The organism is Bacteroidota bacterium (assembly GCA_035506275.1).
GTDB lineage: Bacteria > Bacteroidota > Ignavibacteria > UBA10030 > UBA8401 > JAGVPT01.
In genome coordinates this window covers 57,672-115,342 of the sequence record DATJPT010000006.1, presented here as the reverse complement: position 1 = coordinate 115,342, position 57,671 = coordinate 57,672, and the positions used below count along the sequence as shown (strand labels likewise).

Genomic DNA, 57,671 nt, shown 5'->3' with positions numbered 1-57,671 from the left:
CCGCGAATTCAAGGTCCAATTTTTCGTAATCGAGGTGGATTCGAGCCGCCAGGGCTCCCTGGTCTTCAAAGACAAGCGATTCAAGCACGACATCGGACCGGTTGACGATCGATTCGATCGCCTCGAGATAAATATTCTCCCCGCTTGGTCCCACGATCACGTTTTTAAGGCGCCCCTTGATGAAGAGGTATCCTTCGGAGTCGATCAAGCCGAGGTCGCCGGTCTTAAGCCACCCGTTCGTGAACGCTTCGTCCGTCCGTTCCTGGTCGCGATAGTATCCCTGCATGATGTTGTCGCCGCGGACAAGGATCTCGCCGGCGCCGGTCCGCGCATCGGCGTTGTCGATCTTGATTTCTACTCCAGGAATCGCACGACCGGTCGAGCGGAATTTTGTCAGGCGGGCGTTGGTTCCGGCGATCAGGGATGCCGTTTCCGTCAGTCCGTAACCGACGGCGTACGGAAAGCCGGCCTCGCGCAAAAATTCCTCCACCTCGGGCGCCAGCGCCGCACCGCCGATGCAGAATAATTTTAAGGCGCCTCCGAACACCGAGAGCAGTTTTTTCCCCGCCATTCTGTTGACGCGCTTTCGCACGAGAGGAAATTTGTAGAAGAATCTGACCATTTTTTTCTTTGCTATCTCCGGTGCGATCCGCGATTTATACATTTTTTCGATGATGAGCGGAACCGAGAGGATGATCGTTGGTCTCACGCCTGCAAGTGCAGGAACCATCACCGTCGCCGTCGGCGGTTTGCGCAGGTAAAACACGGAAGCTCCCATCATTAACGGCAGGATCAACCCAAGCGTGCATTCGTAGACGTGGGCGAGAGGAAGGATTGAGAGGAGCCGATCTTCTTCGGTCACGGTAACGATGTCCGTCGTGGCGAGAGCGTCGGAAACGAGATTCTTGTGCGACAGCATGACTCCTTTGGAGTGCCCCGTCGTTCCCGATGTATACACGATCGAAGCGAGCGCATCCTCGTGAATATGCGCCGGAAGGATCCCGGCGATTCGCAGAACCATGGTCTTGATCTTCTTGAGCTCTTTGCTTCCTTCCGCGAGGAGTTTTTTCAGCCGGGCTTTCGAAGTTTCAGCGCCGATGACCGAGAAGTCATCCATCAGCACCACCACAGAGAAATCGTCAAGGTTCAGGTCTTCGATCTTTTGGAAATAACGCTCGGAGATGAATACCGCCTTGCATTCGGAATGCCGGAGGATGTGATGGATTTCGGAGGTGTGAAAATCCGGAAGAATTGGAACGGCAACGGCCCCCGTCGTCGTTACGGCAAAAAATGTGATTCCCCAGTTCGGGCTGTTTTCGCCGATGATGCCGACCCTGTCCTTTTCCGCAATCCCTTGATCCTGTAAAAACGCTGAAAGCCAGTCGACGTGATTCTTGAACTCTGCGTACGTCAGCGGTTTTCCGTCGGCGTACGAGAGCGCGGGCCTCTGCGGATAGCATTCGACGCTCCGTTCGAGGACCGCTTGTATTGTTCGATGATTAAGCCGCCGCATGTTCGTGTTGGATGGTCAATGGAGAATGTTATATGCCCCTCCGTTTTCGGAAGACCTCGTACATCGCCAGCGCTCCCGCGACCGAAGCGTTGAGGGAATCGAACGTCCCGGCCATCGGAACGTTCACGAGAAAATCGCATTTTTCTCTTACCAGCCGCCTGATTCCTTTCCCCTCGTTTCCGATGACGAGCGCAACCGGCATTGAATAGTCGATATCGGCAAAACTCTTTTGCGCCGCCGCGTCGGTGCCGACGATCCAGACTCCTTTTGTTTTAAGCTCATCGATCGTCGCGGCAATGTTCGTCACTTTCGCTACCGGGAAATGGGCGCTTGCTCCCGCCGATGTTTTGGCGACGGTTTCATTCACCGGCGCAGCATTGTGCTTCGGGATGATCCCTCCATGCACGCCGAGACATACCGCTGTCCGGATAAGAGCGCCGAGGTTGTGGGGGTCTTCGATTTCGTCAAAAAGGAGGATAAAAGCTTTTTCGCTCTTCGCGGCAGCGATGGAGAGGATTTCATCAACGTCGGTGTACTCCTTGGTTCCGGCGATCGCGACGATCCCCTGCGAATTGGCGTTCCGCGAAAGCTTTTCGATGAGATGCTTATCGGCTTCTGTGCAGAGAATATTTTTTTGCCGGGCCATCTGACGGATCTCGTCGACCGGCTCTCCCCGGGTTCCGCGGAGAATGTAAATTCTCTCGATCGGCGTGCCCGCGGTGAGTGCTTCGAAGACCGGTTTCCTGCCACCGATGATGTTCATGAGGCGTTTCCGGACTGTGCGTTCTTTTTCAGCGCCTTCTCAATCGCCCATCCGGCAAAAAAGAGGGCCAGGCCGATGATCAGCAGATAAAGCTCAAGCCACATGCTTCCGTTGATGCCGTCAATAAGGCCGATCATCACGCATGCGATTCCGAGAGCTTCGAGCGTCTTGGCGAGAATTTTCATTGCGTCGGTGGGCCCTTCTCGTTAGTCAGCCAAACGGTCCAGCAGCTGCTTCTCCGAAACTTTATACTGGAAAGCGAATTCTTCATCGATGAGTATCACCGGAATCCGTTCATGATATCCTTCGAATTCCTGGGAGCCGGGGAGGATCTTGATTTCTTTGAAGTCGAAGGAAATTTTCTTTCGCGTCTTCAGAAGAACGTCCTTCGCCACGTCGCACAAATGGCAATGCTCCTTTGAGATGAGCGTGACCGTTTTCATGTCTTCGTCTTTTCATCCGGCGGAATGACCTTGAGCCCATACGCTCCGAAGAGTATCAGGACAGCCGCGATCAGCTGCGCCTCCGAAAGCCCGAGAAAAATTCTCGGGTTGATGCGGAGAAATTCGACCGAGAAACGTTCTGCGCCGGCGGCGATAAGATACCACATGAACATTCTGCCGTTGCCGGTGATCTTTGCCCGGTTCCTCCAGAGCAATGCGAACAGAATCGTACAGATGATAAATTCGTAGATCGGCGTCGGCTGGCACAATGTATTGTCCGGGACGATGCCGCCGGGAAAATGAGAAGTGATTTCCGGAAATCCTTTGAACGCAAGCGAGGGGGGATAGGTACCGTTCGAATAATCGGTTCCCCACGGCAGCGTAGTGGGAAATCCGTAATCTCCGTCCCCCGAAAGATGGCAGCCGATGCGCGCTATGCCGTACGCCCACAGCAGTCCGGGAGAGGTGGCGTCCGCGATCGTGAGAAATTTTATTTTCTTCCTCTTCGCAAGAAGATAGATGAGAAATGCGGCAAGCAGGAATCCGCCGTACCATGTAAGCCCGCCGGGGGAGAAGGTCATGCCGATGGGGTCGGCGATAAAGAACGTCCAGTTCTCGAAGAGGTACAAAATTTTAGAACCTGCAACCCCCCCGAAAAGAGCGAGCAGGGTGATGGTGCTTCCGAGCTCCGGGTCCAATTTTTTTCTCTTCAGTTCGCTTGTCAGGAGGAGGCTGGCGATGATGAACGACGTCCCCAGCATCAGGCCGAAGCTGTATACGGTGAAGCCGAAGATCTCAAAAAGTTTCGGATGCATTACGGTTTTTTCCTTAACGGCAGGCGCTCCGGCAGCCGCTTGATATCCGGCTTCCGCTTGGGCATTTCCATTTCCTTCGGGCGCTGCTCTTCGAATAACTTCTGGGATGTGTAGACGGTGACGAACGGTTTGCCGGAAACGCTCTGCACGGCAGCAGAAGAAGGAGAAAGTTTCACTTTGAATTCATTCGCCTCGCCGTCGATCTTTTTCAGGATGAACGTCACCGTCCCCTTGAGGTCGAAATAGACTTTCTTGAACTGAGCGCCTCCGAACGAAGGCATGAGGAGCTCGGGGGCGCGGAGTCCGTGCAATGCCCATGTGAGCCGTTTCTCTTCCCGTGTCTCTTCCACCACCACCTCATAGCTGAAACTGCTGAACTGCTTGACGGTCTCAATCAAAAAGAGTGTCCCCTCTTTCTTCAGCGTCTCGTCAAACGTCGGCTGAATGAGCATGCGGTATTCTCCCCCTTTATGCGTTTTCTTCGCCATTAAGTGCCGGATGTGGGGAAGTGAGCCGCGATATCGTTGAGGACAACTTCCTGCTGTTGACCGGTTCGCATGTTTTTCATGCTTGCCTTGCCGGTTTCAAGCTCGTGCTGGCCGACGACGATGACGTAGGCTGCTTGTTGCCGGTCCGCCTCCCGCATTTGAGCTTTCAGGCTCCGCCTGAGTGAATCCGATTCTGCGGCAATTCCTTTTGCGCGGAGGTTCGTAATTGCCGTGATGGTCCAGTCCCTTGAGGCTTCATCGGCAGCAGCAATGAAAAGCGTTGGTTTGATATCGACCTCGCGTGTCATTCCTTTTTTATCGAGGACCATCATCAGCCGTTCGACGCCGGCCGCAAACCCGACGCCGGGCGTTTCCTTCCCGCCGAGCTCGCGGGTGAGCAGGTCGTATCTGCCGCCTCCGGCCAGCGCATCCTGCGATCCGAGCGCCGTGCTTGTCAGTTCGAAAGCGGTCTTTGTGTAATAGTCCAGCCCGCGCACCAACCGTCCATCCACCAAAAAAGGGATGCCGAGGTTTTTCAGATATTTTTTTACGTCGTCAAAATGCTGCGAGCATTCCGGGCAAAGATGCTCGGTGATCAACGGCATGGATGCCGTCGCCTTCTGGTCGTTCTCGTCTTTGGAATCGAGAACGCGCATCGGATTTTCCTCGATGCGCCGCTGACTGTCGGGAGAAAGCTGCGAAGCGATCTTTCGGAGCTCGGATCGCAGGACTTCTTTGTAGTGAGGACGGCACTTTTCGCATCCGACCGAATTGATCTTGAGAGAAAATTCTGTGAGCGAGAGCTCCCTATAGATTTGAATGGTCATCGCGATGATTTCAGCATCGACTTCCGGCTGAGGCGAGCCGATCGCTTCTGCGCCGAACTGATGGAATTGCCGTAGCCTTCCCGCCTGCGGGCGTTCCTGGCGGAACATCGGTCCGATGTAATAAACCTTCACCAGCGGCTGAGCCTCCCCGAGATTATTCTGGATGTACGCGCGAATGACGGACGCGGTTCCCTCCGGCCTGAGGGTGAGACTGTCATCGCTTCTGTCGGTGAAAGTGTACATTTCCTTCCCGACGATGTCGGTCAGCTCGCCAATGCTTCGCGCGAAAAGCGAGGTCTGCTCAAAAATGGGAGTGCGGATTTCTTTGTAGTTGAAACGATGGAAGACCGTCCGGATCGTCGATTCGACAAATTGCCATCGCGCCGTTTCTGCCGGAAGGATGTCTTTTGTACCCCGGATCGATCTAAAAGTCACGGCGTTATTCCGCGATTCGTGAACATGAGCGTGCTGTAAGGGTGAAGAGCGGCCGGCGGATGTGTGGCTGGACTGACAATACTCTGCTCAAGGGAATCAATTATCGAAGTACGTCGCTTCCTCCGTTCGAAAAACTTCCAGAACGTCCTTCGGGGAAGCAGCGGCCAACAATTTTTTCCGAAACTCTTCTTTGTTCATCAGCCTGGAGATGCGGCTGAGCAGTTTGATATGCGGCCCGACCATGCTGTCTTTTCCGACGAGGAGAAACACCAGGCGAACCGGCTGCTCGTCGAGCGATTGGTAATCGATCGGCGCGGCGGTCACCGCGAACGCCGCGACGATATCGGAGACAGCATCCGTTTTGCCGTGGGGAATTGCAAACCCGTTCCCGACGCCGGTCGACATGATCTTTTCCCGCTCGAAAATGGCCTCCCGCACTTTATCTTTGTCGAGGACCTTCTTCGAGAGAGCGACGATGTCGATCATTCCCTGAATGATTTCTTCCTTTGAGTTTCCCGAGAGCCGCGTCCTGATCGAGGCTTCATCGAGGATGTCGCTGATTTTCATGTCCGAGAGGTTCTCCTGCTGATAAAACTTGAATGCCAATATACGCTTTTGGCGCCGAAATGTAAAGTGACGACGGGAGATTTGACGAAAGGTCCGCGGGCAGTATCGGCTCTGTTCCTTTCGGGGAACGACTCCGGCATCACGCCTCGCTCATGTCGCGCCAGCTCAGAATCTTTTCTTCGTACGTGTTCAGGAGCGAGACGGCGGTCTGCTCGACGGTCGACTCCGCGCTGACATGGAAGAGCGGTTCCGCTTTGTCCGGCCGCATCAGGACCGAGGTCGATGCTGCGTCGTTTTCAAAGAGGATCTTTATTCCGTCGACGAGGACGCGCTGCATTCCTTCGGTCTCGTGCATCATATGGCGCATGACTTTCCCTTTCCGGTCCCACGGGCAATACACGCTCCGTTTCATGAGATGAAGCGCAGGGACCTCTTTTTCCAGCGCGCCGAAACGCTTGCCGGCCAGCGCCATCATTTCGAGGATCTTTGCTACGCTGTACATGCCGTCGCTGGCGAAAAGGAAGCTCGGGAAGATGAAGCCTCCTTTGGTCCCCCCGACGAACTGAACGTCTTTCGACGTCGATGCCTCCATGAGCGAAAGATGACTGTCACGGGTCTTGACGACTTCGACCCCTTTCCCTTTGACGATCAGGTCGATCTCCGCAGACGCCGTGATCGGGACGGCGATCTTTTTGGTCTCCGGATGGACGCTGAGGTATAGCGAAGTGATCAGCGAGAGAAGCCGGTCGTTCTTGATGCAGTTTCCGTTCTCGTCCACGACAAAGATCTTTTCAGCCCCGGCATCGATGAGAAAACCGACATCGTAACCGAGCGAGGTCACGATGTGAGAAAGTTGTGCAACGGCCCCGTCGAACTCTGCCTTTTCACGCGTCAGTTTTTTAGGGTCGAGATAGGCGTTCAACGCAAGCGTCTGGCATTGAAGCGAGCCGAGGATGTTCGGGAAGATCGTCGAGGCGACGCCGTTGGAATAGTCGATCACGAGCCTGAACTTTGCCTGCGAGATCGCCGCGGTGTTCACGGTGGAGAGAAATTTTTCGATGTAGCTTTCCTGGGCCCGTTCGGGGAAGCTGATTCCCCCCACGCTCGTGAAGTTTGCGCGCGGAAAATCCTCTCCGAAGAAGAGCCGCTCAACGGCTTTCGTCTTGTTCGACGGGAGGTCTTTTCCGTTGTGGTCGAAGAAGATGATGTCCGTCAGATTTTTGTCGAACGGGGATTTTCGCACATGGATTCCGCCGGCGTATTTTTCCCCCCGCAGCTCATGGCGGAGGATGGGGATCGACGTTGCCCGCAAGTCGTTGGTGTCGACCCCGGCGGACATCAGTCCGCACATGATCGAACGGTTGATCATTCGGGAAACGTTATCCGAATCGCGGCTCGTCAACACAGCTTTTCCTTTTCCGACAAATGCCCCGAAGGCCGTTCCGAGCTTCGCGCCGAACTCGGGGTTCATTTCGATGTTCGAAAGTCCCGTGATGCGCGAATCGCTGAAAAGTTCGCGCAGCCATTTGTCCTCCCACACGAGGCTTCTCGTGAGGATCGCGCCGTCTTCCACTTCCTTTTCGGGCCAGAGCTTGATGTTCGAAGCCAGGCGGCTTTCCTTTCCGATCACGCACCTGTCGCCGATGAAAACGTTGTCGTCGATCCGGGCAAACTCGCCGATCTCGGATTGCTTTCCGAGGACGCACGATGACAGCTCTGCCCGCCCGCCGATCCTGCTTTTCTCCCATATGATCGAATCGCGGATGACCGCACCATCCTCAATAACGCAGTCATCGCCGATCACCGACCTGATGATCTTCACGTGGGCGCCGACTCTGCAATTTTTTCCGATGAGGACCGTCCCCTGGATGTTTTCCGGCGACGTCAGCACCGTGGAAAGGTCGCCGACGTAGCAATTCGCTTTTTTCGTCCCCTCAAAATCGAGCTGGACTTTGCCGTCCAGCGCGTCGAGGTGGGCTTCCTGGTATTCGTTCAAGTTGCCGACGTCTCTCCAGTAGCCTTCCGAGATGTAGCCATAGAGACCGGCATCCTCTTCAAGCAGCATGGGAAAGAGATTCTTGCTGAAATCAAAATCCTCCTGGAATGGAACCCGCTGAAGCACGTCCGCTTCAATAATGTAGATTCCGGTGTTGATCGTGTCGCTGAAAACTTCTCCCCACGACGGCTTTTCGAGGAAGCGTGTGATTTTTCCCTCGGCGTTCGTGAGGACGACGCCGAATTGAAGCGGATTTTTCGTGCGCGTGAGGACCAGGGTTGCTTTTGCCTTCTTTTTTTCATGAAACGCTACGGCCTTGGTGAGGTCAAAGTCCGTCAGCACATCGCCGCTGATGACGATGAACCGCTCGTCAAGAAAGTCCGCAGCGTTGCGGACGCTGCCTGCCGTTCCGTAGTCGGCGTCTGCCTTCCGGTATTGCATCGAAATGCCGAACTGTGATCCATCGCCGAAAAAGGAGGTGATGCTCTCCGGTTGGTAAAAAAGAGTGGACATGATTTCGGTAATGCCGTGTTTCTTCAGCAAACTGACGATGTGCTCCATCATCGGTTTGTTCATCATCGGCACCATCGGTTTCGGAATATTGCAGGTAAGAGGGCGGAGCCTGGTACCAAATCCGCCGGACATGATGACTGCTTTCATAGGAGAGAGAGGTTAAGTGAAAAGAGGGATGAAACGCCTTTTGCAAATTGTACAAAAAAAAACCTTCGGCTTCAACCGTGCCGGAGCTCATCCAGATCTCGACAAGGACCTGATGCGGCATCCAGTTTCCATAAGATCGCCGATCAGAGGCGGATAATCTTCCGGCGAAAATCCCGGGCTGAACGAGGATCTATTCGCCTCCGTATTCCCGTCTGACAAAAAAAACAGCCGTGATCCGGAGATGTTTGCCGGTGTTTGTGATCTCAACCTCAACAAGCAATCGACGGCCCGGGCGCCTATTTATCTTGACTTTTGCGCCGGAATTGCATAAATTTACACACTTTACGCGATTTCTGTAAACCCTAGGACTCAGAATGCCGGAAAAAATGCGGGGAATCGCCCTACGGAGCGGGTTGTTTGAGATTTCACTTCAGGAGGGCGTAGTTGCTGGCATTGGGGTCCTATTATTTTTTTTGGGATTGTGGGCTGGGGGAATCCTTACAAAGATTTTCTGTTTCATGATCGCAGGTCTCGCGGTTTATTATGTCATCGATTCCGTGCGCGGCAGGCGGTCTGGTCAGAGCGCCGGTGACGCCGATCCCGTTCACGGCGCGAAAGAAGAAACCGAAGATTCGGTCGGCGAGATGAGGCTGAACGAAGAAGAAGCAAATGATGCCGCCGACGATGAATCCATGAGTTCGGAGCCATCTCCGTTCGTCGCCGCCGGGCCGAAAGCTGAATTTGACGAAAAAGAAGTTCGTTTTGAAGCCCCCGCGGAGGAGCCTCGTGAAACGATAGTGTACTCGCCTGCTGATTTCGTAGACGAAGAAGGAGATGCGGCAGACGGGAGCAGGCAGGAGCCGAAGGCAGAATTTGGTCTCTTTTTGCAAAAGATGTTGGCCGTTGTGAAGGAGGTTGCGTTTGGCAATACCGTCTCCTTTTTTTGGGTGAACCGCGAATCGCGTCAGCTTGTGCTTGAAAGCAAGTTGACGGAAAGTCGGTCATTTTCCTCAACGAGGAAACTGTCCATCGGGAGTGATGTTGTCAGCCGGATCGCCCTTTCGGGAACTCCGGAGATTCTGAACGGCATTGCCGCCAACGCGGAACGAGACATTGTTCCGTATTACACGAGCCTCGAGGAAATACGATCGTTTGTCGGCGTACCGGTTTTTTATCCTCGAAGAGACGGAGATCAGACGCCGATCGCGGTGCTTGCCGTTGACAGCAAGGCGGACGATGCATTCGGCCCCGAAACGATTGCGCTTCTCGCGAAATTTACCAAGATGCTTTCGGCGGTGCTGAAGAGCTCTACCGAAAAGTATGATCTGATGAGCGAGAGCGGAGTATTGAAGGCAGAGATGCGCTTTCGCACAAAAGCATTCGGCGAGTCGGAGGTTCCTGTCATTGCGAACGCGCTCGCGGAGGAAGTTTCTGCGCTCGTTCCGTGGGACGCGCTGGCGCTGGTGCTGTTCGACAGCGCCCAAAAGCAGTGGGTGATCGCCAACGTGCGGACCAGACACAATCACCGTTACGTCGTGGCGAAACAGCTTCTCGATTTTCATTCGAGCATTGCCGGTAAGGCGATCAGAAGCAACGCCGTGCAGAACATCGACGATTTGTCGAAAACGTCGGAGCCGAGGTTTCTGATCAACGAGGCGTCGCTCGGGATGGCGAGGGTCGGTTCGTTCGCCGCGGTTCCCATCGCCTCGACGAACAAGTGCTACGGTGTGTTGACCTTGGAATGCCGGGAGAAGAACGTCTACGGGGAAAAGGAAATCTCTTCGGCCTCGTTGCTGACCTCTGTTGCTGGGACGGCCCTCGAATTGCATGAAGCGAACGAGATCATCAGAGAGTTTGTCGTCGTCGATGAGGGCACGGGGACCGCGTCCAAAAAATATTTTCTCCAGCGGTTGTCCGAGGAATTACGGCGGGCAGACGACGACGGTTCCGATGTTTCTTTTCTCTTGTTTGCCGTGACTTCGCCCGGCGACATTGCTTCTCGGTACGGGAAGGCGGGAAGCGACGCTGCGGTTGCCCGTGTGGCGTCCGTTCTTCGGTCGAGTATCCGTGGGTATGATCTTATCGGAAGGTTCGACCAGCTGATGTTCGGGGTGCTGCTGGTCAAGACGACGTCGAAAGAAGCGTACCTGTGGGCGGAAAAGCTCCGTTCGGCGATTGCGAGTTCGGTAGTATCGTTTGAGCAAAAAACGTTTTCAGTCGCCGTAACGGTCGGAGTCTGCGGCGCGGCAGAAGGCATGGACGCCGGCGAATGCGTTGCGAACGCATCGCAGGTTCTGGAAAAGGCCAAAGAGGCTGGCGGGAATATCGTCCGGGTGTTCTAGAGAATTTTTCATCAAAGCATAATTAACTATACAGCACTGAGGATACAATGGCAAAACAGCAAGATTTCGCGGAGAAGGCAAAGAAAGCAGGAGCAGAACGAGGGATAAAATGCCCGAAATGCGGTGCGTTGAAAGTGCCGACGGCGGTCATTCAATCGGTAAAGACCGATGTCGGATCTTACCGGTTCAACCGTGCGCTCGTGCAGGTCTGCAAATGCAATGAAAAGGAAGTTTACGCATAATTGAATGCGCCCGGCAAAATCGTTTTCATCGTTCTCGACAGTCTCGGCATCGGTGAAGCGCCTGACGCCGCAGCGTACGGAGATGCGGGCTCGAACACGATAGGACACACCGCCGACGCGGTCGGCGGACTCGCCCTTCCCAATATGCAGAGACTCGGCCTCGGTAATATCGCTCCGATTTTGGGGGTGCCGCCGGTTCCGGAGCCGGAAGGATGTTTCGGCAAAATGCAGGAGGTCTCGAAAGGGAAGGACAGCACCACCGGGCATTGGGAGATTTCAGGAATTATCGTTACGCAAGATTTTCCATACTATCCTCATGGCTTCCCCGCCGAGGTGATCGAAAAATTCCTCTCGGCAGCGAACCTGCGCGGCGTTCTGGGAAACAGGCCCGCCTCCGGAACGCAGATCATTGAAGAGCTTGGCGATGAACACGTACGCACCGGGTTTCCGATCGTGTACACGTCCGGAGATTCTGTCTTTCAAATAGCAGCACACGAGGATGTGATTCCGCTGAAGGATCTGTACCGGATCTGCCAGGCAGCACGGGACAACGTGCTCGTCGGCAACCATGCCGTGGGACGCGTGATCGCCCGCCCCTTCATCGGAACGAGCGGCAATTACGTAAGGACGGCAAACAGGAGAGATTTTTCGCTCCAAGCGCCCGGCACGACGGTCCTCGACCTGCTTTCCAGGAACGGCATCCCGACGGTTTCCATCGGCAAGATTGACGACCTCTTTTCGGGACGCGGGCTGCGAGAGAAAATTCATACGCATTCGAATGCCGAAGGGATCGAGGAAATTGTCAGGCGATCATCGGGAATGGATCATGGCTTCATCATGACGAACCTTGTCGATTTCGACATGCTCTACGGGCATCGTCAGGACGCCGAAGGAATGGCAAAAGCGATCGAATATTTCGATGGTCACCTGCCGAGAATCTTTGAGACGGTGAAGGGCAACGACATTCTGATGATCACCGCCGACCACGGCAACGACCCGACGGACAACAGCACGGACCATTCCCGCGAATACGTTCCTCTGCTCACCTTTTCTAAGACGGGAAAGAAAGGCGTGAACCTCGGCGTCAGGAAGACTTTTGCCGATGCGGGAAAAACGATTGCGGAATATTTCAGCGTTAACGGCGGGAAGATCGCTGGAACAAGCTTCCTCAGCGCGATTCAGTGAAGGGACCATGGAGAAGGCGAAACACAGTGTTGAATTCGAAGCGGAAATTGGAAGCGATGGGAACGTCCATTTTTCCCGCGCGGTCGGCGGCGAGCTTTCTCTCAGGCCCGGCGATAGAGTGACAGTTCGAATCGTCGGAGGCGTCCTGTCAAAAGGGTTGGCTGCGAGGAACGTCTCTGACGAGGAAATTGAACGCATCGGGACGATCCAGTTTGAAGACAGAGAACACGTCGTCCGTTTCCTGTCGAGCGAGGGAGTGCTTTCAAGGAACCAGGGTTTCAGAAGGCGGGCGAAAGGCTATGTCCGGTGAGCGTTCAGAAGGTCGTTCTCGACACAGACGTTCTGCTTGAGCACCTTCTTCATCGTGAAGGGACGTCGTATTTGCGGAAAGCGATGAACGTGTTTTTTTGCTATACAACAGTCTTTAACGCGATCGAAGCTTTTTCGGTTGCACGGTCGAAAAAGGAAATTCAGGCAGTCGACGATGCAATGAGCGCGTTGAAGGTGCTCGGACTCAATTCCAAAAGCGCCAAGGCAGCAGGAAGATTTTTTTCCGTTGTGGGGTCGGGAAAACTCAATGAGATGCCGGCATTGATCGCCGGTCTCTGCATCGAGAGCAAACTGCCGATCGTGACGTTGAACCCCCGGCGGTTTGCAGGCGTCAAACAACTGCGGGTCGTTCCGGCGCTCATGCTCGACCGGAACAGTGGGAAGCTCGATGTCAACGTCAAATAATTCTCGGGACTCTTCGTCATGATACTTGGAAAAGTGATCGGTACGGTCTGGGCAACTCGGAAGGACGAGGCCCTGGTTGGAGTTTCTCTGCAGATCGTCCGCCATGTCGACCTCGACTACAAATTGAAGGAGACGATCGTTGTGGCGGTCGATACCGTTCAGGCAGGAGTAGGAGATATTGTGCTCGTCGCCACCGGAAGCTCGGCGCGCCAAACGGCGGTCACCAAAAACAAGCCGGTCGACGCCGTTATAATGGCGGTCGTCGATAAGCTCGACGTGACCGAGAAGTAGCGAACTTTTAGTCGGATCAACTCGTATGTTCCTAGCAAAGGTCATCGGGACAATCTGGGCGACGCGGAAGGATGAACACTTGAAAAGCTTCAAGCTTCAGTTCATCCAGCCGATCTCCGCTGAGCGGAAGAACGTCGGCTCGCCGATCGTCGCGGTCGATACGGTGGGAGCGGGAGCAGGAGAAACGGTGTTCTATATAACGGCCGCCGAAGCGGTCATTCCGCTTCCGGTTGATATGGCCCCCGTCGATGCCAGCATTGTCGGCATCGTCGACAGGATCGACCTTCAGAAATAGCTTTTTGAAAATGAGGTGAATGCAGGATGGTTAAGATTACAAAACAATATACGAACCGGGAGAGCCAATCCCTCGACAAATATTTGCAGGAGATCGGCAAAGTAGATTTGCTGACTCCCGAGCAGGAGATCGACCTCGCCCAACGGATCAAAAAGGGGGACCAAAAATCCCTTGAGAAACTGACGAAGGCGAACCTCCGATTCGTGGTGAGCGTGGCGAAGCAATACCAGAATCAGGGCTTGTCGCTCGGCGATCTGATCAACGAAGGGAATCTGGGACTCATCAAGGCTGCAAAGCGTTTCGACGAAACGCGCGGGTTTAAGTTTATTTCGTACGCGGTCTGGTGGATACGCCAGTCGATTCTCCAAGCGCTTGCAGAACAATCCCGCATCGTGCGCCTTCCGTTGAACCGCGTCGGGGCCTTGAACAAGATCGGCAAGGCCTTCAGCAGCCTCGAGCAGGAATTCGAGCGAGAGCCGAGCGCTAGCGAGCTTGCGGAGGAGCTCGACATGTCGCTCTTCGAAGTCGCCGACACGCTGAAGATCTCCGGCCGTCATCTCTCGATGGACGCGCCGTTCGCGCAGGGCGAAGACAACCGCCTCCTCGATGTTATTCAGGACGAACGCCAGCCGGCTCCCGACAGCATCCTGATGGATGAATCCTTAAAAGAAGAGGTGCAACGGGCGCTTGCGACACTGAGCGACCGCGAGGCTGAAGTGATCCGTCTCTATTTCGGTCTCCAGCGGGAACATTCGTTGACGCTTGAAGAGATCGGCGAAAAGTTCAACCTCACGCGTGAGCGCGTGCGCCAGATCAAGGAGAAGGCGATCCGCCGGCTGCGGCACGCCTCGCGGAGTAAAAACCTGCGTGCCTATCTTGGCTAATGACCGGCCGCAGCGTTGGACAATAGTGAAAAAGCTCCTTTATTGAGGAGCTTTTTTATTGCGGAACTAAAACTCGGTTGCAAATAAATCTGAATCACGTACATTTGTAAGCGAATGAAAGTTCTCGTTTTTTCTCTCGTCTGCCTCTTTGCCGCCGGCTGCGGCTCGTCGTCGCCGCGATTCGTCAGCCATGATTCTACGGAGAAAAGCGAGAAGCCCGAAAAAAAGAACAGCGGACCGCGGTTTAGTTCGAGGCACATTGAGGAAGAAAAGAAAGAGGACGACCGCAAGGTGGACGTGAAGCAGGTGACGGCCCGTTTCTCGAGCGCGAAGCCGTCACCGTCAGTTTCGCAGCAATCGAATGATTCTCGCGCGGGGACGTCGCGGACGACTCCAAAAGCCCCGGCGGGAAAGATCGACGACCAGAAAATGATGGATGTCATTCTTGGATACCTTGGCACCCCGTACGTTTACGGCGGCGACTCGAAATCCGGAATTGACTGCTCGGCATTTACCGGCGCGGTCTACAACCAGTCGGTGAGTGTGCAATTGCCCCGATCTGCGGCAGAGCAGGTGAAGGTTGGGACACCGGTGGCGTTCGAAGACCTGAGGTTCGGCGACCTGATGTTCTTTAATACGACCGGCGCGAACCCCTCGCATGTCGGCATTTACATCGGCGACGATCTGTTCGCACACGCGAGCGAGGCGTTCGGAGTGACGATCTCTTCCATAGAAAGTTCGTACTATAAAAAGAGATATACGGAGGCGAGAAGGGTGGTTGAATGAAGGAAGACGGCAGGAGACAGAATTCACAACACAGAATACATGGATCAGCGGGTAATATAGGTGAGATAAAAACGCATGGCAGCACTCCCCATTTATGTGTACGGCACTGAGGTTTTGAAGAAAAAGGCCAGACCGGTCAAGGAAATTTCCAACAAGACCATCCAGTTGATCCAGGATATGTTCGAGACGATGCATTCCTCGAACGGCGTCGGGCTTGCAGCAAATCAGGTCGGCGTCCTGGAACAGGTCCTCGTGGTCGACCTTTCAGACACCGAGGAATACAAAGAAACGAAACCGATGGCATTCATCAATCCCGAAATCGTCGATGAAGAAGGCGAATGGGAAATGGAGGAGGGCTGCCTGAGCATTCCCGAGATCCGCGACGTCATCAATCGCGCCGAGACGGTCACCGTGAAGTTTCAGGATGCTAACCTTCGGGATCAAAAAATTGTCGCGACGGGTATGCTGGGGCGCGTCCTTCAGCATGAAATCGACCACCTGAACGGCGTACTGATCACCGACCACCTGAGCGCCACGAAACGGACACTGCTGCGGAGCAAGCTGAAGAAAATCTCCAAAGGGGAATTTGAGCATAAATATGAAGTTGTTCTGCCGAAGGACGAAAAGCCGAAATCGAAAAGATGAATATTGTGTTCATGGGGACTCCGGACTTCGCCGTTCCAAGCCTTGAGATCTTGCTGAAGAACGGTTATTCCCCCGTCGCCGTTGTGACCGCCCCCGATAAACCGCGCGGCAGAGGACAGCAGGTTTCATTCACGCCGGTCAAAGATTGTGCGGTAAAAAATTCTCTGACAGTGCTTCAACCGGCATCGTTACACGACCCGGCATTCATTTCCTCTCTGGCGTCATTCCATCCTGATCTCTTCATCGTCGTCGCTTTCAGAATCTTGCCGGCGAAAGTGTTCTCAATGCCCGCAAAGGGAGCGTTTAACCTGCACGCCTCCCTTCTCCCGAAGTACCGCGGGGCGGCACCGATCAACTGGGCGATCATCAACGGCGAAAAGGAATCGGGGGTCACGACGTTTTTCCTGCAAGAGAAGGTTGATACGGGGAACATCATTCTGCAAGCCCGCGTTGCAATTCCCGAATCGATGAATGCCGGAGAGCTTCATGATACGCTTGCGGAGGTGGGAGCCGAAATTGTCCTGCAAACCGTTCGCTTGATCGAAATGGGAAAAACACACCCGCGCAACCAGGATGATGCGACTTCCTCTCCCGCGCCAAAAATTTTCAAAGATGATTGCCGGATCAATTGGGGCAAATCCGCGGAAGATATTCATAATTTTATCCGGGGACTTTCGCCGTATCCCGCGGCATGGACGATGCACGGCGGTACGTTGCTGAAGGTTTATCGAAGCGAGAAGACAGGAGACATGGGACAGGAGGCAGCGCCGGGGCTCATCAAGGTCGACGGGGAGAGGCTGCTCGTTGCTGCGAAGGATGGAATGCTGTCAATTCTCGAAATTCAGCAGGAAGGAAAGAAGAGGATGGCGGCCGCGGAATTTTTGAGGGGATATAAATTTGACAGCCGCGACACACTGCGCTGACCGAACTACTTTCCCGCCGAGTATTTTCGCACTTTGACTTTTTCACCCGTGCCTTCAGTTTTGATGAGGACCGGGCAGTCCCCCGAAAGGTCCTCAGTCGCCGACTCTCGAATCCTGCATTGCGCTCCGAATCCTTCCGCGCTGCTGAACACCGACGCTCCCGGTGAACCCTCCGAAGCCGATGTATTAGTATTTTCCCATTCTGCTCCAGGAATTTTGCTGAATATGATCAGAATTCGGCGGCTGCCGCTCAATTTCATTGCATCAGTTTTCAAAAAGATTTATATTGAGTTACCCTTGGCACTTAAAGATGTGCTGAAAGGGGGGATGTATTTACGCAGCCGTTCATTTTATGGAATTTATGATGTGGGCCGTCCGCAGCATGCACGTTTTTTCTGCGGTCGTCTGGCTTGGCGGGCTCTTGTATATGGGGGGAATTTTCTATCCGGTGATCCGTTACGAAGAAATGACAGCGTCCTCAGCCTATATCCGGATAGAACGACGATTCACCGGTTTCGTTTGGATGTGCGTATGGACCACGGCAATTACCGGCGCATTCTTGGTGCTTTTCACCCCCCGGTTCGTTTTTGGTCGTTATCATAATGAGTGGGATTTCCTTCTTCTTGCTAAGGAAATTATCTACGTTTTGATGATTGGAACCGCAATGGCGGGCACGAGCATCGTAAAGGAAATGGAATCGATCGCCGCTTTTCCTTCGACGGAAGAGACGAAGCGCGACCTCTCGATCCAGCATCAGAAAATGCTGAAAGGACGGCGGGCGAACCTTGCCTTCGGCATTATTGCGCTGCTGGTCGCCGTCAGGATGGTCATGGTTTAATGGGAAAGATCATTGCAATAGCGAATCAAAAAGGAGGCGTCGGGAAAACGACCACGGCGGTGAACCTCGCCGCGTCGATCGCTGCGGCGGAGCATGAAACATTGCTTGTCGACACCGATCCCCAGGCGAACGCGACGAGCGGCGTCGGCGTTGAGAGCAAATCGCTGGAGAAGACGATGTATGAGGTGTTGATCGGCGGCATTGATGCCACCGAGGCCATTATGAAGACCTCGATGCCGTTTCTCTCGCTTCTCCCGTCGCACATCAATCTTGTCGGGTCAGAGATCGAAATGGTGAACGAGCCACACCGTGAAAAGAAGATGAGAGGTGCGCTTGAATCTGTGCGTTCGATGTATGAATACATCATTATCGATTGCCCTCCGTCGCTGGGCCTTATTACCCTGAATGCGCTGACCGCGGCCGATGCCATCCTGATACCGGTGCAGTGCGAGTACTACGCGCTTGAAGGGCTCGGTCAATTGCTGAACACCATCACTATGGTGAAGAAAAATCTCAACCCGCCGCTCGACATCGAAGGGGTGTTGATGACGATGTTCGATTCACGCCTCCGCCTCTCGAATCAGATCGTCGACGAGGTGAAAAAATATTTTGGCGAGAAGGTCTTTACAACGATCATCTCAAGGAACGTGAGATTGAGCGAGGCGCCGAGCTTCGGCAAGCCGATCCTTCTTTACGACGCGTTGTCGTCCGGCACGCGGAACTACATCGATCTTGCGCAAGAGGTGTTGAAGCGCAATCAGCGTTCCGCCGCCTCGTCTCCCGCTCGCCCGGCCTTTGCGGCCTCACCGGCTCCTCCAGTGATGCAAACGATCTCTCCGTCAGAAATCTCAAACGGCACTTCTTCACAATCGTAATCTCTCCCTTGCGCCATGGCCGATAGTCACAAAACGAAATCTGTGTTGGGCAAAGGCCTCAGCGCGCTCATTCCGCGTGCCCCGCTTCGCGAAGAGCCGATTTCTCCATCCGCTCTCCCGCGGGACGATGGCCTCGATAACGTCATCGTTGCCGTCGAACTCCCGAAGATCCGCCCCAACCCGTACCAACCGCGGCAAAATTTCGACTCGCAATCGCTGGATGAGCTGAAACGCTCGATCATGGAGAAGGGAGTGATCCAGCCTGTCACGGTGCGCCGCGCAGCCGACGGGTTCTACGAACTGATCTCCGGCGAACGCCGGGTGCGCGCATCGCAGGAGGCCGGATTGAAATTGATTCCGGCATACGTCATCAAAGTCTCGTCGGATGAAGAGATGCTGGAGCTTGCGCTGGTGGAAAATCTGCAGCGCGAGCATTTGAATCCCCTCGAGGTCGCGGTCTCTTACCAGCGGCTTATCGACGAATGCCGGCTGACGCAGGAAGAAGTTGCCCAGAAGATCGGAAAAGACCGAACGACGGTCACGAACTTTCTTCGGCTTTTGAAACTGCCGGAGAAGATCAAAGCTTCGCTCCGGAACGACGAGATTTCGATGGGACATGCGCGGGCCCTCATCGCGATCCCGGAAGAGAAAATTCAGCTGCGGATGCACGACAGAATTCTCAAACAAGGCTTGTCTGTTCGCAATGTTGAATCGCTGGTGAGGGATCTGGGAAAGAAACCTGTGAAGAAGCCCCACGCACCGGCGGGACGAACGGATGCCGGATTCCAGAGCGTGGAGACGCGCCTGCGCCAGAGATTCGGGACCAAAGTGACGATTCGCAAGCAGCCGGCCGGCGGCGGAGAGATCGTCATCGAATACTACAATGCCGGCGATCTGGACCGGCTGTTGGAACTGTTGGAGCAATAACGCGGCAGGGTCAGCATCATCACAGACGGGTGAGGACAATGAAAACGATCATCAAAACTGAAAATGCACCGGCGCCGATCGGACCGTACAATCAGGCAGTCGCGGTGCAGGGACAGTTGCTGTTCACAGCAGGGCAAATCGCCATCGACCCGAAAACCGGGAGCATTGTCGGCACGACAGTTGCCGAGCAGACAAAACAGGTCTGCGAAAATATCAGAGCGATTCTTACCGCCAGCCACTCCGATTTTGCTCATGTCGTAAAGACGACGGTCTTCCTGAAGAACATGAACGACTTTGCTGCAATGAACGAGGTCTATGGAAAATATTTTGGCGATGCTTCTCCGGCCCGAAGTACCGTTGAGGTCGCCCGCCTGCCGAAAGACGTCGCGGTGGAAATTGAAGTGATCGCGGCGATCTATTGACCATCGATCAAAGGACAGAAAAGGTCCTGCCTTTTCCCACTCATTTCTATGGATCGGGATTCTTTTTGAGACCGCTCGTTTTTTTTGCTCTCCTCTCGCTTTCTTCCGTCCCCGCCGGAATGGCACAGGTCTCTCCTCGTTATGAACAACCGATCGCAACCCCTCTGCGGATTGCCTTCCTCTCGGATACGGTCGTCCACGTCTTTAACGAGGATTCTGCCGTCGCCAAGCTCGGATTCAGCACCGACACAGTGCGGCGCCCGGGGAAATCCACGACGGTGGCCCTCCTTGCTTCGATGGTCGCGCCGGGGGCGGGACAGATCTACAACGGCTCATACTGGAAGGCGCCGATCATTTGGGGGGTTGGATATTATTTTATTTCAGTGTACAATCAACAGAACAAGTTATACAAACAGTATCGCACCGCATATCTGGCCACGGTCGATTCAACCAGCCCTGCGGGCGATCCGAACGTCATGCAGCTGCGCGATTTTTACCACAAGCAGCGCGACACATTCGGTTGGTACCTCGCGATCGAATATATCATCAACTTGCTCGACGCATATGTCGATGCGAGCCTCTATAATTTTGAAGTCAGCCCGAATCTCCAGCCGACGGCCGAAATGCGCGCGAGTCTGCGCATTCCGTTATAGGTCCCAGCGACTCAAGGTTCACTTACCCGGAAACTCTGTTCTATGTTGTTAAGGAGGTATTACCATGATACGAAAACAAGACGCTCTAGATTTTCATTCTCAAGGACGAAGGGGAAAGATCGAAGTTGTTTCGACGAAGCCGTGCGCAACGCAGCGGGATCTGTCGCTCGCGTATACTCCCGGCGTTGCCGAACCGTGCCGCGACATCGCGGCCAATCCCGATGATGCGTATCTTTACACGGCAAAAGGAAATCTCGTTGCCGTCGTTTCCAACGGCACCGCCGTACTCGGCCTCGGCGATATCGGCCCCCTCGCCGGTAAACCGGTGATGGAGGGGAAGGGAGTGCTCTTCAAACGGTTCGCCGATATCGATGTCTTCGACATCGAATTGAATTCCCACAATCCGGACGATATTATTAAAGCGGTTCAAATGCTCGAACCGACCTTCGGCGGAATCAACCTCGAGGACATCAAGGCTCCTGAATGCTTCTACATCGAAGAGGAGCTGAAAAAAGTGATGAACATTCCCGTCTTTCACGACGACCAGCACGGGACGGCGATCATCAGCGGGGCAGCACTCGTCAACGCGCTGGAGGTCGTCGGGAAAAAGATCAGCGAAGTAAAGGTTGTCTTCAGCGGTGCCGGGGCGGCGGGGATGGCCTGTGCCCGGTTGTACGAAAGCCTTGGCGTGCGGCACGAAAATATTCTGTTCGTCGACACGAAAGGCGTGCTCTTTAAGGGGCGGACGGAAGGGATGAACAAGTATAAGGAATATTTTGCGGCCGAAACGAAGGCGCGCACCTTCGCCGAAGCGATGAAAGGGGCCGACGTGTTCTGCGGCGTATCGGCAAAAGGAATCGTCACGAAGGAAATGGTGAAGTCGATGGCCGACAACCCGATCGTCTTCGCGATGGCGAACCCGGACCCGGAAATTGCGTACGAAGACGCCGTAAGCGCGCGCGACGACATTATCATGGCTACGGGACGCTCCGACTATCCGAACCAGGTGAACAATGTGCTCGGATTTCCGTTCATCTTCCGCGGGGCTCTCGACGTCCGTGCGACTGCCATCAACGATGAAATGAAGATCGCCGCGTCCCACGCGCTGGCAAAGCTGGCAAAAGAGGACGTCCCCGATTCGGTGATCAGGGCGTACGGCGGGAAGCGGATCGAGTTCGGACGAGAGTACATTATTCCGAAGCCGTTCGACCCGCGCGTTCTCTTGTGGGAAACTGTCGCCGTCGCGGAAGCTGCGATGAAGACCGGAGTTGCGCGGACCCCCATCGCCGACATCGAAGCGTACAAGGACAGCCTGGAAGCGCGGCTGGGGAAGACGCGTGAGATCATGCGGTTCTTCATTCATCGGGCGCAGAAAGACCCGAAACGGATCGTCTTCCCGGAAGGACAGGAGGAGAAGATCCTTCGGGCGGCGAATATCATTATAGAGGAAAAGATCGCCAGGCCGATACTTCTCGGCAGCCGGACGGTGATCGGCGAAAAGATCTCGGAGCTGGGATTGGACCTCGGGGACGTCGAAGTGGTCAACCCGAAGAAAACGACGAAGTTCGACGAGTACGTCTCTCAATATTTTGAGCTCCGGAAACGGAAAGGAACGACGAGAGACGTTGCCGAACGGCACATGAGGACCAACAACGTTTTCGGCATGATGATGGTAAAGAACGGCGACGCGGACGGGTTGATCTCCGGCCTCACGCAGCATTATCCGGATACGGTTCGCCCGGCGCTCCAAATAATCGGGACGAAGGACGGCGTGCGGCGGATTGCTGGTTTGTATATGATGGTCTTCAAGAATCAGACCATCTTCATCGCCGACGCGACAGTGAACATCGAGCCGACGGCGGAAGACCTGGCAGAGATCGCCCTGTTGACAGCGGAGAGAGTGAAACGGCTGGACATTGTGCCGCGGGTCGCGATGCTGTCGTTCAGCAACTTTGGAAGCACGCAGCATCCGTTGACAGAGAAAGTGCGCAAGGCAACGGAGATCTTAAAGCAGCGCGCCCCGAATCTCATCGTCGACGGCGAGATGATGGCGGATACGGCGATGAGTTCCGAGATGCTGAACGAGCTGTATCCGTTCAGCGCGCTCAAAGAGCCGGCAAATATCCTCATCTGCCCCGACCTGACCTCCGCGAACATCGCCTACAAGCTGCTGTCGCGCCTCGGCGGTGCGTCGGCGATCGGTCCTATCTTGATCGGCATCCGCAAACCGGTCTATCTCCTCACGCCGGGAGTCGAAGTGAACGACATCGTCAACATTACGGCGATGGCCGTGTTTGCATCCCAGCATGAGAAATAATGCCGGCGCCTTTTTGAAAATTGCGGTACAAGTTGTATTTTGTACCGCAGTTTCTTTTTGGGGCGAAGGAAGGAAGCGGAACGGCGTGTTAAACCTCGTAACCGGTTGTGTGTCCAACATATCCAGACTTGAGGACAATAAAATACCTTAGTGGAGTACAATGAAAAACAGAGTCATTCTTGTCGCTATTCTCTCGGTCGCCGTCATCGGCGCGGGAGGATTTTTCTACTTTTCCAACGGATCGGCTCCCGACGTACTGTATAGAACGGAAAAAATCACGCGCGGCGACATTCAAGTGGTCGTGACCGCGACCGGAACGGTGAGCGCTGACACGACTGTTGCGGTCGGAACCCAGGTCTCCGGCGTCATCTCGAAACTGTATGTCGACTTCAACAGCAGAGTCAAAAGAGGTCAGGTGATCGCACAGATCGATCCGACCTTCCTACAATCGGCCGTCGAAGACGCTCAGGCAAGTTTGGAAAGGGCAAAAGCCCAGACCGATGATTCAAAACGGATCTATCTTCGTGAGAAAGAACTTCTGGCGAAAGGACTTGCGGCGCAGGCAGATTATGATGCAGCCATCACGACATACGAGTCGAATGTTGCCGCACAGAAATCAGCCCAGTCGGCGCTTGACCGCGCCATCATCAATCTAAAGTATGCGACGATCACGTCGCCGATCGACGGTGTCGTGCTATCCCGAGCCGTGGATGTCGGACAAACCGTCGCGGCGAGTTTCTCCACGCCGACGCTTTTCAGCATCGCGAACGACCTTACTAAAATGCAGGTGCAGGCCTCGGTCGATGAAGCCGATATCGGCAGAGTCCAAAACGGACAGGAGGTTTTATTCACCGTCGATGCCTATCCCGAACAAACGTTTCACGGAACGGTCACGCAGATCCGCCTCGCGCCGGTGACGGTTCAGAACGTCATCACGTATACCGTCGTCATCGATGTTCCGAATCCCGATCTGAAGCTTATGCCCGGGATGACGGCGACCGCAACTATTCTTGTGACAAAGAAGGAAAACGTGCTGAAGATCCCTACGATCGCTTTTCGTTTTCAACCCCAGGCCGACCAGATCGAGACGCGGAAGGATACAGCGAGCGCCGCAGATGATTCAGCGCGTGCTGAACGGAGAAAGCAATTTGCCCAGATGCAGGGAGGCGGAGCTCCGGGACAGGGACAAGGCGGGCGCCCGTCAAAACTCTGGGTGATGGGCAAGAACAAAAAACTCATCCCTATTTTTGTCCGTCCTGGAATCGCGGACGGAACCTTTACCGAGATCATGTTCGGCAAAGTGGAAGAGGGGCAGGAGGTCATTGTGGGTTCGATGTCACAGCGTCCGAGTGCGTCGGCAACACCCTTCAGCGGTGGCGGCGGAATGCGGAGATTTTAACATGCCAGAGAATAATTCTCTCATTCACGTTAGTCACATTATCAAGACCTACGAGATGGGCGACGTCGAGGTTCATGCGCTCCGCGGGGTCACGCTCGATGTCGATCGCGGCGAGTTCGTGGCGATCATGGGGGCCTCGGGGTCCGGCAAATCGACGTTCATGAATATTATGGGATGTCTCGACGTTCCCACCAAAGGTGAATACCTTCTCGACAATGTCAATGTCAGCAAACTGAACAGGGACAGCCTCGCCCGTATCCGCAATGAGAAAATAGGGTTTGTCTTTCAGGGATTCAACCTGCTGTCCCGTACCTCGGCGCTGGAAAATGTCGAGCTCCCCATGTTCTACCGCTCGCTGTCGAATAAGGCCCGGCGTGAGAAAGCGATGGAGTCGCTCCGCATTGTCGGGCTCGAGGACCGTTGGCACCACATGCCGAACCAGCTCTCCGGCGGGCAGCAGCAGCGCGTTGCGATCGCCCGCGCGCTCGTCAACGACCCGTCGATCATCCTTGCCGACGAACCGACGGGCAACCTCGACAGCAGGACAAGCGTCGAGGTGATGGAAATTTTCCAGCACCTCAACGACAAGGGAATTACTATCATGCTCGTCACGCATGAAATGGACATCGCGGAATTTGCGAAGCGGAATGTCGTGTTCAAGGACGGTAAAGTGAAAAAGGATTTTTCGGTCGGAAGCCGGAGGGTCGCCGAAGAACAGCTGAAATTGATGCCGGTCGGCATCGATGAGGAAGGGGAGCAAGCCGCATGAATTTTCTGAATATTATGAAAGTGTCGACACGATCGCTCGGACGGAATAAGATGCGCTCGTTTCTTACGATGCTCGGCATCATCATCGGTGTCGGCGCGGTCATTGCTACGATGGCCGTCGGCACGGGAGCTCAGGTGAGCATCCAGCAGCAGATCGCTTCCCTCGGCACGAACGTCCTTCTTATTTTCCCGGGCTCGTTGAACCAGGGGGGAGTGAGAAGCGGCACCGGCTCGGTCACGACGCTGAATGCAGACGACCTTGCGGCAATTCAAACTCAATGTCCTTCGGTCGGGATGGCCTCGCCGGTCATCATGACATCGGGACAGTTGGTTTACGGCGAGCAGAATTGGGGAACGCGCATCACCGGCTCGAACCCGGATTATTTCGAGATCCGGAGCTGGCCCTTATCGAGCGGTGTCCCGTTCACGGACGCCGATGTCCGGAGCGCGACCAAAGTGTGCGTGCTCGGCCAGACGGTCGTGGATAATTTGTTCAAGGGCTCGAATGCCATCGGCGCCATTATTCGGATAAAAAACATGCCGTTCAAGGTCGTCGGAGTCTTATCGCCGAAAGGACAATCGGCACAGGGGCAGGATCAGGATGATATCGTGGTCGCACCGTATTCGACGGTCCAAAAGAAAATGATGGGAGTGACCTATCTTGGCATTATCATGGTATCGGCGGTCAGCGAGACAGCAATGGAGGATGCGCAAAATCAGGTGACTGACCTATTGAGGGTGCGTCATAAGATCCAGCCATGGGAGGACAACGATTTCACGATCAGAAACCAGACCGAGATCGCCAATGCCGCGTCGGCGACGACAAAGGTCCTTACCGTGCTCCTTGCCTCTATCGCGTCGATCTCGCTCCTCGTCGGCGGCATCGGCATCATGAATATCATGCTCGTATCCGTTACCGAGCGGACGCGCGAGATCGGCATTCGAATGTCGATCGGCGCCCGCGGCCGGGATATCCTGCTTCAATTTCTCGTCGAAGCGGTCGTCCTGAGCATGTCGGGAGGACTTATCGGCGTTATCCTGGGCGTCGCGTTGTCGAATTTGATTTCCAAGCTCGCCGGCTGGTCGACGCTTGTCGCCGCGTCCTCGGTGGGCCTTGCATTTCTGTTTGCTGCCGGGGTTGGCATCTTCTTTGGATTCTATCCAGCCCGAAAGGCGGCGATGTTGAACCCCATCGATGCATTGCGGTACGAATGACAAAAAGCTGCAATGTGCTCAGTGTCTCTTGACTCCGAAGAGAAAAAGTATACATTGTGCGTGAATTTAGAGAGAACCCGAAATCCATGCCACCTCCGAACGCACATACCCCCAACCAGAGCGAATTGCTCCGTGCGTATATTTTAGAGCGCGATCATCAGCGGTGCCAGTGGCCCGGCTGCGGCGCAGTGAACGCCCCCGAGATTTTGTTCATCATGGAGAACGGCAGGAACGAGGAGAACGGCGAACGCTATCAAAACGGCGTCACCCTGTGCCGCAAGCATTTGGACACCGTGATGATGCACGAGAAGACTTTTGCTCCCCTCATTTACGATCTGATTCAATTGGTGGAATTCGAGAATGAGTTGATCCTCACCGAGAAAACGGTAAAGGGAATCCTGGGGGAATGAAAGGACAGAAGGGGGCGGCGTGGCGGCGGTCGAAAGTCTTCCTTGAAAAATAGCAACTTATTGAGTATAATAATCCTGTCCCCGCGGCAGGATTTTTTTATTCTCCATCGGAGTCTGTGAATGCACATCTCGAAGGTGCTGGAAGAAAACCACCCATCGCTGAGCTTCGAATTCTTTCCCCCAAAGAACGAAGAGGCATCGAAGAGCCTCTTTTCCTCAATCAAAGATCTCACCCCGCTGAAGCCTTCGTATGTCAGCGTTACGTACGGCGCCGGCGGGTCGACGCGCCAGCTGACTCACGAACTCGTCGTAAAACTTCAGCAGGAAACAAACCTCACGATCGTTTCCCATCTTACATGCGTCGGTTCGACGAAGGATGAGACCCTGAAGATCCTAACAAAGTACCAGGCCAGCGGAATCGAGAACGTCATGGCGCTCAGGGGCGATCCGCCGAAGGGGGAAGGGAAGTTCGTTCCTGTCGAAAATGGATTTGCGCACGCCGGAGAATTGGTGGCGTTCATCAAGAAGCATTTTCCCGCTCTCGGGATCGGCGTCGCCGCCTTTACCGAGGGGCATCCGGACACGCCCAACAGGCTGCTGGAGATGGAGTATCTCAAGATGAAGGTCGACCAGGGGGCCGACTACATCTGCACGCAGCTTTTTTTCGACAACAACGACTTTTATGATTTCTGCGAACGGGCTCATCTTGCCGGCGTCCGCGTTCCGATCATTGCCGGGATCATGCCGGTGACGTCGCGGAAAGGGCTCGCCCGGATGGCCGACCTTGCTCTCGGCGTTCATTTCCCGGCGAAGCTCTTGAGAGCGCTCTCCCGCGCCGAAGACGACGACTATGTCGAGAAGGTCGGCGTTCACTGGGCGACTGAACAGGTCCGTGACCTTATCGACCACAATGTTCGCGGCGTCCATTTTTATACGCTCAATAAATCCAAGGCGACCCTGAAAATTTACGAAACGCTCGGCGTGAGGACTTCGGACAGCTTCAAAACGCAGATAACAAATTTGAGCGCATTCAAATAATTCAGGCGTCATAGTGGAAGAAGGATTTTCACAGCGGTAACATGCTCAATGCCGGACGGATCATCGAAGAACTTGTTGCGGTGTGTCATCGCGTTGACGCGAAGGGGTTTGTTGCCGCGGCCGACGGTAACATCAGCGCACGCCTGCCGAACGGAAATATCCTGATCACCCCGTCATCCCTGAACAAAGGATTCGTCATGCCGGACGATCTTGTCGAGATCTCTCTGCACGGCGAGCGCGTTGCGGGCAAAGCAACGCCGTCGTCCGAAAAGGCGATGCATCTATTCATCTATAAACACCGCCCGGACGTGAATGCCGTCGTTCATTGTCATCCTGTATACGCGACGGCGTTTGCCGCGGCACGCATTCCGTTGTCGGAACGGTTGTTTCCGGAGGTCATCATCGGCCTCGGCGCCGTTCCGCTCGCCCGTTATGCGACGCCGTCGACCGAGGAGGTCGGAGAGTCGATAGCCCCGTACGTGAACTCTGCGGACGCCGTTCTGCTGACAAACCACGGTGTGGTGACCTACGGAAACGACCTCTGGGACGCATATTTCAAGATGGAGAAAGTCGAGCAGATGGCCCAGATCGAATTTGCGGCAAGAGCGCTGGGGGGAGCGAAGGAGCTATCATCCGACGAAGTGTCGAGACTTCTTAGGATCGCTGAATCGTCCTACCGGAGAAATGCTTCGGCCGTTGCAGCCGTCACGCCATCCCGGGAGATTGAGATTACGGAAGAAGAATTTCACGCGATCGTTGAAGAGGTAAAGAAGCGATTGCATCAATCAGCATAAGAAAAACGCAAGCGGAACATGGCAGATAAAATTAGGGTCGGCGTTCTCTTCGGCGGGCGATCGGGGGAGCACGAGGTTTCTCTCGTCTCTGCTGCTTCGGTCATTGAGGCGCTCGACAGGAAAAAATATGACGTTATTCCGATCGGCATCACTCCCGAAGGACGATGGCTCAGCGCAGCGAACGCCGTGAAATTATTGAAAGAAAAATCCTCCGTCGAAAACCTTCCCGAACACCTGATCCTTCCCGACCCGCGCAAACAGGGGCTCGTTGAAATCAATACTGCCGGCGTCGGGGCGATCCAGAATATCGACGTGGTGTTCCCGGTGCTCCATGGCACCTTCGGCGAGGACGGCACGGTGCAGGGTTTGCTCGAACTTGCCGGAGTGCCGTATGTCGGCGCGGGTGTTCTTGGATCGGCGGTCGGGATGGATAAGATGATCCAGAAACAGGTCCTGGAAGCCGCGAAAATCCGTGTTGCCCAGGGGCTCTCTTTTTTGATTTCGGAGTTTGAGGAAGAGCAGAAGAAGATCATTCAACGGGTTGAGGAAGAACTTGAGTATCCCTGTTTCGTGAAACCGTCGAACACCGGTTCGAGCATCGGGATCAGCAAGGCGCACGGCCGGAAGGAACTGATCGCCGCCGTCGCTCTCGCGGGGCAGTACGACAGGAAGATCATTGTTGAACGGTCCATCGAAAAAGCGCGGGAGATCGAATGCGCGGTGATCGGCAATGACAAGCCGGCGGCATCGGTGCTTGGTGAGGTCATCCCGTCGAACGAATTCTATGATTACGATGCCAAATATGTTGATGGAAAATCAACATCGGTTATTCCCGCCGACATTCCGAAGTGGGCGGTAAGGAAGATTCAATACATCGCTTGCAAGGCATTCAAAGCGCTCGATTGTTCCGGGTTAGCCCGTGTCGATTTTCTTGTGCAGGGGAACGGTTCGAAAATCTATTTGAATGAGATCAACACGATCCCCGGTTTTACATCGATCAGCATGTTTCCGAAACTATGGGAGGCTTCCGGACTTGCGTACCCCGACCTTCTTGACAAGGTCATCCGGTTAGCGCTTGAACGTCACCGGGCGAGGTCGGTCTTGAAAACGACCTATACCCCGAAGAAAGATTGGTACAAAGAGTGAGAATTCGGCTCACATTGCTGGTGCAGTTCGTCGTCATATTCGGTGCCGGATATGTTTGCGTTCGTGCAGAGTCGGATCCTATCGCGAATCAGCTGGCGCAGGTGGAACGTGAGTTTTCACATGCAGCGGGCGAACGAGGGATCAAGGCAGCCTTCCTTTCATTTTTTGACGATGATTGCGTCGCCTTTTATCCGCAGCCGGCGAACGCCAAAAAATCGCTTATCGATGAGCCGGAGTCAGGGGCCGCACTCAGCTGGTTTCCCGTTGTTGTCGAGGTCTCCGCGTCCGGCGATTTTGGGTTTACTACCGGACCGTCCGAGTACCGGCCCGGGGGGAAAACGGACACGACCGTTTACTACGGGCATTTTGTTTCTGTCTGGAAGAAAAATCCTGAAGGTCAGTGGAAGGTCGTTCTCGACGTCGGAAGCGGATATCCTAAAGAAGACAAGAGAGATGAAGAGTTTACCGCGAGAAGAAATTCCGCCCGTGAGAAAAAAAAGCACGATTCTTCCGGCTCTGATCGATCAGGGATGATGACTGCGGACAGCCTGTTGTCTCTCCTCGCAACGGCGAACGGAAATGCCGATGCCGCGCGGGAATTCTACGCGGACGATGTTCGTGTTTATCGAAAAGGGTTTTTCCCTTCGCAATCGAAAAATCGTGCTGAGGGTCTGGTGCATGACGAAAAGTTCTCCCGCTTCGCCTGTTATGGCGGCAGGATCTCTGCGGCCGGCGACCTGGGGTGTACGTATGGAATTGCCGTCGGCGGCGATTCCGATACGAGTAGCTACATCAGGGTGTGGAGAAACGAGGGTGAATGGAAGGTCGTTGTTGACGTGTTGAAACCGTGGCCGTCGAAGAAGTAGCTCAGCCTTTTGTCGGCAGAAAAATCCCCGCCCGTTTCCTTTCAAGGCAAATCGCAATTTCTACCTCGCTCGTCCCCGGAAACATGTCGAAAGGCACCGCACGCGAAATGTTGTAGCCGCACTGCTTCCATCGCGCTATCTCCGCCGGCAGGAGGTCGATATTGCATATGATATGAAGCGCTCGTTGGATTTTGTGCGCGGCAATGAGTTCGACGATTCCCGGCTTGGTTCCGTTTCGCGGGGGATCGAGGATGACCTTCGTCGTCTTGTTGTTGGTTGAGAGGATCCGTTCGAGGTTTTCTTCGTCGATGTCGCCTTGAAGATACTTGCAGTTCGGGATCTTCAACCGTTCCGCATTGCGCTTTGCGTCGCCGACCGCATCCCAAGAAAGCTCGACGCCGACAGCGCTCTTAAGGGCCTTCGCAGCGCTCAGCGAAAAAATGCCGTATCCGCAATAAAGGTCGAGAAGGCGGTCATCCGGCCGTAAGTCCAGAAGTTCGTGGACCGTTCGGACGAAAACCCCCAGAATCGAGAGATTTGTCTGCGAAAAAGAAAGAGGTGAAAAAAGGAATTTTTTCCCTCCGATCCTCTGGTATAGCTCCCCCTTTCCGAAAACTTTCTGAAAGGGTATTTTCTGATTCTTGGAGCGCTGGGGCATGTAATACCGTGATTTCTTCTCATCCACCACGACAAAAACGCTCGCAATTCCCTGGACAGTCGCGGTCAGATGCTTCGAAAGCCGGTTGACGAACGGACGGACGTTCGAGTTGAACGCTGCCAGATTCAGGATCACCGCAAGCTCATCATAATTTCCCTTGACCACTACGTAGTTTATGAATTCGGCAACATTCCGGAGTTCTTTTCTGTTGATGTATGCCTGAAGGCACTGATAGATCTCTGAATGCTTTACGGGTTCGATCATGCAGAGGTCGACGGTGATCGGATTTACTTCTGACGGATCTTCTTCGATCCCGATCAATCCTAACTTTACTGTTCCGCCGGAAAAAAAAGCTTTTCTTTTTGTCACCACCCGATAGTTTCTTCCGAAAGGGGAGGCCACGAGCGGTTCAATGGCGGGGGATAATCCTTGTGCTGTCCAGAACGCCTCCAGCACTGAATTCTTTATCTGAAACTCGATATCATACTCTATCTTATGGGCGCTGCACAGCGTGCATAGTTTCCCCCCTTGGGCGCGGCACTCGCCGTGTTTCAAACGGCGCTGCGGCAGAGGAGAAACGGCGTTGGCAAGGAGTGTTCTGAATGACGGCTTTGATGTCGGGGAAATTTCTGATTCCATCTTAAGAAAGTAGGCAATAACCGGCGCAGAATCAATGAAGGCGTATCTTCGGCAGAGTCAGAGCTAAAAAATTTCCCCACTTGCTCAGAACTCAGTACGGGAGCGGCGTCGTTGACGTATCAACTGGGTGAAGACGTCGAGAACTGGATTCACTCAGTCCCGAATCGGAGAGAGGGAATAAGGGAACCCTCGCCCAAAAGCCGCCAATTTGAAAGGTCGACCCATTTCCTGGGGGGGCCGCCTGAATTCATTTTTGAGAGAGCCTCTCATTATTTGTCCGTTGCGAATCGAACCAGGCCGCTCCCGTATTTTCACACTTTCAACTTACGCCAATTCTTGCTACATTTCTTTTCAATGAGCGCCGATTTCCTACGAAAGATAAAAAAGAAGGGGGACGTGCGTTCCCTTCTTGCCAAGCTTTGGTCGAATAAGAAGCTTAGTGGATTGCTCGCCGCAGCGTTTATCATCCTGCTCTATGTCCTCTTCAACAATCAAGGGGTTCTCCAGCGGATCAGGCTTGAACGACAGAAAAAAGAGATGCTGCAAAAGATCCAGCAGGCGGAACAGGAGCAGAAGCAGCTTCAGGACCAATCGAAAGCGCTCGACGGAGACAAGAAAGCCATAGAAAAAGTTGCACGCGAGAAATACGGCATGGTGCGCGAGGGGGAAAAAGTATACAAAGTAGCTCCGAAGAAGTAATTGCATTGCTGAAAGCCATGGAATTGTTCGAAGTTACAAAGGCGGAACCCAAGCCGGGAGCCAACGCTCCTCTCGCGGAACGCGTCCGTCCGAGAACTCTTTCGGAGTTTGTCGGTCAGTCGCATTTGCTCGGAGAGGGGAAACCGTTACGGTTGATGATCGAAAGCGACGAACTTCGATCGATCATTCTCTGGGGGCCGCCGGGGACGGGAAAAACAACGTTGGCGCGCATCGTTGCGCATCACACGAACGCGGAATTCTTTTCGTTGAACGCCGTCGCCGCGGGAGTCAAAGAGGTCCGCGACGTGATTGCCAAAGCGGAGAAACTTCAAAAGGGGGCAGGAAAGAAAACGGTCCTTTTCATCGATGAGATTCACCGCTTCAACAAGGCCCAGCAGGACGCGCTCCTGCATTCGGTGGAGGACGGGGTCATTATTCTCATCGGCGCAACAACTGAGAATCCGTCGTTTGAAGTCATCTCCCCCCTTCTTTCAAGAGCCCGAGTGTACGTCCTCGAATCCCTAAGACAGGCGGAGCTCGGAAAAATTCTTGACCATGCGCTGGCAACCGATTCCATCATCAAGAAGGACAAGGTGAACATCACCGACAGGGATTTTCTTTTCCTCATGTCGGGCGGAGATGCGCGAATGATGTTGAACGGGCTCGAGAGCGCATTTTATTTTGTCAAGCCGGACGGGGCCGGGGTTCGAAAAATTTCCAAGCAGGTGCTCGAGGACGCTTTCCAGCGGAAGTACACCATCTACGACAAGAAAGGGGAACAGCACTACGACACGATCTCTGCCTTCATCAAAAGCATGAGAGGGTGCGATCCCGACGCGGCGATTTACTGGATGGCGCGCATGCTTGACGGAGGAGAAGACCCGAAATTTATCGCTCGGCGAATGATCGTTCTGGCATCCGAGGATATCGGCAATGCCGATCCGTTCGCCTCTGTCGTTGCGACGAATTGCTTTACGGCGGTGGATTACGTCGGGATGCCGGAGGCGAGGATCATTCTGGCTCAGGCCGCGGCGTATCTCGCTTCAGCTCCGAAAAGCAATGCTGCGTACGCAGCCATCGAAGAAGCGCTTGCCGATGTCAGATCGCTCCCAAACATTCCGGTGCCGCTTCACCTCCGCAATGCGCCGACGCCGCTGATGAAAGATCTCGGTTACGGGAACGAATACAAATACGGGCACAATTTTGAGAATCATTTTGTCGAGCAGCAGTATCTTCCCGATAATCTGAAAGACAGGCTGTACTACCGCCCGTCGGATAGCGGGAAGGAGAAATCAATACGGGAACGGCTGGAGGGATGGTGGAAGATAAGAAGGGGCAAACTGTAAAACGTAAAATGGATAGAGAGACGATCAAAACGCATAACGAATAAGAAAAAAGCATGTCTCATGTCAGGTACGCGATCGGTGTCGATTTAGGCGGCACGACTATTAAAACCGGTATTGTCAGCTCCGCCGGGAAAATTTTCGCTCAATCAAAATTTCCCACGCTCGGCGAACAAGGACCGAAAGCGGTCATTGCTCAAATACGCAGGTCGATCGATGAGGTGTTGGTTCACGCAAAGGGAAAAAAGATCGGGGGGATCGGCATCGGCTCCCCCGGCATCGTCGATGAGAAAGGCGGGGTGGTCAAAGACCCTCCGAATTTTGCCGATTGGCACAGCGTAGCACTCGGCAATGCCGTTAAAAAAATATTCAAACTGAACACGAGGGTGGAAAACGATGCGAATGTCGCGGCGATCGCCGAAGCAAAATTCGGAGCGGGGAAACGCCACCCGAATTTTCTTTTTGTTATTTGGGGGACGGGCGTCGGCGGGGGAATTATTTTGGACGGCAGTATCTATCGCGGCCCGTTCGGCGGGGCTGGCGAAATCGGGCATGTCTGCGTCGATTACCAGGGATTGCAGTGCAACTGCGGCGCGCGGGGCTGCGTAGAAGCATATATCGGCCAGCGGTATCTTTCGCAACGCACGGTTGAACGGTTGAAAAGCGAGCCGGCGTCATTGATCCTGAACCTTGTCGGCGGAGACGTGTCCAAAGTAGAACCGAAATACATTTCGGAGGCGGCCCTGAAAGGCGATGTCCTGGCCCGGGAAATTTTCACCGAGGCGGGAACGCTGCTCGGTGTCGCCCTCGGTTCCGTCTTGAACACGATCGACTTCCGTGTCGTCATCATCGGCGGAGGCATTTCGGCAGCCGGCGGATTTGTTTTCGACGCCGTGAAAAAGTCGGTACAGTCGCATGTGATGAAACCGATGCGCGACGACATTACTGTGCTTCCCGCGAAGCTCGGAAATTCCGCCGGAATTCTCGGCGCTGCAGGACTCGTTCTGTAACCGCGGAATTCACGGTCGTGCGGTAATGGCACATGAAATCCAAAAACTATTGACAACGCCGGTTCTGCATTTCTCCTATCGATATCGACCGCGCCGAATCCTTTTAGCGTTTGCCTTCCTGCAGCTGTTCCTTGCGCAGACCTCTCACGCCTATCCGGCGGATACCCTTCTTGCCGCGAAGCCGGATTCAACCGTCAAACAGGATACGACGAAGAAAAAAGCCTCGGGGATCGACACGAGCGTCGTCTACTCCGCCGTCGACTCGATCGTCTATTCCTATCCCCAAAAGGTCATGAAGATGTACGGAAAAGGGGACGTCAAGTACCGCGACCTCGGACTGAAATCGGAGCGCATCGAGGTCAACTGGAACGACAATAATCTTGAATCGTACGGCGTTCTCGACTCCTCGAAGATCGGCAAGACCGATTCGCTGAAGAAATTGTACCGCGGCACGCCGGTCATGGTCGACGGGAGCGAGACGTACGAGGGATGGAAGATCGGCTACAATTTTAAGTCGCAGAAAGGGCTTGTGACCCTCGGCGAAACGGAGATGGACCAAAGCTATTATCACGGGGAGCAGATCAAGAAGGTGGATAAGGATATGATGTTCATCTCCAACGGAGTGTTCACCTCGTGCGACCTCGACCATCCACATTACTTTTTTTTCAGCCCGCGCATGCGAGTGACGATCCAGGACAAAATTGTCGCCGAGCCGATCTATCTTTACGTCGCCGATGTTCCGGTCTTCGCTCTCCCGTTCGGAGTTTTCCCGAGTCAGGGGGGGCGGCGCTCCGGCATCATCGCCCCCGCCTACGGCGAGGATGCAACGCGCGGAAAATATATCAGCCACCTCGGTTATTACGATGCGATCAGCGATTACATGGACCTGGCGGTGGCGGGCGATTGGTACCCGGAAGGCGGCTGGCAGGCGTTGTCCGACTTTCGGTATGCGAAGCGATACGATTTCAGCGGCGCGCTGACGGGACAATATTCCCGCCTCATCACCGGCGAACCGACCGACTACAACCGGCAGGATGAGGCGAACTACCGGGTCAACCTTATCCATAACCAAACGATCGACCCGACGACGCACCTCGACGTAAATTTTACCTTCGCGAGCAATAATTCGTACAAGACAAGCAACAACTACGATGATTACTTAATGCAGGAAATTTATTCCAACGCAACGCTGAGTAAATCGTGGGAGGGGACGAACAACAGCATGACGATGAATATTTCCAGGACGCAGGATCTGCTGCAGGGCAGTATCACATCGACCATCCCGACAATTTCGTTCTCGCATTCGCAGAGCTTTCCGTTTCGCGTCGCGACGGCATCGCGCGGGCTTTCGGATAATTCGGGGTCGAATTATGCATGGTACGAACTGATCGGCCTCGGGTACAACGGCCAGTTCATGAATGAGGACAACAAGACCAAAACTGCCGATACGCTGGATTATCCGGACGGGTTCAACCGCGTTAACCGGCAGGGCGTTTCGCACAGCTTCACCTTGAACGCGTCTCCCAAGGCGGGGTATTTTACTGTTTCGCCGTTCTTCAACTATTACGAGCGATGGTACGATAAAAGCGTCACGGTCGACAGCGTCAACTCCAAGACCGACGCTCCGGTCCTCCGGGACGTCGACGGGTTTGGAGCGGTGCGGTATTTCAATATGGGACTCGCGGCATCGACAAAACTCTACGGCATGTTTCAGCCGCCGATCCCCGGCATTGCCGGATTCCGTCACACGATCACGCCGAGCATATCGTACAGCTACCAGCCTGATTTTTCGAAACCCTCATGGGGATATTACGGAACGTACCGGGATACGCTCGGCAAGGCTGTGTCCTACAACCGCTTTCAAAGGGAGGTGTACGGCGGCGCTCCGGCGGGCGAGTCGCAGGCGATCGGTTTCAACGTCGGCAACCTGTTCGAAATGAAGACCGAAGACAGAGATTCGCTGAACAAAGGGACAAAGTACCAATTACTGAACCTCGGCGCTTCGATGTCGTACAACTTTGCAGCATCGCAGTTCAAAGTCTCCGACCTTGCGCTCACCTATCGCACCGATATCGGTCAATATCTTGGGATCAGCGGGAGTAACAACTATCGTTTCTACGACTATGACAACCAGCTCAACGAGCGCGTCAACAGGCTGCTCATCGATGAGGGAAAAGGGCTCGCGACGATGACCAACTTCAACATTAATCTTTCGACGTCGCTCCACGGGGACAAGAAAAAAAGAGAGTATGACACCCGTCCGGTCGACACCACCGCGAACGCACAAAGCCTCCCCGCTGCATTCCGGCAGAGCGGCTACCGCGGACTGTATGACGAGGAGCCTCCTGACTTCAGCATTCCGTGGAATCTCGGCCTAAGTTTCAGTTACGCCGAGAATGAGGAGAACCCTGCCGCCAAGACCCGGTCTGCAAGCGTCAACGGAAACCTCGGCTTCAACTTGACGGAAAACTGGAAATTTTCGGCGACCGGGAGCTACGATTTTGTCACGCGCCAGGTCGCCGCGCCGCGCATCACGATCGACCGGGATTTGCACTGCTGGACGATGAACTTCAGCTGGGTCCCGACCGGCGCGCTGGCCGGCTACAGGTTCGAGCTGAAAGTGAAAGCGCCGCAACTCCAGGACATCAAACTGACGAAGCAAAGCCTGAACAGCGGATACAATTGATGCATGAAAAAGCAAAATGAAAAGAGGAAGAATTGAACAAGCCGGGCAGCGGCTCAAGAAATTTTAGATTGCCGAAGCGGGCTGACACGAGCAATGGAAACAAACGATAAAAAACCGAACCGGCTTAGCCGAGAAAAAAGTCCCTACCTGCTCCAGCATGCGTTCAACCCCGTCGATTGGTACCCGTGGGGGGACGAGGCGTTTCAAAAAGCGGAAAAGGAACACAAGCCGATTTTTTTGTCGATCGGCTATTCGACCTGCCATTGGTGCCACGTGATGGAACATGAGTCGTTTGAAAGCGATGCCATTGCCGGACTCATGAACAACTATTTCGTGTGCATCAAGGTCGACCGAGAAGAACGCCCTGACGTCGACAAGGTCTACATGAGCGCCGTGCAGGCGATGACGGGAAGCGGCGGATGGCCTCTCTCAGTTTTTCTCACGCAGGACCTCAAGCCGTTTTACGGCGGGACCTATTTCCCGCCAAGAGATGCGCACGGCCGGCCGGGTTTTCCCACAGTGCTGGGTCGGATCCACGAAGTATGGGAAACCGAGCACGAGAAGATCGTCGAGTCGGGAGACCGCCTTATTTCTCTTCTTCAACAAGAAAGAGCAGTCTCCGATGAGCACGCTGCCGTCGACGAAGCGCTGTTGAACAAAACGTACCACCAGCTTGCGGCTCAATATGACCCGAAGTACGGCGGCTTTGGAAGCGGACCGAAATTCCCCCGCCCGGCCGTGTTGAATTTTCTATTCCGGTATTATTGGCGTTCGAAGGACGAAGAGGCATTGACGATGGCGCTTGTGACCCTTCAGGCAATGGCCCGCGGAGGGATGAATGATCAGGTCGGCGGGGGGTTCCATCGCTATTCGGTCGACGGCCAATGGCGCGTTCCCCATTTTGAAAAAATGCTGTATGACCAGGCGCAGCTGATTCATGCATATCTCGACGCCTTTCAGATCACGCACGATGAAGCATTCGCCCGCGTGGCCCGTGAAACCCTCGGCTATGTTTTGCGTGAAATGACCGGACGTGAAGGAGGATTCTATTCAGCCGAAGATGCCGACAGTCCTGATCCTCAAAATCCGGCACATTCTTCCGAAGGGGCCTTTTATCTTTGGACGAAGAAGGAGATAGAAAATGCTTTGCCTGCCGGACATGCAAAAGTATTCTGTCATCATTTTGGGGTCGATGAATTCGGGAATGCCCTGTCGGATCCTCAGCAAGAATTCCGTGGAAAGAATATTTTGTTTGCGCCGTTCACGGTTGCGCAGACGGCGAACTTCTTTTCGATCGACGAGTCTGCCGTTCAAAAAATGCTGGAAGAAGGGAAGAGGATCTTGTTTGACATCCGCTCACAGCGTCCCAGGCCGCAGCGCGACGATAAGATCATCACCGCATGGAATGGATTGATGATCAGTGCATGCGCCAGGGCTTCGCGAATACTGAATGAAGAGAGCTTTGTTAAGGCAGCACGGGATGCGGCCGAATTTGCGGCGCATACGCTCTATGATCCGCAAACGAAGACACTCCGCCGGCGCTACCGGGACGGAGAAGCAAAATTCGAAGCGCAGCTCGATGATTTTGCCTTTCTCATCCAGGGGCTGATCGACCTCTATGAAGCGACCTTTGAAATCAAGTGGCTCACGCTGGCGCTGGAGCTTCATGGCGTTCAGATTTCTTTATTCTGGGATTCATCGTCGGGAGGATTTTTTGATTTTTCGGGAAAGGACAAATCCGTTCTGCTTCGGACAAAAGAGGCATATGACGGTGCTGAACCATCGGGAAATTCCGTAGCAGTCTTGAATGGTATGCGCTTATCGCAGGTCACCGGCGATGGTCTTTTGAAAAAGTACACCGAAGCCGCGATGAGATTTTTTGCCGGAACGCTGCAGCAATCCCCCCACGCAATGCCACAGATGATGTCGGCCGCAATTTTTTTCCTCGCTACTCCGAGGCAAATTGTCATTTCCGGCCCCGCAGATTCACCGCGCACCGCTGAATTCGCAACAGAAGCTGCGAGGCATTTTCTCCCGAACGCCGTAGTACTTTGCGCGGACGGAGCCGAAGGTCAGAAATTCCTCGGGGAATTTCTTCCCGCCGTCGCCTCAATGACTCCGAAGAACGGCCTCGTCTCCGCCTATGTCTGCGAAAATTACACTTGCGAGCTCCCCGCAACAGATGTTGATCAACTGTCTCTCCTTCTCAATAAAGAGTAGCCGTTTCGTTACCCCCTGTTTCTTCTCAGTCCGCAGAGTTGCAACGGAAGTTCAGAATCCAAAATGGCGTTGAACGGCATCGTGCACCGGGGGGGCAGGTTCGGGGTGGACGTGATCGAAATTTGCCAACAACCGGTCGCCGGAGTTACTTGACTCCGCCTCTTCATTTCTCTATATTCTCGCAAAATTCTCGTCGGCCCGCTCGGCGCGGATCGTTTCAGCATCCGAAATCTCACGACCGCCAAACTCATCATGACTCATGTGCCTTTTCGCCCTTCGGCCTTTCTTGTGACAGCGCTGTTTTTATCATCGCTGACCTTCTGCCAACGGCAAAACTCAATCAGCACATTGATGACCGACCCTTCTTCCGGGAAAGAATATCACGCTTATGATGAAAGCTACGCGCTGGTCGTCGGGATTGACGCATACACCCATGCCGATGTCCGGACGTCAGCGGTCTCTTCCGCGACGGCCTTCAGGGAATTGCTGATGTCGCGGTTTGGGTTCCGCGCGGAGAACATCGCCTTTCTGCTCAACGATGGGGCAAAAAAAACCGACATCAGTGAAGCGCTCGAAAAATTTCGACATTTGCATGCGGACGATCGGCTGCTGATCTTTCTCTCCGGCAGAGGGTATACGGCGATTGATGAAACGAAAAAAGAGTATGGCTTTTTTGTACCTGTTGACGGAGATGTCCGATCGCCGGGACGGGCCGTCGCAACCTGCATTCCTCTTGACGCGATAGGAAATCTCATGAGAGCGACCGCTGCGAAGTCGGTGCTCACGTTAATGGATTTTACGGTCGGAGGCCTTCCTGTTGACCGGAAATTCACCGGCGTGCCGCCGCCGCGCGTCGGCTTCCAGCGTATTTTGAGCTTGCCGTCGAAAGAAATATTTGCTGCGGGAGGGACGACGGAGTCGCAGCTTGAGGACCCGTCTTCCGGACTAAGCTACTTCACCTCGAAATTGATCGAAACGCTTTCTTCCGAGACGGCCGATGTCAACGACGACGGGATCATCACCGGCACGGAGATGGCTGCGCGGACATCCATCGATATTATGGCTGCGGCGCAGCGCAGACTTCACCCGCAGTTCGGGTTCATCGGCGCAAGCGAAGGGGACTTTCCTTTCATTCTTCCAAACGCTGCCGATACGTCGCATGTCTCGGTCTTGGTCGCTCCGTCCGGTGCGCAGCTCTTCATCGACAATAAGGAAGTGAAAGAGGCGGACGGGGGGATCCCTGTTGTCTCGCCGACGACAGGAGTTCATACGCTTCGGGTCACCCATGAAGGATACAATCCCTTTGTTGCCGATTTTTTTGTCAATGGAAGAGTGTCAGTCCGGGCGGACATCGACCTTGAGCAGATCCCGCCGACGGGGTTGCTGGTGAAGGTTTCGGCTCCCGATGCTAAAATTTCGGTAGACGGGAAATTTGTCGGCATGCCGGATGCGAGCCTGTTTCTCGCCAAAATCGAAAATGGAAAGCACACCGTCCGCGCCGACCTCGAGGGATACTTTTCCGACTCAGCTTCCGTCGTCATCGAGAAGCCGGTCCAGTATGTTGTTTTTCTGAAACTTATTCCGCGCAATGGATTCATTACGGTTCATGCAAGCAAAGAAGTCGTCATCACTCTCAACGGTACGGAAATCGGCACGGAGAGCGTTTTGAAGAAAGAAGTCCTCCCGGGTTCTTACACGATCGGGCTTTCCGGAATTGGGTACAGCTCGGAAGAGCATGCCGTGATCGTACACGACACGGAGAAGGTCGTGCTCAATTACCCGATGTCCCGTCCGACGCTGGCGGGAGCGTTGGTGCGGTCTGCAGTGTTTCCGGGATGGGGGCAATCGTACAGCGGCAGGCACGGGATCGTCTACAGCGGCATTTTTATTCTTTGCGCAGCCGCCTCAGTTGACCTGCAGCTCGCGTATGCGAAAGCGAATTCCAATTACATGACAAGCGTGCGCAACTACAGCGGAGCTCAGAACCAGGCCGATTCTGTGAAACTTTTGGAGCAAGTCACAAGCAACCGAACGAAAAAGAATAACGCGAATTATTATAGATTTGCAGCCTTCGGTGTTACCGGAGCTTTTTATCTTTATAGCATCCTGAATGTCTGGAATAACGACCCTGCAGAGTTGATCCGTAAGGAAGAAGAGGAATCAAAGCAGGGGAAGGGTGTTTTGCGTGTCTCCTTAGGGTTCGCTCAGGAAGGTCCGGCCGTTCTTCTGTCCTATCGGTTCTGACAGGTATTGCTCACCTGGCTCGGCCGCCTCTTTTGTTCACCGAAGTAGCCTTGATCCTGAAAAATGATCTTTACCGTTTGGATGGCGTCCCTTCCGGGGCATCTTCCCCGCTGGCCTCCAAAAAATACTGCAAATTTCTTATTGCAAATTGAATTGTAACTTTTTATCTTATTTAACGCGTGAATATCGATCCGGCAGCGAGACTGCCGGACCTATCATGTCCGTTGGCCCTCGTTATTTCGTCGAAACAGACGAACCTCGTTCTCAGGAATAGGCTAAGAGTTGTATAATCCTTGTTGTCACAATCTCAATGGAGGATCCAGTAAATGAAGTTAAAAGTCGCCACGGAACACAATGGTGAGGTTCTTATAATTGAGCCCAAAGGGGCGCTTGTCGGCGGAGAAGAGACCGATGAGCTGCGTGAGGCTGTCGCGGAATCCATCGAGAAAGGGAATAAAAAACTTATCGTCGATCTGGGAAAAGTGACGTACATGAATTCGACGGCAATCGGCGCGTTGGTATCGGCTCATACCTCCTACACAAACCGAAAAGGAAAGATCGTTCTCTGCAATGTGAATAAAAGCATCAAGAACATTTTTATCGTCACAAAGCTTTCGATGATTTTCCAGGTTGTTGACACCCGGCCCGATGCCGTGCTGGCATTTACATAATGTTTCTGCGAGTGTAAAATTTTACCATCTACCATCTACTTTTTTAAGGAGTATTTTTTATGAAACAAGGAATGTTCAACACAATCCTGATAACAGCGGCGTTTGTGATCGGGTTCTGTATCTTTGAATTCTTGCTCCCCGAGTTCATCCAGAAGGGCGGTCCGCTGGTGGTTGCGCTGCTCGCTCTTTCGATCATGGTCGTGACGTACGTTATTGAAAGAATTCTCTCCCTTCGAAAAGCCCAGGGAAAGGCCGCTCTTGAAAAATTCCTGTCGACGCTGATCAAACATGTCTCGGCCGGCGACCTTGAGGCCGCAATTTCTGCCTGCGACGGCCAGCGAGGCTCGCTTGCAAACATCATCAAATCGGGTCTGGAGAGGTTCAGCGAGATCCGCGGCGATAAGGCGATGGAAGCCAAAGATAAGATGGGCGAGGTCCAGCGGGTGATCGAAGAAGCCACGATGCTCGAGATGCCGATTCTGGAGAAGAACCTGATAGCTCTGTCGACGATCGCCTCCATCGCGACGATGGTGGGGCTGCTCGGAACGGTCATCGGGATGATCCGTTCGTTCGCCGCTCTGGCACATGCCGGTTCCGCGGACGCCGTCCAGCTCTCGCAAGGTATCTCCGAGGCGTTGATCAACACCGCCGGCGGAATTTCGATCGCCATCACGTCGATTGTCTGCTACAATTTTTTCACGACGAAGATCGACGGCATGACGTACATGATCGACGAAGCAAGCTACGATGTCATTCAGAATCTGAAATCCAAACTTTAACAGCAAGTAGAAAGAACCCGTTATGCCAAAAATTCACAGAAAACGCGTTGGCTTTAAGCTGGATATGACGCCGATGGTTGATGTTGGATTTCTCTTGCTGACATTTTTCATGCTGACGACGCAGTTCAAGCCGTCCGAAGACCTCCAGATCACCCTCCCTTCGTCCCACTCGGTCTTCAAGATCCCCGGGGCCGATGTCATTACGCTGTCGATAGGAAAAGAGGGGCAGATCATGCTCGGCGTAGATTCCGAGCTCCTTCGGGAAGCGCTTTTCGGCCAGGCGGCCAAGCTCAAGGGAGGCGTTTTGGTGCAGACAAGCGAACTGGCGAACCTGCTCATCCAGGCGCGTACGAGGAATCCAAGATTGAAGACAGTCATTAAAGCCGACAAAGACGTCGATTACGGGGTGATTGAGGACGTAATGAACATTCTTCAAAAAGTGAACATTACGCGCTTTAACCTCGTTACTGAATTAGACAAGAATTAACACGAAGGAACACTGCAATGGCTGAAGTAGATGTCAAAGAGTCTCGAGGCAAGCAGAAACACTCGAAGAAGAAACGACGGCGTGTCGGCGTTCGCATCGACATGACGCCGATGGTCGATATTGCGTTTCTCTTATTGACCTTCTTCATGTTGACCACGACGATGAACAAGCCGCAGGCGATGGAAATCAATCTCCCCCCGGGCGATTCGAAAGTCGATGTGCCGGCGTCGAATCTGTTGACGCTGCGCGTGTCCGAAAACGGGACCATCTATTGGAACCTCGGCACCGAAAAGCCGGAGAAGGTCACGCCGGCGGAACTGCGGAAGGTCCTGAAGGAAAAGAACAGCGCGAACCCGAAACTGATCACGCTGATCAAGGTCGACCGCAAGGGAAAATATATCATGATGGTCAACATCATGGATGAGTTGAACGTCTCGGATATTACGCGGTTCAGTCTGGCGCCGTTTGACGACAAGGACAAACAGCTCATCGAGAAAATTTAACGGCATGTCAAGCGCCGTTGTTTGCACGAAGAAGTTTTTAGGAAGGAGTTGAAAACGTATGTCAGCAACAGCACCAATCGTTAGTGCAAAATATGGTGCGTATGAGTTGCGCGGATTGTATCAGAAGTACGCAATTCGCGCGTTGATCTTTGCCGCTGTTTTCCACCTGGTCGGCATTGGTGCATACTATGGCGTCGTCTATCTGACGACCGAGGACGAGCCGGTGTATACCGTCCGCATCATGAAATACAGCGACCTCGGTCCGCCCCCCTCCATCACAAATTCTCAGGCGGCTCCCGCAGTCTCGGTTTCGGCCGCTGCCGCAAAGCCCACGGTCGGAACGCCGGTACCGGTTCCCGACGCTGAAATCAGTCCGGAAGCAACGATCGCTTCCCAGACCGAATTGCAGCAGATCGGCCCCGTCGGCGACCCCAACGCAGCGGGGAGCGGTGGCCCGGTGTCCATCCAGAACGACGTCAAGATTGAGGACGACGGTCCTCCGCCCGATTTCGTGCCGGTGGAAAAGCAGCCCACGCCCGTCAAGAATCCATCTCCCATCTACCCGGAGATCGCCCGTCGTGCGGGGGTCGAAGGAACCGTTTGGGTCAAGATTTGGGTCGACAAAGAAGGAAAAGCGAAGAAGGCCCAGATCCTGAAGTCGGATGCCGAGCTGTTCAACCAGGCTGCCATCGACGCCGCTATGCAGTGGGTCTTCACCCCTGCGGTGATGAACAACGGCCCGGTCGCGGTATGGGTTTCCATTCCGTTCAAATTTAAGTTGAACCAGGGACACTAAGAAGACGATGGATTCATTCAAGCCGATGGTGTATGTCGGCTATGTGATGTCGGGATTTCTATTTCTCTGCGGCATCGTTATCGCGACGGGGCTGTTCATGCCCCCCACAATGCCCGAGAAGTTCCGGATCATGTTCGGCGTTGTGATGCTGTTATACGGCATTTACCGGTTTGTGAATATCCGGATGCAACAGCACCAAAGACATGAAGACCGCTTCCTTCCATAGGTTAGTTGTATTCCTTTCGCTTGTTCTCACTTGGACGGGCTGTCAAAAAGATACCCAAGACCTGCCGACGCGGGGAAAGCTTGTTGTTATTTCCTCGGAGGATATTTTCCCCGCGATCGATGCGGAGGTGAAAGAGTTTGAGTCTCTGTACGAGCAGGCGCATATCACGCACCTCCAATCGACGACCCGCGATGCGGTGGTGCAGCTGCTCAACGACAGCGTGAAGCTGATCACCAGCCCCCGCCAGTTCAACGATGAAGAAAGAGCGGTCATCAGGAAATACAAGCTCGACGTCGATACCTTTAAGATCGCGTACGACGCCGCCCTGGTGATCGTCAACGAACGCAATGCTCTCACCCGCATCACGGTTGAGCAATTGAAAGACATTTTGTTGGGGAAAGCGAAAATGTGGCGAGACCTCGGCGAGAAAAAGGCTGGAGGAGAGATCGTGGTCGCTCTCGGCGGACCGAACAGCGGGATGTACGAATACGTGAAAGGCCGCATTACGAATTCCCAGCCGCTCGCTGGCGTTGTCGTTCCGTGTTCGACAACGACCCAGGTGATCGAGTATGTCGCCGCTCATGCCAATGCCATCGGCTTTGTCAGTCAGAGCTGGGTTTCCGAAACTCCTGCCAAAACAAGAATTCTGGACATCGGCGACCCGAATTTCTCAAGAGATTCGACGTCGAAAACGCTGGAGTATTTTCCGCCGCTGCAGGCCCATGTCTACCGCGGATATTATCCCCTGTCGCGGACGCTCTATATTTTTTCCCGGAACGCGGGGACCGGCGTCGGCGTCGGGTTCACGGCCTTCGTGACGGGGGCCGAGGGGCAAAAGCTTTTTCTTAATAAAGGACTCGTGCCAGCGACGATGCCGGTCCGTCTTATCCAACTTCAATCCCAGTAACCGAGGAAGCATCAATGTACTATCTATGTAAGCACACCGCAGCCTTCTTATTTCTTGTCGCCCTGTCTGAATGCGCGTACGGTCAGGACGACCTTTCGCTCGGGAGAGATGCACTGCAGCGAAAGTCGTACGACACGGCGATCGTGGTGCTGTCGAGGGCTCAGAAGGCCGCTCCGCGTGTGCTGGAGACCAATTTCTATCTTGGCGAAGCGTTTCGATTGAAGGGAGTGAAGGATTCAGCCGAGTATTTTTTGCAGCGGGCCGTCGATATCAACGAAACGTATCTTCCGGCATGGTCGTCACTCGGTACATTGATGATCAAGACGGGGCAGTGGGACAAGGCGGCGAAGGTTTTCGCGGCCGCGACGAAGGCGGATAAGAAAAGCCCCGCCGTTTCTTTGGCATACGCCAATGCCTACCTCGACATCGATTCGCTCGATAAGGCCATCGTTTACTTCTCGAAAGCCAAAGAACTTGATGAAAATCTCCCCGAAGTGTACGTCGGCCTCGCAGAATCGTACGGCAGGCAAAACATCGCCGTTCTCGCGATCTCGAATTTTCAAAAAGCGGCTGAACTCGATTCGACGTCCGCGGTGATTCGCTATAAGCTGGGGAAAGCATACTACAAGAATCGTCAGTACAACGATTGCGTCAAAGAATTCGAGGCGGCGATCAATCTCGACCCGAAGAACGACGTTTATGTGTTCGATGTTGCAGACATCTTTTATCGCGCAAAGCTCTGGCGGGAATCGGCGTTGTTCTTCGCCAAGTATGTTGCGTTGAAAAAGGACAATCCCGTCGCCTACGACGAATATGGCAAAGCACTTTTCTCGGGAAAATACTATAAAGATGCCCTTCCGGTGCTCGAACAGGCGATCACTCTTAACCCCAAGGCGTTCGATTTGAAACCAATGCTCGCGCGGTCCGAGTACGAAACGGGAGACTATCAGAAGGCAGTTGACAACTATAAAGTTATCCCGAGAGATTCTCTCGGCGCCGAGGATTTTGTCCGCATCGGCCGTTCATATGCGAGGTTGAAAATGCCGGACAGCGCGATCGCGAATTTTGAGAAAGCGGGTATGCTGGACACGGCGTCCACGGAATTTGCCGCCGACCTCGCTCCGCTCTATATGGGAAAGAAGATGTATGATAAGGCGGCGGACCAATACGACCGGAAACTGAAGTCGGACCCGAAGAACGTCGGCGCGCTCGTGAACGGCGGCGTCTGCTACATGGTCATCGGCAAATACGATACGGCGAAGACGATGATGCAGAAGGTGATCGAACTGCGCCCCGACTTCTTCCAGGCCTATTTGTACCTCGCCAAATGTTACTACCTCCTCGACTCGTACGAACTCGCCGAGAAACAGTATCAGCTTGTCATTTCGATTATCGATACCATTAAGGTCGAAGGGAGCGATGCCAAAGCCAAGGATGAAAAATACGGCCCGCAATTGCTTGAGGCGAACAAATTCATAGGCTTGATCGAGCTCCTTTCAAAACACTATCCGTCTGCCATCGAAAACCTGAAAAAGGCGATCACGTACGAATCGAAAGAGAAGAAAGACTCGGAGGCCCATCTTTGGCTCGCGCAGTCGTACGCTCTTTCACTCGGCGATAAAACGATCACCGTCGACGCTGCTCAGGCGCTCAAAGATAAAGCCATCGAGGAATACAAGGTTGTGTTGAAGATCGACCCAAAGAACGCGGCCGCGAATAAGGAGCTGAAACAGCTTGAAGGGGGGTAACACTGGTTCGAACACTCGTGAGATTATCCCGTTCTCATTTCAAACAATTACAGTAAAGGTGAATTATGCAATTCTCTAAGCATTCGATTCTGTTGATGAATCTGCTTGCTGCTGTGCTTGTCGCCCTTGCATTCGTCCTGTCGTCGTGCAGTAAACCGCAGCCTCCGGTGGTCAAGGAATGGGATTTGTACCAGGACCCATTTTACGGGTTCGAATTGCAATACCCGAAAGGATGGTTAGTGAATGCGGAAACGAATCAGATCAAGATCTATTCGTCGCAGGAAGCCGCGACCTGGTTCTTCGACCCGTCGAGCGGCGGGAAGAACGGTGTCGAGATCCTTTTCGGCTTTGAGAACTTTGCTACCGCGGGCGTAACGACGCTCGACGCCTACATCGCCCAAACGAAGGAGAAGCTGTCGGGCATCGGAGTGATCAGCGGCGGCCAGCCATCAACCCTCGGAAAAGATTCAGCCCAGGAAATTTCCTATACGTCGAAGATCAGCAAAAGCGTGACGATCTTCGGCCGGAGAATTATCACGATGCGCGACAGCGTTTTCTACTACGTGAACCTCGCCGGCTTCAACGATGACTATACATTGTACGCGGGCGTCTTCGACACCGTGTTGAGCTCTGTCAAACTTCCGAAACCGAAAGTTCCGGTGGCGAAGGGGGACGAAGACAAACCGTCCACCGAGTGGACGAAATATCTCGGCGAGTTTTTCGAGCTGCAATATCCCGATAACTTTGAATATTCATTCCCGCCGAAGAAGGGTGAAATTACTTTCTCCATGAATGTTCACCACAAATTGCGCCAGGACTGCGCCATTCAGATCGACATGCTCCCCGCGAAGAAATTAACCGTGGATAAGGTGTTCGACCAGAACAAAGGCAAATTCAATCCTAAGTCGACCAAAGACACCAAGATCGACGGGCTCGACGCCAAATACCTGACGTATTCACCGGAGTCAAAAGTCGACGGCCGCGCGTACTTCACCGTGAAGAACGATAAGGTCTACCGCCTGGTCGTCACCTGGTATAAACCGATGGCCGATTTGTATCTCCCCGTGTTTGAAAAGGCTATTGCGAGCCTGAAGCTCAAGTAAGCAGACCTCATTTGCCTGCCACAAGCCCCGAATTCAACGAAGAGTTCGGGGCTTTTTTTGCCGCATCGCGTTTGTTGAAACTCACGTATTAAATCGTTATTTTCGGTTAGAAATTTTTGAGGATGCTTCTCATGCTAAGTCCGGCCGAGAAAAGAGAGTTGTTGGACATTGCATGGAAATCGGTTCGTCGGACGGTGCAGGGGAATGCCCACGGGCCGATAAAGGCACCGCGCCAGAGTATCAACACCGAAAGTATGTTGTGGCAGCCGGCCGGTGCGTTTGTTTCGCTGTACCGGCACGGCGAGCTGCGGGGGTGCCTCGGACTCATTGTTTCGGAGGCGCCCCTCGCTGAAACTGTCTCGCAGTTAGCAGGGCGGACGGCAACCGAGGATCCCCGGTTTCCTGCCGTCACACCGGGTGAATTGGACGGCCTCCGGATCGAGATTTCAATTCTCTCTCCCCTCAAAGAAATATCGGCGATCGAGGAGATTCAGGTCGGGAAGCATGGACTCTTTATCGTTGCAGGGATGTACCGCGGTCTGCTTCTTCCCCAGGTTGCGGTAAAGCATCGTTGGAACGTGACCCGGTTTCTCGAAGAGACGTGCATCAAAGCAGGCTTGCCCCCCGACCAGTGGAAACACGCCGAGACGGCTATTTATACTTTTACGGCCGAAATAATTGAACAAGAGACAAAATGAACGAGGAACCGTACGTTCGCCCTCCCGCAGTTGCCGGCATGTTCTACCCCGATCATGAAGGCGAACTCAGGCAGACCGTTGAATCGTATTTGGCCGAACCATCGCCTTCGGCCGGCAAGGGAACGCTTCTCGGCCTTATTGTCCCGCATGCGGGCTACAGCTACTCGGGGCATACTGCGGCGAAAGCGTTTGCGTTGTTGAAGAACAGGGCCGTCGGAACTGTGGTGCTCGTTGGTCCCAGCCATAGGGAATACTTCGACGGTGTATCGGTTTTTTCCGGAACGAGTTTCAAGACGCCCCTCGGGGCGGTCGCCGTCGATGCAGGTTTACGGAGTGAGCTATTAAAAAAATATCCGGCGCTGCAAAACTCTCTCGCCGGACATAGAACCGAACATTCGCTTGAAGTGCAGCTTCCGTTTTTGCAGCTCGCTGTTGAACACCCGCGAATCCTCCCGATCGTTATGGGAGACCAGCAGCGCAAATATTGTGAAGGGCTGGGAGTTGCCCTGGCCGAGGTGGCAAAAGGGCGCGATATCCTTTTTGTTGCCAGCTCCGACTTGTCCCATTACTATGCTTCGGACGATGCGCGGAAACTCGACGCAGTCGCAATAGCATCGATCCGGAAAATGGACCATGAGACGCTGATGTCGGATTTGGAATCGGAGCGGACGGAGGCGTGCGGCGGCGGACCGATCGTTGCGGTGTTATCCGCCGCAAGAAAACTGGGAGCTGATTCCTGTGAAATATTGGACGCGTGTAATTCAGGGGATGTCTCGGGCGATACCGGCCGCGTCGTAGGATATGTTTCGGCGGCTTTGTGGAAAGTCCATTAAGAGCAAAGGGCAAATCCCCGGTGACGGTCATCGGGGCAGGCGCCGTCGGAAGCGCCCTTGCGACAGCTCTGAAAGAAAAGCAATACCCGCTTCGGCTGATTCTCAGCAAGCACGGTCGTTCCGCAAAGGCCCTTGGCAGAAAGGTCCGTGCTCGTAACGCAAGAATGACCGAAGCACGCCGGTTCGACCTTTCCGGGATTGTCTTTGTCGCTGTTCCCGATGATGCAATTGAAGGCGTCGCACGCGTCCTCTCGCATCGCCAGAGAGATTTTTCGGGAACCGTCGTTTTCCATACGTCGGGAACATTAACCTCCGGCGTCCTTCTGTCGTTGAAGCGGAAAGGGGCGGCGATCGGATCTTTTCATCCGCTTCAGACGTTTCCCAAATCCGCCTCGTCATCAAAGCGCTTCCGGAATATTTGGGTCGGGCTTGAAGGGGATAAAAAGGCGGTTGAAACGGGAAAACGGATCGCAATCCGTCTTGGCGCGCGGCCGTTCGTCCTGTCCCCCGAACAAAAGACGCTCTACCACATTGCGGCGGTATTCAGTTCCAATTATTTTGTGACCCTCCTTGCTGTTGTGGAAACGTTGGGAAGGCGGATCCGTTTGCCGAGAAAGAAGATCGTTGCCATGTTCGAACCGCTTGCGCTTCAGACCCTTGCCAATGTAAAAAAGTATTCCGCGGCTTCGGCGCTCACCGGTCCGGTTGCACGGGGAGACCTGAAAACAGTGCGGCGGCACCGCGGCGAGCTGCACAAAAGGGGATTACGCCATATCGCTTTTCTTTATTCAGCTCTTGCCAAAGAAACACACAGGCTTGCATTGAAGAAGGATATCTGATGCTCGTTGACTATCATACGCATAATGCGCTCTGCAAACACGCGGACGGATCTCTCGAAGAATATATCGTCCGGGCGGTCGCGGCGAATCTTAAGGAAATCGGCTGCTCCGACCACTCTCCGATGCCGAACGACTTCGATCTTCAGCATCGAATGACGATCGACCAGTTTCATCAGACATACAAGCCTGCCGTCTTGGCGTTGAGAGAAAAATACCGCGACAAGATCCAGGTCAAATTTGCCGTCGAGGGGGATTTTTTCCCGGGGACTGAATCGTGGGTCCGCGATTTTAATTCTCAACATGAGTTTGATTATATTATCGGTTCCGTGCATTACCTTGGAGAATGGGGATTCGATAACCCCACGTTCGTTCATAAATACGAGGAACGGAATGTCGACGAAGTGTACAGCCAGTATTACGACCATATCAAAAGGTCAGCGGCCGCGAAATTGTTCGACATCATCGGGCATTGTGACCTCGTCAAGAAATTCGGCCACCGTCCCTCAAGAGACATGGAAGACGTGCTGCGCGAAGTGTTCAAGGTGGTGAAATCGGCGGATATCGCGGTTGAGATCAACACCTCCGGGCTGCGAAAACCGGTGAAAGAAGTCTACCCTAGCGAGCAAATCCTCAACATCCTTCGCGAGTACCATATCCCGCTTGCCCTGGGGTCCGATGCCCACTCACCCGCCGACGTCGGAAAGGATTTTGCCGTCGCCAAACAGCTGATCGAAAAATACGGCAACGGCAAGATCTCGGTATTTACAAGAAGACAGCGGTCCGAATTGCAGGTGAATTAGTTCTTCATCCTTGACTGTTAATTGTCATTTTTCCTTTTTCATCTTTAATTTTTCCTTATCACTATGAAGGCCCTTATCGCATCCGGCGGGCGAGGCACCAGACTTCGTCCTATTACGCACACGCAGAATAAACATCTTATTCCGATCGCTAACAAGCCGATCCTCTATTATGCGATCGAAGCGGCAGTCGATGCCGGCATCAAAGAGGTGGGCATTGTACACAACGCCGACAGCAGGGAGGTCCCTGAATACGTCGGGGACGGGAGCAAATGGGGGATATCGATCACCTACATCCCCCAGGAAAAGCCGGGAGGTCTGGCCCAGGTGGTCATGCTCGCCGAAAAATTTGTGAACGGAGAAAATTTCGTTTTTTACCTCGGCGATAACATGGTGGTCGGCGGGATCAAACGCTATATCGAAGAATTCGAGAAGACGCGCTGCCATTGCTGGCTCACCCTTGCGAAAGTGAAAGACCCGGAACGCTTCGGCGTCCCGGAAATCAAAGACCATCGGATCGTCGGCATCCAGGAAAAGCCGCGAAAGCCGAAGAGCCAGTATGCCGTCGCCGGGATCTATATTTACGACAAGCATATCTTTGAAGCATGTAAAGCGATCAAGCCGAGCAAAAGAGGGGAACTGGAAATTTCGGACGCTCATCAATATCTCATCGACAAGAAGTTCAACATCGGGTTCAGCGAGATCACGGGATGGTGGAAGGATACCGGAAAACCGCTCGATCTACTTGAAGCAAACCGGCTGGTGCTCGACAATATCGTCTCGTCGAACCGGGGGAAGGTCGACGCGACGTCATCGGTTGTAGGGAAAGTAATTATTGAAGAAGGGGCGAAAATTATTGACAGCGTCGTTCGAGGCCCGGTGATCATCGGGAAGAATTGCGTCATTGAAGAGAGCTATATCGGACCCTTCACCGCTGTGGGTAACAATACGTTCATCAAAAAAAGCGAGGTTGAATTCAGCATTATCTTGCGGGAATGCAAAATCCTGAACGTCGGCATCCGCATTGAAGGGAGTATTCTCGGCAACGATGTCGAGATCCTGGAGGCGGGGGGAAAACCGAGGGTCCACCGGTTCATGATCGGCGACCAGAGCAGAGTCGAAGTAGCTTGACGATTCCTGGCATGCAGAACAAGATCGATAGAAAAACAGTACTGCTCATCGCGCTGACGTTTGCCGCCGTTGTTCTCACCTTCATTCGCGAACGTCTGTCAACGCCGGAGCCGGCGGCGGATATCACTGCACCGGAGCAGCGTCTGCCGCTCGGTGAAATTTCGTCGATCGTTGACACCACGTTGAAAAGGATGATGCTCCCATCGGAGAAGATCAAACACGCAGCTATTTCCATCGGCGGCGTGCCGGGCGTGCGGGAAGAAGTACGGATACGCGTCGCGCCGAACTTCGAAGTGCTCCGCGCGCTTGCCGCACTGACGGACTCGCTGCGGCGATTCAACGTCACCCTGGCCTCCACGGAGAACCTTAAAGAAAAGACATCCACCATACATTGTTCATTCGATAAACACATCTTCGAAAGCATTATCATCGCACGAGAAGAGCCACAGAAAGGAGCACGGTCATCGCTAAGGAAGAATCAAAAGGGAATGCCGCGCAAACCCCGGCGGTAATGGAAAAAGTCGTCTCGCTCGCCAAGCGGCGCGGTTTCGTTTTTCAATCGAGCGAGATTTATGGCGGACTGAACGGTTGCTGGGATTACGGCCCGATGGGGGTCGAGCTGCTGAACAACCTCAAACAGGCATGGTGGCGCTCGATGACGCTGCGCGATGACGTCGAAGGAGTTGACGCATCCATCCTAATGCACCCTCGCGTGTGGGAAGCGTCCGGGCACGTGGCGAATTTCACCGACCCGATGGTCGATTGCAAGCAATGCAAAGCACGCTACAGGGTTGACGTTCTGTTCGAAGAACTTTCGCTGAAACGGAAAAAAGAGATTCTCCGTGCTCTCGACCCGGCAGCCTTCGCCGGCCAGCTCGACGATAAAAAAGTGGCGGATGAGTTTGCCGCGCGCGTTTCATCCGATGAGACCGCCGCGAGGGTCATGCAGACGCTGGTGACGTGCCCCAATTGCGGCAATAAGGGAACGTTTACCGAGGCCCGTCAGTTTAATCTCATGTTCAAGACGTTTGTCGGCCCGGTGGAAGACACGAACAACGTCGTGTACCTCCGCCCCGAAACTGCGCAAGGAATTTTTGTGAATTTTTTGAACATCCAAAGCGCGTCGCGGCAAAAGCTCCCGTTCGGCATCGCCCAGATAGGCAAGGCGTTCCGGAACGAGATCAACACGAAGAATTTTCTTTTTCGGACGCGCGAGTTCGAACAGATGGAAATGCAGTATTTCGTCAAGCCGGGAGAAGAGGACCGTTGGTTCGAGTATTGGCGCGAGCAGCGCCTGCAATGGTTTCTCAGCCTGGGCATGAAACGCGGGCAGCTGCAATGGCACAAACACGAGAAGCTCGCGCATTATGCGAAAGCCGCATACGACATCGAGTTTGAATTCCCCTTTGGATGGGGAGAGATCGAAGGGATTCACAGCCGGACGAATTTCGACCTTTCGCGGCACGAGGAATATTCGGGCAAGAGCATGAAATACTTTGACGACCAGACGAAGGAGAAATTCACGCCGTTTGTCATCGAGACCTCCGCGGGGGCGAGCCGTTCGTTCATGGCATTTCTTGTCGCTGCGTATGACGAAGAATCGGCGCCGACGGCGGAGGGGAAAGAAGAAATGCGGACGGTGCTCCATTTTCATCCGCGGCTTGCGCCTCTCAAGGCCGCGATCCTTCCCCTGGTCAACCGGGATGGCATGGATGAGATCGCGCGCAAAATGACGGTGGACCTGCAGAGATCGTTTCGCGTATTTTATGACGACAGCGGCGCGGTCGGCAGGAGGTACCGCAGGCAGGATGAGATCGGGACGCCGTTTTGCTTCACCATCGACTCGCAAACGCTTCAGGACCAGACCGTTACGGTGCGCGAACGGGATTCGATGAACCAGGAGCGGATAGCGCTCTCCTCGGCAAAAACTTTTCTTCTTGAAAAACTCGAAGCATGATGAAATCGATCTTCTACAACGAGACTGAGAGGAACATCCGTGCGGGATGGCGAATGGGGATCTTTGCCGCGGTCCTTTCCGGCGTGACAGTGCTCCTCAACTTTCCCGCGAAACTGATATTGCCGTATCTCCGTTTCATTCCGTCTTTTGCCTCGGGCGAGGTCGTTTTTTACGGGGCGCTTCTTGTTACGACATGGGGTGTCGCGAAGTACCTTGAAGGAAGGCCTCCGTTCGCGTCGGTCGGTTTTCCCGCGCACGGGAATATCCTCCGCGAGTTGGGACAGGGGGTGGTCATCGGAGGGGGGATGATGACGGTGATCTTTATAACAGAGTCGAGTCTGGGCATGGCGGCGCTTTCGTTTAAGCCGCTGACTTTGTTCCATGCCGTCCGGATCTTCGGCGAAAGTACCATGATCTTTGTCCTTGGCGCGTTCGGCGAAGAATTGCTTTTTCGCGGCTATCTGTTCCAAACGATGGTGGAAGGAACGGGGAAAACGATCGCCGTCTGCGCCTTCGCAGGTTTTTTCGGAGCCGCTCACCTGGGCAATCCCAACGTCACTTTTTTTTCGCTTGTTAATGTTGCCCTGGCAGGGGTGTGGCTCTCCTTGGCCTATTTCAAGTCGAGGACGCTTTGGTTCCCCGTCGCCCTGCATTTCTCATGGAATTTCTTTCAGAATCATATTTTTTCTTTTCCGGTCAGCGGAATTCAGTTTGAAAAATATCAACTTGGAGTCCTGAAACAAACCGGGCCCGTTTGGCTGACCGGGGGATCATTCGGTCCTGAAGGGGGAGCGCTTGCAACGGTCATGTTGGTCCTTTCGGGGATCTTCATTTATTTCTCCGGTTGGGTCAGGCTCTCCGATGGTGCATGGACGCTCGAGAAGTGGAAAGCCGAAATGAACGAGGTGTCGGCGGCCGGAGCAGGGGCAGAACCGAACACTCAACCTTTATAGCCATCCCGCCGTGACCGAGCGCCCGAATTTTCAACGTGTGGAACACAAACTTTGTTGCCTCTTTTTGCGGCAGATCGCAGCGTCGTTGTTGGTCCTCTTTTTTCTTCCACGGATCAGCTTTTCTCAATGGTTGACGGATGCAGATTTTGACTCGCATACTCGGAAAGGGATCGACCACGTCTACAACCTTGAGTTTGACCAGGCGGAAAAGGAATTCCATTACATCATTGCTACGCACCCGGAACATCCGGCTGGATATTTTTTCCTTGCGATGATCGACTGGTGGAAGATCTCGCTCGACTTCGACGACGAGTCTCTCGACGATCAATTCTTGGCGAAACTTGATGTCGTGATCGACAAATGCGACAGCATTCTGGACGTTCGCTCGGATGATATCACGGCCCTCTTCTTTAAGGGGGGAGCTCTTGGATTCCGGGGACGGCTCCGGGCCAACCGCGGAAGCTGGATCAAAGCCGCGAACGACGGCCGGCTTGCGCTACCGATCGTGAGGCGCGCGTACAGCATCGCGCCTGAGAATTACGACATTCTCCTCGGCATGGGCATCTACAACTACTATGCCGAGGCCATACCCGAACAATATCCGATCGTCAAGCCCCTCATGCTCTTCTTTCCCAGCGGCGATAAGAAAAAGGGGATCGAGCAGCTCACCGCCGCCGCCGCGAAAGCGAAGTACGCCGATGTTGAAGCTGACTATTTTCTCCTTCAGCTGAACTATACCCATGAACGGCAGTACGAGAAGGCGTTGGAAATCGCGCAGAAGCTGTTCGACCGCTATCCGAAGAACGTCGTCTTCCATCGCTATCTCGGCAGGTGCTACGTGAGTCTCGGCAGATGGGAGAATGCCCGCGCGGTGTTTCGTGAAATAGCGTCGCGGTGCGACACATCGGGAAAAGCGATGGAAGGGTATACGCCTTCTACGGAACGCGAAGCCGTCTACTACCTCGGCGTTTATGCGTTGAATGCAGGTAAATTTGATGAAGCGTTGCATGATTTCTTCCGGTGCGATGAATTGAGCAAAACCCTCGATAAGAACGGCGAATCCGGTTTCATGGTCATGGCCAATCTTCGCATCGGCTTCGTCTATGATATCGAGATGAAGCGTGATCTGGCGGTTCAACAGTATAACAAGGTCCTCTCCATGAAAAAATTCGAAAACTCCTACGACCAGGCTGAGCAGTACCTCAAAACTCGGTATCCCGCAAAATGAACATTTCGTTGAC

General features: G+C 53.9%; 60 protein-coding genes (2 of these 60 cut by a window edge). 50 read left to right on the top strand and 10 right to left on the bottom strand.

Annotation, left to right across the window (positions count from 1 at the left end):
* The 9 genes from VMF88_03660 to VMF88_03620 all read right to left on the bottom strand — a co-directional run.
* Window positions 1–1,513, bottom strand: the 5' portion of a protein-coding gene (locus VMF88_03660) for an AMP-binding protein (protein HTY10150.1). Its footprint begins 179 nt before the window's first position; the window shows 1,513 of its 1,692 coding nt (coding positions 1–1,513); it begins with the start codon at window positions 1,511–1,513; its stop codon lies off the left edge, out of view.
* 28 nt (window positions 1,514–1,541) lie between these two features.
* Window positions 1,542–2,276 (bottom strand): 23S rRNA (guanosine(2251)-2'-O)-methyltransferase RlmB, encoded by a 735-nt coding sequence (rlmB, locus tag VMF88_03655; protein HTY10149.1) that lies wholly within the window; start codon window positions 2,274–2,276, stop codon window positions 1,542–1,544.
* Window positions 2,273–2,461, bottom strand: coding sequence for a hypothetical protein (locus tag VMF88_03650; GenBank protein HTY10148.1), 189 nt, complete (start codon window positions 2,459–2,461; stop codon window positions 2,273–2,275). The genes rlmB and VMF88_03650 overlap by 4 nt, the downstream gene beginning before the upstream one ends.
* Before the next feature lie 21 nt (window positions 2,462–2,482).
* A complete protein-coding gene (locus VMF88_03645; GenBank protein ID HTY10147.1) occupies window positions 2,483–2,719 on the bottom strand; it encodes a glutaredoxin family protein in 237 nt (78 codons plus the stop codon).
* Window positions 2,716–3,534: a prolipoprotein diacylglyceryl transferase family protein gene (locus VMF88_03640; GenBank protein HTY10146.1), complete on the bottom strand. Its 819-nt coding sequence runs from the start codon at window positions 3,532–3,534 to the stop codon at window positions 2,716–2,718. The genes VMF88_03645 and VMF88_03640 overlap by 4 nt, the downstream gene beginning before the upstream one ends.
* The gene (locus VMF88_03635; GenBank protein ID HTY10145.1) at window positions 3,534–4,022 is read right to left on the bottom strand and encodes a hypothetical protein; all 489 of its coding nucleotides are present in this window, start codon (window positions 4,020–4,022) and stop codon (window positions 3,534–3,536) included. Before VMF88_03635 ends, VMF88_03640 begins: the two co-directional genes overlap by 1 nt.
* Window positions 4,022–5,284, bottom strand: a complete 1,263-nt coding sequence (hisS, locus tag VMF88_03630) for a histidine--tRNA ligase (protein HTY10144.1) — start codon at window positions 5,282–5,284, stop codon at window positions 4,022–4,024. The genes VMF88_03635 and hisS overlap by 1 nt, the downstream gene beginning before the upstream one ends.
* A gap of 96 nt (window positions 5,285–5,380) precedes the next feature.
* The gene (locus VMF88_03625) at window positions 5,381–5,851 is read right to left on the bottom strand and encodes a PTS sugar transporter subunit IIA (GenBank protein HTY10143.1); all 471 of its coding nucleotides are present in this window, start codon (window positions 5,849–5,851) and stop codon (window positions 5,381–5,383) included.
* Between the two features lie 139 nt (window positions 5,852–5,990).
* Entirely contained in the window at window positions 5,991–8,507 is a 2,517-nt protein-coding gene (locus tag VMF88_03620; protein ID HTY10142.1) for a sugar phosphate nucleotidyltransferase, read from the bottom strand.
* Window positions 8,508–9,025: 518 nt separating this feature from the next.
* On the opposite strand from VMF88_03620, the gene VMF88_03615 reads away from it, so the two are divergent.
* From VMF88_03615 to VMF88_03495, 25 genes are all read left to right on the top strand, one after another.
* Window positions 9,026–10,849: a diguanylate cyclase gene (locus tag VMF88_03615; protein HTY10141.1), complete on the top strand. Its 1,824-nt coding sequence runs from the start codon at window positions 9,026–9,028 to the stop codon at window positions 10,847–10,849.
* Between the two features lie 47 nt (window positions 10,850–10,896).
* Entirely contained in the window at window positions 10,897–11,091 is a 195-nt protein-coding gene (locus tag VMF88_03610; GenBank protein HTY10140.1) for a hypothetical protein, read from the top strand.
* Window positions 11,092–12,276, top strand: coding sequence for a phosphopentomutase (locus tag VMF88_03605; protein ID HTY10139.1), 1,185 nt, complete (start codon window positions 11,092–11,094; stop codon window positions 12,274–12,276).
* Window positions 12,277–12,283: 7 nt separating this feature from the next.
* Complete coding sequence (locus VMF88_03600) at window positions 12,284–12,586, top strand: hypothetical protein (GenBank protein ID HTY10138.1); 303 nt, start codon at window positions 12,284–12,286, stop codon at window positions 12,584–12,586.
* On the top strand, window positions 12,583–13,011 hold the full coding sequence (locus tag VMF88_03595; GenBank protein ID HTY10137.1) for a PIN domain-containing protein: 429 nt from the start codon (window positions 12,583–12,585) through the stop codon (window positions 13,009–13,011). Before VMF88_03600 ends, VMF88_03595 begins: the two co-directional genes overlap by 4 nt.
* Window positions 13,012–13,029: 18 nt before the next feature.
* Window positions 13,030–13,302, top strand: a complete 273-nt coding sequence (locus VMF88_03590) for a EutN/CcmL family microcompartment protein (GenBank protein HTY10136.1) — start codon at window positions 13,030–13,032, stop codon at window positions 13,300–13,302.
* Between the two features lie 25 nt (window positions 13,303–13,327).
* A complete protein-coding gene (locus tag VMF88_03585) occupies window positions 13,328–13,597 on the top strand; it encodes a EutN/CcmL family microcompartment protein (GenBank protein HTY10135.1) in 270 nt (89 codons plus the stop codon).
* Between the two features lie 26 nt (window positions 13,598–13,623).
* On the top strand, window positions 13,624–14,481 hold the full coding sequence (locus VMF88_03580) for a sigma-70 family RNA polymerase sigma factor (GenBank protein HTY10134.1): 858 nt from the start codon (window positions 13,624–13,626) through the stop codon (window positions 14,479–14,481).
* A gap of 114 nt (window positions 14,482–14,595) precedes the next feature.
* A complete protein-coding gene (locus tag VMF88_03575; protein HTY10133.1) occupies window positions 14,596–15,267 on the top strand; it encodes a C40 family peptidase in 672 nt (223 codons plus the stop codon).
* A gap of 75 nt (window positions 15,268–15,342) precedes the next feature.
* Window positions 15,343–15,912, top strand: coding sequence for a peptide deformylase (gene def, locus VMF88_03570; GenBank protein HTY10132.1), 570 nt, complete (start codon window positions 15,343–15,345; stop codon window positions 15,910–15,912).
* Complete coding sequence (gene fmt / locus VMF88_03565; protein HTY10131.1) at window positions 15,909–16,835, top strand: methionyl-tRNA formyltransferase; 927 nt, start codon at window positions 15,909–15,911, stop codon at window positions 16,833–16,835. Before def ends, fmt begins: the two co-directional genes overlap by 4 nt.
* Before the next feature lie 352 nt (window positions 16,836–17,187).
* Entirely contained in the window at window positions 17,188–17,673 is a 486-nt protein-coding gene (locus VMF88_03560) for a hypothetical protein (protein HTY10130.1), read from the top strand.
* A complete protein-coding gene (locus VMF88_03555) occupies window positions 17,673–18,548 on the top strand; it encodes an AAA family ATPase (protein HTY10129.1) in 876 nt (291 codons plus the stop codon). Before VMF88_03560 ends, VMF88_03555 begins: the two co-directional genes overlap by 1 nt.
* A 15-nt stretch (window positions 18,549–18,563) precedes the next feature.
* The gene (locus VMF88_03550; protein HTY10128.1) at window positions 18,564–19,475 is read left to right on the top strand and encodes a ParB/RepB/Spo0J family partition protein; all 912 of its coding nucleotides are present in this window, start codon (window positions 18,564–18,566) and stop codon (window positions 19,473–19,475) included.
* 38 nt (window positions 19,476–19,513) lie between these two features.
* Entirely contained in the window at window positions 19,514–19,897 is a 384-nt protein-coding gene (locus tag VMF88_03545) for a RidA family protein (protein HTY10127.1), read from the top strand.
* 65 nt (window positions 19,898–19,962) lie between these two features.
* A complete protein-coding gene (locus tag VMF88_03540) occupies window positions 19,963–20,550 on the top strand; it encodes a DUF5683 domain-containing protein (protein HTY10126.1) in 588 nt (195 codons plus the stop codon).
* A gap of 64 nt (window positions 20,551–20,614) precedes the next feature.
* Window positions 20,615–22,867, top strand: a complete 2,253-nt coding sequence (locus VMF88_03535) for an NADP-dependent malic enzyme (protein HTY10125.1) — start codon at window positions 20,615–20,617, stop codon at window positions 22,865–22,867.
* Window positions 22,868–23,027: 160 nt separating this feature from the next.
* Window positions 23,028–24,266 (top strand): efflux RND transporter periplasmic adaptor subunit, encoded by a 1,239-nt coding sequence (locus VMF88_03530; protein ID HTY10124.1) that lies wholly within the window; start codon window positions 23,028–23,030, stop codon window positions 24,264–24,266.
* A gap of 1 nt (window position 24,267) precedes the next feature.
* On the top strand, window positions 24,268–25,035 hold the full coding sequence (locus tag VMF88_03525; protein ID HTY10123.1) for an ABC transporter ATP-binding protein: 768 nt from the start codon (window positions 24,268–24,270) through the stop codon (window positions 25,033–25,035).
* Window positions 25,032–26,249: an ABC transporter permease gene (locus VMF88_03520; protein HTY10122.1), complete on the top strand. Its 1,218-nt coding sequence runs from the start codon at window positions 25,032–25,034 to the stop codon at window positions 26,247–26,249. The genes VMF88_03525 and VMF88_03520 overlap by 4 nt, the downstream gene beginning before the upstream one ends.
* Window positions 26,250–26,335: 86 nt before the next feature.
* Entirely contained in the window at window positions 26,336–26,659 is a 324-nt protein-coding gene (locus VMF88_03515; protein HTY10121.1) for a hypothetical protein, read from the top strand.
* A gap of 120 nt (window positions 26,660–26,779) precedes the next feature.
* Complete coding sequence (gene metF, locus VMF88_03510; GenBank protein ID HTY10120.1) at window positions 26,780–27,697, top strand: methylenetetrahydrofolate reductase [NAD(P)H]; 918 nt, start codon at window positions 26,780–26,782, stop codon at window positions 27,695–27,697.
* A 41-nt stretch (window positions 27,698–27,738) separates the two neighbouring features.
* Window positions 27,739–28,491 (top strand): class II aldolase/adducin family protein, encoded by a 753-nt coding sequence (locus tag VMF88_03505; protein HTY10119.1) that lies wholly within the window; start codon window positions 27,739–27,741, stop codon window positions 28,489–28,491.
* An 18-nt stretch (window positions 28,492–28,509) separates the two neighbouring features.
* On the top strand, window positions 28,510–29,637 hold the full coding sequence (locus tag VMF88_03500) for a D-alanine--D-alanine ligase family protein (GenBank protein ID HTY10118.1): 1,128 nt from the start codon (window positions 28,510–28,512) through the stop codon (window positions 29,635–29,637).
* A complete protein-coding gene (locus VMF88_03495; GenBank protein ID HTY10117.1) occupies window positions 29,634–30,503 on the top strand; it encodes a nuclear transport factor 2 family protein in 870 nt (289 codons plus the stop codon). The genes VMF88_03500 and VMF88_03495 overlap by 4 nt, the downstream gene beginning before the upstream one ends.
* A 1-nt stretch (window position 30,504) precedes the next feature.
* On the opposite strand, the gene VMF88_03490 is transcribed toward VMF88_03495, so the two are convergent.
* Window positions 30,505–31,800: a methyltransferase domain-containing protein gene (locus VMF88_03490; GenBank protein ID HTY10116.1), complete on the bottom strand. Its 1,296-nt coding sequence runs from the start codon at window positions 31,798–31,800 to the stop codon at window positions 30,505–30,507.
* 396 nt (window positions 31,801–32,196) lie between these two features.
* Here VMF88_03490 and VMF88_03485 point away from each other — a divergent pair, with 396 nt between their 5' ends.
* From VMF88_03485 to VMF88_03365, 25 genes are all read left to right on the top strand, one after another.
* Window positions 32,197–32,499, top strand: coding sequence for a septum formation initiator family protein (locus VMF88_03485; GenBank protein ID HTY10115.1), 303 nt, complete (start codon window positions 32,197–32,199; stop codon window positions 32,497–32,499).
* Between the two features lie 17 nt (window positions 32,500–32,516).
* Window positions 32,517–33,845 carry a replication-associated recombination protein A gene (locus VMF88_03480; protein HTY10114.1) on the top strand — a complete coding sequence of 443 codons (1,329 nt, stop codon included), beginning with the start codon at window positions 32,517–32,519 and terminating at the stop codon, window positions 33,843–33,845.
* Between the two features lie 53 nt (window positions 33,846–33,898).
* The gene (locus VMF88_03475; GenBank protein HTY10113.1) at window positions 33,899–34,852 is read left to right on the top strand and encodes an ROK family protein; all 954 of its coding nucleotides are present in this window, start codon (window positions 33,899–33,901) and stop codon (window positions 34,850–34,852) included.
* 25 nt (window positions 34,853–34,877) lie between these two features.
* The gene (locus VMF88_03470) at window positions 34,878–37,538 is read left to right on the top strand and encodes a putative LPS assembly protein LptD (protein HTY10112.1); all 2,661 of its coding nucleotides are present in this window, start codon (window positions 34,878–34,880) and stop codon (window positions 37,536–37,538) included.
* 93 nt (window positions 37,539–37,631) lie between these two features.
* A complete protein-coding gene (locus VMF88_03465) occupies window positions 37,632–39,758 on the top strand; it encodes a thioredoxin domain-containing protein (protein HTY10111.1) in 2,127 nt (708 codons plus the stop codon).
* 351 nt (window positions 39,759–40,109) lie between these two features.
* On the top strand, window positions 40,110–42,002 hold the full coding sequence (locus VMF88_03460) for a DUF5683 domain-containing protein (GenBank protein HTY10110.1): 1,893 nt from the start codon (window positions 40,110–40,112) through the stop codon (window positions 42,000–42,002).
* 326 nt (window positions 42,003–42,328) lie between these two features.
* Complete coding sequence (locus tag VMF88_03455) at window positions 42,329–42,673, top strand: STAS domain-containing protein (protein ID HTY10109.1); 345 nt, start codon at window positions 42,329–42,331, stop codon at window positions 42,671–42,673.
* A 59-nt stretch (window positions 42,674–42,732) separates the two neighbouring features.
* Window positions 42,733–43,452, top strand: a complete 720-nt coding sequence (locus VMF88_03450; GenBank protein HTY10108.1) for a MotA/TolQ/ExbB proton channel family protein — start codon at window positions 42,733–42,735, stop codon at window positions 43,450–43,452.
* Between the two features lie 22 nt (window positions 43,453–43,474).
* On the top strand, window positions 43,475–43,939 hold the full coding sequence (locus VMF88_03445) for a biopolymer transporter ExbD (protein ID HTY10107.1): 465 nt from the start codon (window positions 43,475–43,477) through the stop codon (window positions 43,937–43,939).
* A 17-nt stretch (window positions 43,940–43,956) separates the two neighbouring features.
* The gene (locus VMF88_03440) at window positions 43,957–44,442 is read left to right on the top strand and encodes a biopolymer transporter ExbD (GenBank protein HTY10106.1); all 486 of its coding nucleotides are present in this window, start codon (window positions 43,957–43,959) and stop codon (window positions 44,440–44,442) included.
* 58 nt (window positions 44,443–44,500) lie between these two features.
* Window positions 44,501–45,238: an energy transducer TonB gene (locus tag VMF88_03435; GenBank protein ID HTY10105.1), complete on the top strand. Its 738-nt coding sequence runs from the start codon at window positions 44,501–44,503 to the stop codon at window positions 45,236–45,238.
* 7 nt (window positions 45,239–45,245) lie between these two features.
* Window positions 45,246–45,464 carry a hypothetical protein gene (locus VMF88_03430; GenBank protein HTY10104.1) on the top strand — a complete coding sequence of 73 codons (219 nt, stop codon included), beginning with the start codon at window positions 45,246–45,248 and terminating at the stop codon, window positions 45,462–45,464.
* Window positions 45,442–46,371, top strand: a complete 930-nt coding sequence (locus VMF88_03425) for a substrate-binding domain-containing protein (protein ID HTY10103.1) — start codon at window positions 45,442–45,444, stop codon at window positions 46,369–46,371. Before VMF88_03430 ends, VMF88_03425 begins: the two co-directional genes overlap by 23 nt.
* A gap of 14 nt (window positions 46,372–46,385) precedes the next feature.
* Complete coding sequence (locus tag VMF88_03420) at window positions 46,386–48,119, top strand: tetratricopeptide repeat protein (protein HTY10102.1); 1,734 nt, start codon at window positions 46,386–46,388, stop codon at window positions 48,117–48,119.
* Window positions 48,120–48,214: 95 nt separating this feature from the next.
* On the top strand, window positions 48,215–49,222 hold the full coding sequence (locus VMF88_03415) for a hypothetical protein (protein HTY10101.1): 1,008 nt from the start codon (window positions 48,215–48,217) through the stop codon (window positions 49,220–49,222).
* Window positions 49,223–49,353: 131 nt separating this feature from the next.
* Window positions 49,354–49,920, top strand: a complete 567-nt coding sequence (gene amrA, locus VMF88_03410; GenBank protein ID HTY10100.1) for an AmmeMemoRadiSam system protein A — start codon at window positions 49,354–49,356, stop codon at window positions 49,918–49,920.
* Complete coding sequence (gene amrB, locus VMF88_03405) at window positions 49,917–50,753, top strand: AmmeMemoRadiSam system protein B (protein HTY10099.1); 837 nt, start codon at window positions 49,917–49,919, stop codon at window positions 50,751–50,753. Before amrA ends, amrB begins: the two co-directional genes overlap by 4 nt.
* On the top strand, window positions 50,738–51,592 hold the full coding sequence (locus tag VMF88_03400; protein HTY10098.1) for a DUF2520 domain-containing protein: 855 nt from the start codon (window positions 50,738–50,740) through the stop codon (window positions 51,590–51,592). The genes amrB and VMF88_03400 overlap by 16 nt, the downstream gene beginning before the upstream one ends.
* The gene (hisJ, locus tag VMF88_03395) at window positions 51,592–52,392 is read left to right on the top strand and encodes a histidinol-phosphatase HisJ (GenBank protein HTY10097.1); all 801 of its coding nucleotides are present in this window, start codon (window positions 51,592–51,594) and stop codon (window positions 52,390–52,392) included. Before VMF88_03400 ends, hisJ begins: the two co-directional genes overlap by 1 nt.
* A gap of 63 nt (window positions 52,393–52,455) precedes the next feature.
* Window positions 52,456–53,520: a glucose-1-phosphate thymidylyltransferase gene (locus tag VMF88_03390; protein HTY10096.1), complete on the top strand. Its 1,065-nt coding sequence runs from the start codon at window positions 52,456–52,458 to the stop codon at window positions 53,518–53,520.
* A gap of 11 nt (window positions 53,521–53,531) precedes the next feature.
* A complete protein-coding gene (locus VMF88_03385; protein HTY10095.1) occupies window positions 53,532–54,032 on the top strand; it encodes a hypothetical protein in 501 nt (166 codons plus the stop codon).
* A complete protein-coding gene (locus tag VMF88_03380; protein ID HTY10094.1) occupies window positions 54,032–55,477 on the top strand; it encodes a glycine--tRNA ligase in 1,446 nt (481 codons plus the stop codon). The genes VMF88_03385 and VMF88_03380 overlap by 1 nt, the downstream gene beginning before the upstream one ends.
* Window positions 55,474–56,430 carry a type II CAAX endopeptidase family protein gene (locus VMF88_03375; GenBank protein HTY10093.1) on the top strand — a complete coding sequence of 319 codons (957 nt, stop codon included), beginning with the start codon at window positions 55,474–55,476 and terminating at the stop codon, window positions 56,428–56,430. The genes VMF88_03380 and VMF88_03375 overlap by 4 nt, the downstream gene beginning before the upstream one ends.
* Window positions 56,431–56,467: 37 nt before the next feature.
* Entirely contained in the window at window positions 56,468–57,658 is a 1,191-nt protein-coding gene (locus VMF88_03370) for a tetratricopeptide repeat protein (GenBank protein ID HTY10092.1), read from the top strand.
* A protein-coding gene (locus VMF88_03365) for a ZIP family metal transporter (GenBank protein ID HTY10091.1) crosses the window boundary here: on the top strand, window positions 57,655–57,671 show its 5' portion. The gene runs 739 nt beyond the window's last position; 17 of the gene's 756 nt are visible here — the first part of the coding sequence; the start codon lies at window positions 57,655–57,657; its stop codon lies off the right edge, out of view. Before VMF88_03370 ends, VMF88_03365 begins: the two co-directional genes overlap by 4 nt.

Coding starts and splice junctions, on each gene's coding strand:
- VMF88_03440 (HTY10106.1), top strand. CDS start 43,957: ATGGCTGAAGTAGATGTCAAAGAGTCTCGAGGCAAGCAGAAACACTCG.
- VMF88_03530 (HTY10124.1), top strand. CDS start 23,028: ATGAAAAACAGAGTCATTCTTGTCGCTATTCTCTCGGTCGCCGTCATC.
- VMF88_03555 (HTY10129.1), top strand. CDS start 17,673: ATGGGAAAGATCATTGCAATAGCGAATCAAAAAGGAGGCGTCGGGAAA.
- VMF88_03585 (HTY10135.1), top strand. CDS start 13,328: ATGTTCCTAGCAAAGGTCATCGGGACAATCTGGGCGACGCGGAAGGAT.
- hisJ (HTY10097.1), top strand. CDS start 51,592: ATGCTCGTTGACTATCATACGCATAATGCGCTCTGCAAACACGCGGAC.
- VMF88_03650 (HTY10148.1), bottom strand. CDS start 2,461: ATGAAAATTCTCGCCAAGACGCTCGAAGCTCTCGGAATCGCATGCGTG.
- VMF88_03575 (HTY10133.1), top strand. CDS start 14,596: ATGAAAGTTCTCGTTTTTTCTCTCGTCTGCCTCTTTGCCGCCGGCTGC.
- VMF88_03480 (HTY10114.1), top strand. CDS start 32,517: ATGGAATTGTTCGAAGTTACAAAGGCGGAACCCAAGCCGGGAGCCAAC.
- VMF88_03375 (HTY10093.1), top strand. CDS start 55,474: ATGATGAAATCGATCTTCTACAACGAGACTGAGAGGAACATCCGTGCG.
- VMF88_03420 (HTY10102.1), top strand. CDS start 46,386: ATGTACTATCTATGTAAGCACACCGCAGCCTTCTTATTTCTTGTCGCC.
- VMF88_03475 (HTY10113.1), top strand. CDS start 33,899: ATGTCTCATGTCAGGTACGCGATCGGTGTCGATTTAGGCGGCACGACT.
- VMF88_03610 (HTY10140.1), top strand. CDS start 10,897: ATGGCAAAACAGCAAGATTTCGCGGAGAAGGCAAAGAAAGCAGGAGCA.
- VMF88_03430 (HTY10104.1), top strand. CDS start 45,246: ATGGATTCATTCAAGCCGATGGTGTATGTCGGCTATGTGATGTCGGGA.
- VMF88_03445 (HTY10107.1), top strand. CDS start 43,475: ATGCCAAAAATTCACAGAAAACGCGTTGGCTTTAAGCTGGATATGACG.
- VMF88_03640 (HTY10146.1), bottom strand. CDS start 3,534: ATGCATCCGAAACTTTTTGAGATCTTCGGCTTCACCGTATACAGCTTC.
- VMF88_03535 (HTY10125.1), top strand. CDS start 20,615: ATGATACGAAAACAAGACGCTCTAGATTTTCATTCTCAAGGACGAAGG.
- VMF88_03580 (HTY10134.1), top strand. CDS start 13,624: ATGGTTAAGATTACAAAACAATATACGAACCGGGAGAGCCAATCCCTC.
- VMF88_03545 (HTY10127.1), top strand. CDS start 19,514: ATGAAAACGATCATCAAAACTGAAAATGCACCGGCGCCGATCGGACCG.
- metF (HTY10120.1), top strand. CDS start 26,780: ATGCACATCTCGAAGGTGCTGGAAGAAAACCACCCATCGCTGAGCTTC.
- VMF88_03525 (HTY10123.1), top strand. CDS start 24,268: ATGCCAGAGAATAATTCTCTCATTCACGTTAGTCACATTATCAAGACC.
- VMF88_03590 (HTY10136.1), top strand. CDS start 13,030: ATGATACTTGGAAAAGTGATCGGTACGGTCTGGGCAACTCGGAAGGAC.
- fmt (HTY10131.1), top strand. CDS start 15,909: ATGAATATTGTGTTCATGGGGACTCCGGACTTCGCCGTTCCAAGCCTT.
- VMF88_03385 (HTY10095.1), top strand. CDS start 53,532: ATGCAGAACAAGATCGATAGAAAAACAGTACTGCTCATCGCGCTGACG.
- VMF88_03470 (HTY10112.1), top strand. CDS start 34,878: ATGGCACATGAAATCCAAAAACTATTGACAACGCCGGTTCTGCATTTC.
- VMF88_03560 (HTY10130.1), top strand. CDS start 17,188: ATGGAATTTATGATGTGGGCCGTCCGCAGCATGCACGTTTTTTCTGCG.
- VMF88_03415 (HTY10101.1), top strand. CDS start 48,215: ATGAATCTGCTTGCTGCTGTGCTTGTCGCCCTTGCATTCGTCCTGTCG.
- VMF88_03515 (HTY10121.1), top strand. CDS start 26,336: ATGCCACCTCCGAACGCACATACCCCCAACCAGAGCGAATTGCTCCGT.
- VMF88_03635 (HTY10145.1), bottom strand. CDS start 4,022: ATGGCGAAGAAAACGCATAAAGGGGGAGAATACCGCATGCTCATTCAG.
- VMF88_03550 (HTY10128.1), top strand. CDS start 18,564: ATGGCCGATAGTCACAAAACGAAATCTGTGTTGGGCAAAGGCCTCAGC.
- VMF88_03520 (HTY10122.1), top strand. CDS start 25,032: ATGAATTTTCTGAATATTATGAAAGTGTCGACACGATCGCTCGGACGG.
- VMF88_03490 (HTY10116.1), bottom strand. CDS start 31,800: ATGGAATCAGAAATTTCCCCGACATCAAAGCCGTCATTCAGAACACTC.
- VMF88_03600 (HTY10138.1), top strand. CDS start 12,284: ATGGAGAAGGCGAAACACAGTGTTGAATTCGAAGCGGAAATTGGAAGC.
- VMF88_03620 (HTY10142.1), bottom strand. CDS start 8,507: ATGAAAGCAGTCATCATGTCCGGCGGATTTGGTACCAGGCTCCGCCCT.
- rlmB (HTY10149.1), bottom strand. CDS start 2,276: ATGAACATCATCGGTGGCAGGAAACCGGTCTTCGAAGCACTCACCGCG.
- VMF88_03460 (HTY10110.1), top strand. CDS start 40,110: ATGACCGACCCTTCTTCCGGGAAAGAATATCACGCTTATGATGAAAGC.
- def (HTY10132.1), top strand. CDS start 15,343: ATGGCAGCACTCCCCATTTATGTGTACGGCACTGAGGTTTTGAAGAAA.
- VMF88_03390 (HTY10096.1), top strand. CDS start 52,456: ATGAAGGCCCTTATCGCATCCGGCGGGCGAGGCACCAGACTTCGTCCT.
- VMF88_03625 (HTY10143.1), bottom strand. CDS start 5,851: ATGAAAATCAGCGACATCCTCGATGAAGCCTCGATCAGGACGCGGCTC.
- amrA (HTY10100.1), top strand. CDS start 49,354: ATGCTAAGTCCGGCCGAGAAAAGAGAGTTGTTGGACATTGCATGGAAA.
- VMF88_03435 (HTY10105.1), top strand. CDS start 44,501: ATGTCAGCAACAGCACCAATCGTTAGTGCAAAATATGGTGCGTATGAG.
- amrB (HTY10099.1), top strand. CDS start 49,917: ATGAACGAGGAACCGTACGTTCGCCCTCCCGCAGTTGCCGGCATGTTC.
- VMF88_03645 (HTY10147.1), bottom strand. CDS start 2,719: ATGAAAACGGTCACGCTCATCTCAAAGGAGCATTGCCATTTGTGCGAC.
- VMF88_03500 (HTY10118.1), top strand. CDS start 28,510: ATGGCAGATAAAATTAGGGTCGGCGTTCTCTTCGGCGGGCGATCGGGG.
- VMF88_03615 (HTY10141.1), top strand. CDS start 9,026: ATGATCGCAGGTCTCGCGGTTTATTATGTCATCGATTCCGTGCGCGGC.
- VMF88_03505 (HTY10119.1), top strand. CDS start 27,739: ATGCTCAATGCCGGACGGATCATCGAAGAACTTGTTGCGGTGTGTCAT.
- VMF88_03380 (HTY10094.1), top strand. CDS start 54,032: ATGGAAAAAGTCGTCTCGCTCGCCAAGCGGCGCGGTTTCGTTTTTCAA.
- VMF88_03455 (HTY10109.1), top strand. CDS start 42,329: ATGAAGTTAAAAGTCGCCACGGAACACAATGGTGAGGTTCTTATAATT.
- VMF88_03425 (HTY10103.1), top strand. CDS start 45,442: ATGAAGACCGCTTCCTTCCATAGGTTAGTTGTATTCCTTTCGCTTGTT.
- VMF88_03450 (HTY10108.1), top strand. CDS start 42,733: ATGAAACAAGGAATGTTCAACACAATCCTGATAACAGCGGCGTTTGTG.
- VMF88_03465 (HTY10111.1), top strand. CDS start 37,632: ATGGAAACAAACGATAAAAAACCGAACCGGCTTAGCCGAGAAAAAAGT.